This is a genomic window from Nostoc sp. UIC 10630 (assembly GCF_010747425.1).
GTDB lineage: Bacteria > Cyanobacteriota > Cyanobacteriia > Cyanobacteriales > Nostocaceae > Nostoc.
Window position 1 is genome coordinate 1 of record NZ_JAAGOG010000036.1, and the last position, 50704, is coordinate 50704.

Below are 50704 nucleotides of genomic sequence, written 5' to 3' on the forward strand. Positions count from 1 at the left end.
GGGCAGGGGGCAGAGGCCAGGGGGCAGGAGTTATTTCTTCTTCATTCTCCTCATCTCCTATAGTGTTGCGAGAACCGGGAGCAGGGCGACTGTTACAAGTTGTGTATCCGCTACCGGATGCAAATCAACCAGATGTGCCGGCGTTGGATGTGATGGATTACATCTTTACAGAAGGACGGAATTCTAGACTTTATCAGGCATTGGTGGAATCAGGTTTAGCTAGTGAAGTTACAGCATCCGTTACCAGTTTGCGAGAATCTGGCTGGTATGAGATTTTGGTGACTGCTGGATCTAAAAAAGATTTGAAAAAAATTGACTCAGTGTTGAGTCGCGCGATCGCAAATGTAGCAGAAAAAGGCGTGACAACTGAGGAAGTAGAACGAGCCAAAACCCAATTAACAGCAGATGTGATTTTGAGTAACCGTGATATCACCTCTCAAGCAATGCGATTGGGCAATGATGAGACGACTGGTGGTGATTATCGCTACACTGACCGCTATTTGGCTGCCGTTCGTCTGGTGAAGCCGACGGATGTTGTCGCTGTTATTAACAAATACCTTACTAAAGAAGCCAGGACAGTAGGCTTTTTTGAACCAACTCAAAAGCAGATAACAGGGGTTGGCGACAAACCAGACTCAGCCCAAACGACAGAAAATTTCTCTCCTGGCGTGCCTGTGCTTCCTTCTGAGGTGGTGAAATACTTACCGCCTGTGGATTTAGCTACAGATACGATTGCCCAAGTTCTACCACAGGAATTTAAACTTACTAACGGGCTGCGGATATTACTGTTACCCGATCATAGTACTCCCACCGTTACTCTAAGCGGCTATATTCAAGCCGGTACAGAATTTGATCCAGACGATCGAGCAGGATTAGCTGCTTTTGTGGCAGATAATTTGCTAAATGGTACTAAGAGCAAAGATGTCTTAACTATTGCCAAAATATTGGCAGAACGAGGGGCGAGTCTCAACTTTGAAGTACATCGTGAAGGTGTACATATCGAGGGTGATAGTTTAGCAGGGGATTTGCCAGTAATTCTAGAAATATTGGCAGATGTTGTTAAAAATAGTACCTTTCCCGCACAAGAATTGGAATTACATCGCCAACAAACTTTAACCGATCTGCAACTGGAATTAGATGAGCCAGCAGAAGTAGCCAGAAGAATATTTGTGCAGTCAATTTATCCGAAAAAACATCCTTTACACACTTTTCCCACAGAGGAGAGTTTACAGCAGATTCAACGCCAGGATGTGATCGATTTCAAAGCTAAACATTATCGTCCAGATACGACAGTGTTAGCGCTGGTGGGAGATTTTGATATAGACAAAATGCGATCGCTCATTAAAAATGAGTTTGGTAACTGGGAAGCTAGCGGCCAAGCACCCACATTAAAATATCCTCCGGTATCAATGCCGGAGAAAATAGTGAGTGTCAACCCAGTTTTACCAGGCAAAGCCCAAGCAGTGACATATATGGGTTACACAGGTATTAAGCGTTACGATCCTCGGTTTCACGCAGCCTTAGTATTGAACCAGATTTTGGGAGGCGATACTTTATCTAGTAGACTTGGTGCAGAAGTACGCGATCGCCAAGGTTTGAGCTATGGAATTTATAGCTACTTCCAAGCCGGGAAGAATGCAGGCACATTTTTGATAGAAATGCAAACTAGTCCAGCTGATACTAGTCAAGCGATCGCTAGTACTCGCCAAATACTACAGCAAATCCATCAACAAGGTGTGACTGCGCTAGAAGTAGAAACAGCTAAACGCACGCTCATCAGCAACTACAACGTTTCCCTGGCAAACCCAGAAGAATTAACAGATAGAATTCTGATGAATGAGGTGTATGGACTAGATAAAGTAGAATTGCATACCTTTACTGACAAACTTCAGAAAGTCACCTTTGAGCAAGTTAATCAAGCGGCTCGTGAATTACTCCACCCAGATCAAATCGTAGTTGTTACTGCTGGGCCATCTGTGTTAGCAGAGAAAAGCATTAGGTAGAGATGGGCGCTGGCCATGGATAATAAAGAATAGGTAAAGCGGTTTTTCCTGCTACCTATGAATTGTTCCTGCTCATCAGCATTGCCTTTTGAGAACTACCAATGAAAATTTACAACCATTTATACCAAATTTTAATTGCATCTCTGACTTTTCCAAATACTGATTGGCTGCAAATATTACGTCATAGCTACGTAATATTAACGTTGTTAATAAGCTTAAATTTCATCACTACGACTCCAGTAATGGCGGCAAATTTGTCTGGTGATTTGCTTAAGCAACCAGCCACAGAAATTACAATTAGCTTGGGTAATTCGGCTAACGAACTCAAATTTGAGCCAAATCATCTGGAATTTGAGGCTGGCAAACGCTATCAACTTCGGCTTACCAATCCTAGCCAACTGAAGCACTATTTTACTGCTAAAGACTTTGCCGATGGCATCTGGACACAAAAAGTCCAAGCAGGCAAAGTAGAAATTAAAGGAGCTATTCACGAACTGGAACTCAAGCCGGGTGCTGAGGCGGAATGGGTATTTGTGCCCTTAAAATCTGGAACTTATGGCTTACGTTGTTCAATACCAGGACATACGGAAGCAGGCATGACTGGAGAAATTGCCATCAACAACTAAAAATTGTTCGACTCAGTATTTAATAGCCGTCTAGTGTTTCAATTAAAGATAATTAAGCTAAATCGTATAAACCTCGTCTACCTTGAGAACCGTAGTTTTGTAGGTTGGGTGCAACAATAGCATAACCCAACATAAACTTTGGTGGTAATGTTGGGTTGCGTTTCACTCCACCCAACCTACATAAATATATCTTTTAAAAAACTCTAGGTTTCAACATAAATGAGGTTTAGTTGGGAGCGAAAAATAAGTTAGGGCGATTTTGTCTGAAGTCTAAAATATCAGGAGTAAGTGAATATGTTATTCTGTATACATTAGTGACTAAACTGCAATAATCCTTATCAGGGATTGAAATAACTTAAATTATAGATATTATTTCTCAAGTAATCTAGAGAAAGCATTCATACTTCATCGACAAAGCCAACAGTAATTATTAATTTCCCATGAACATTTTCAGTAACTTACTTTCTCAAGCAACTCAGCCTGCACCTGCGAAAAAACAACGCCGAGGAATTGAAATTAAATCGCCGCGTGAAATTGAAATCATGCGGCAATCATCGGCAATTGTGGCAACTGTCTTAAAAGAAATTTCCGAGCTAGTAAAGCCAGGAATGACAACGGCTGATTTGGATGCTCACGCAGAAAAGCGCATCCGCGAAATGGGGGCAACACCGAGTTTTAAAGGATATCACGGTTTTCCTGGTTCTATCTGCTCCAGCATTAATAATGAAGCAGTGCATGGCATTCCTAGCCCCAAAAAAGTGATTCGTGTGGGAGATGTATTAAAAGTAGATACTGGCGCTTATTACCAAGGCTTTCATGGTGATTCTTGCATTTCAATTGCTGTCGGTGAAGTGACAGAAGAAGCTGCTAAATTAATTCGCGTAGCAGAAGAAGCTTTATTTAAGGGCATTGAACAAGTAAAGGCTGGTGTATACCTACTTGACTTAGCTGGAGCAATTGAAGACCATGTGAAAGCGAACGGCTTTAGTATAGTCGAAGAATTCACTGGACACGGCGTTGGTCGTAACTTGCACGAAGAACCTTCAGTATTCAACTACCGTACCCGCGAGATGCCAAATGTTAAACTCCGTGCGGGGATGACGCTGGCAATTGAGCCAATTTTAAATGCGGGTTCTAGACACACCCGGACATTATCTGACCGTTGGACAGCAGTCACTGTGGATAATTCTTTGTCGGCTCAGTTTGAGCATACAGTGTTAGTTACAGACACGGGTTATGAGATTTTGACTGACCGTTCTAAGGTGTAATTGTTAGTTTTAATTATCTGTTGTTAAGAGAGGGAAAGTGTCACCAGATGACAATTTGCCTCTTTATTTTTTACGCTAGGTTCGTTCTCACATATAAGATTGATGCAAAGATGAGTCAATCTTATATGTGAAAACTTACGGTATCTAGTTTTTCACGAATCATTTAGTTAGGACTACTATATTTGACTAATAGCGGCATAATTATTTTTATAAACAGTAAGAATTTCTTTAGCTTGTACAGAGACAGATGTACTCTCTGGAATAGCTTGTAATAAATTGATTGCTTGCACCCATTTGTATTGTGCTTGTTGCCGAACTAGTAGCGAATGAGGTGAACTATTTACAAATAAATTAGCTTCTATTGCTAGCTTTTGGGCTGATTCTAAGTTTGCTAAGGCTTGCTTTTCTACTAAGATTCTTTGACTGATAGATTTATAGTTAATCTGATAGTAAGCTAATTTCTTGTTTGCCCTGTCATAAACTGATGTTTGATGAGGAATACTATCTAATAATATAATTGCCTGATGCCATTTAGTTTCTGCTTGTTGCCAGACTTTTAGAGGATGTGGTGGTTTTTGAACTAGAGCAGCAGCCTCCATACCGAATTTTTGAGCAGATTTAAACTTAGCATTTGCACTTTCTTCTTGAGTTAAACTTAGATTCATCTGCTGCCATTGGAGACTTTGTTCTTTCATTTTCCAGCTACCAAAACCCAAGACTAATAAACTTGAGACTACGATCAAAACCGAACCTACTATCTTGGGTGTCGAAAACTTCGGTGATATTTGTATATGCTGGCTAATAGTTGCTTTATTATGATTTTCTTGTTCTATCTTTTTTAGGGCTTGTTCTGCCTGTTCCCTTAAAGTGTCACCCTGAATAATTAAAACAGCTATTTGTTCTTGGAGATGATCGCAATCATTAAGAATATCGGTCAATTCTTGAAATTTACTACCACTCGATATAATTAATTCGTGGTCATCATCTAACCACTCTAAGGCAAAGCCAGATTTCCCACAAAAAGCAGACACTCCTAATAAAATATTTAATAAGCTACGACTATTTTTAATAGTATCAAAAACATAATTTAACTTCTGTCTTAATTGTAATAATTCATTTTGGCAATTATTAATTTTTTGAATTTGATCCTCTAAAATATGAGATTTTTCACAGACTAAGTTGATTTTTAAATTCTCAGAAGTTATCTGAAATTGTGCAAATAAACTGAGATGATTAATATCAGAATTTAGTTGATTGACTAAACTATCATCACTGAGAATATCAGCAGCTATTGCTTGCAAAAAATAACCCCATTCTATCCAGTCATCGATTTTGGATTGTAAATCAGTTAATGAAATTTTAGTTTTTGAATGTCCAAATTTGTCTGCGATCGCTGGATCTACTAATCCAACACTAGGTAGAGACAAACTAGCTACAGTATCTATTCGAGGAAGTGTAGCGATCGCAGAATTTTTGACGTTCTCCAATCTCAATTCCTGAGCAATTAATTTTTTAATATTTCGTAGTTGTTCTTGAGCATTATTGATCGAAATAATTTGTTCCATGATTTTATTAGAATCGCCAATAGTCAGTTTTAGATTCTGAATTAGTGTTGGCAATTCGCTAACAAGTATTTCTAGGTTAGCCATAAATACCTCTTAGGGATTTGTCGAAAGTTTATGCGAAACAATTAAAATAGCTGGAGTCAGAACATAACCACACATCTAAGCATCCTAGTTGAGTGACAAATCTTAGGATCTATAAAATGTATAATTCCCGTAAATCCTGGTAAAGTAACAATTTCAGTTTAAAAATCCCAGAAAAAGACAAAATTACCCATTCACTAACCTATGAATGAAGTTGATTTAGCATTTACCCCAGCACTAGAGTTGGCGCAATTAATTCGTCGCCGGGAAGTATCCCCCCTAGAGTTGGTAGAAATATATTTAGAACGGATTGAGCAATTAAATCCCCAATTAGGAAGTTATTTTACGGTGACGGCAGAATTAGCGATCACAGATGCCAAAGCCAAAACAGAATTATTGACAACTACCTCAGAACTACCGCCATTTTTTGGTGTGCCAATTTCCATTAAAGACCTCAACGCTGTAGCTGATATTACCTGTACTTATGGAAATCCAGTATTACTGAACAATATCCCTAACTATGATGATGGTGTTGTAACGCGGATTAAGCAAGCCGGGTTTACTATTCTTGGTAAAACAGCCACTTCTGAATTAGGTTCATTACCATACAGTGAGCCTACGGGTTTTCCTCCAGCGAGAAATCCGTGGAATTTAGAATATACCCCTGGCGGTTCCAGTGGTGGCGCGGCGGCGGCGGTAGCAGCAGGATTGTGTGCGATCGCTCAAGGTTCTGATGGCGGTGGTTCAATTCGTGGCCCTGCGGCTTGTTGTGGTTTGGTGGGACTTAAACCATCCAGGGGCAGAGTGAGTAAAGCACCCGTAGGCGAACGCCTCGCTGGAATTGCCGTCAACGGCCCCATTGCCCGGACTGTTGCTGATGCTGCTGCCCTTTTAGATACTATATCTGGCTATGTCACAGGCGATCCTTACTGGTTGCCAGATCCGGAACCATCATTTCTCGCTGCTACTCAGACAAAATTGGGTGCTTTGCGAATTGCCTTTGATACTAATATTTCTCCTTTGGGAGAAGCTGATGCTAACTGTCAGCAAGGTGTCCGTCAAACAGTCCAGTTATTAGAACAACTCGGCCACCACGTTGAACAGAAATCCCCAGATTTTAGCGGTTTAGTTGAACCATTTCAAATCGTTTGGCAAGCTGGGGTAGCTGCGTCAGGACTTCCTGTTGAAGCCTTGCAACCATTAAATCGTTGGCTATTTGCACGCACAGGTTCTGTTGCCCAGTACCTCCAAGCAGTTTCCCAAATGCAGATTGTGGCACGACAGATTGTAGCCTTTTTCGATACCGTGGATGTGCTGGTATTGCCAGTTTATCTCCATTCACCTATCCGCGTTGGAGAATGGGCTTCGCTGAGTCCAGAAGAGACATTCCAAAATATTATTGAGTGGATTGCCCCTTGTCCACCTGCGAATGCAACTGGACAACCTGCGATCGCAATTCCTGTCGGGTTTGATAGTAATGGTTTACCCATAAGTGTGCAACTAATTGGTAAACCTGCGGCTGAAGCTACCCTCATCAACCTAGCAGCACAATTAGAAGCGGCGAACCCTTGGATTCATCATCGTCCAGCCTTTGCAATATCAGGCTAATCATGCAGGCATCCCTGGAACAATTTTCGCAAATTATTGTGTTTGCAGGTTTAGAAACAGCAGACAAAGTAAATTTGCAACCTTACACTCAGGTGCAACGCCATCGCAAAGGAGAGATTATTCTCCATGAGGGTGATGTCTTACCAACAAAACTCTATGCTGTTGCCAGTGGAGAAATTCAAGTTACCAAAATAGCAATGACGGGGAAAGAAACGATTCTCCGCATCTTAGCGGCTGGGGAAATTTTTGCGGCTCCTGCTTTATTAGGCAATGGAATTTCCCCAGCAACCGTAACTGCTGAATCTGATTGTGAAATTCTCACTATAGAGAGAGATGCTTTATTAAAAGCTATTGGACAAAACCCTGAAATTGCATTACGAATGCTGATGGTGTTTAACAATCGGATTCAGCAATTGCATGAGACAGTCCACGGATTAGTTTCTGAAAGAGCTATTGTTCGCCTTGCCAGATTAATTCAATATTTTGCTGCCGAATCAGGAACTGAATTAAGTCCACAAGGCGAGTGTTTAAAAGTCAAATTGTCTTATTATCGCATGGCTCGCAGTAGCGGGATTACTTACGAAGAATGTGTGCGGTTAATTAAAAGTCTCAAGTCAGTAATTGGCTATCGTCGTGGTGGGACGATTATCATACTCGATCCGAAGAAATTAGATGCGATCGCTTCTGGAAATATAGATCAATAATATTTATTACAAGTTTCCAGAAATTCAGGACTTAGGTAAAAAATAGCCCAAACCTCAATACTTTTCGGTTAAACCCAATAATCTCTCTTTTGGTCTGGGAAAGGTTAAAGGGCAATGGGGAAAGGGAAATTCAAACCCTTTCCCTTTCCCCTTTTCCCCAAAACCCGAAAAGTATTGGTCCAAATCTTTATTCTCCGGTAGGGGCAATTCATGTAGACGCATTCGCGGAGCGTCTCGTAGAGAAGCGGCTACTCTTACGAGAACGCTTTCAGCGAACCCGCAGGGTATTGCCCCTGCCGCGTGTAGTTTTGCGTAAGTTCTCAGATCGAAAAAGGTAACATTTTGATGTATTGCCTTTTTCCATAAGGGATTTACAACAGAATTTAAGAGTCATAATTCAGAATGGGCTACGCTAACGGAAGTTAAACACGCTTTATTCCTGGCTTTGAAACTTAGCTTGTATACAATACCCAACTTGAAATCTGCTACACGTATCCCGCAACCCGAAAAATTTAACGTTTACAACGACTCTAAATAGCTCAAAAGATCGGCCATTTCTTGGGTGCTAGGCTGGAATTTTGGCATTGGCGGGGTTTCGCCACTGATTACCTGGTGAATCAATCCATATTGAGACTTATGCTTGGAAACAGCCTGCAAACTTGGCCCTACTCGCCCGTCTGCTTCCAAACCATGACAACCAGCACAGTTAATTTGAAAGATCGCGTGTCCTTGAACTGGGTTTCCTGTTAGAGATAAAACACTCTTGACATAAGGATCGGAGGCTTGAACCAACTGAACACCAAAAAAGCCCAAAGGGACTGATAGCAGTATGGCCAGCGTCAATAAAACGATGCGCTGAATCAAAATTTCAGGTTTGGTAATCTGGTTATCCAAAAGGTTTGCGGTGAAAGTCTAGGTGTGCTAAAAAGTTTTCTTTTCCTACACATAGCTTAAAAGTTCTTGATCTTGTCTGCAAGCACAGAAGACTATTTTTTTCTGAGCAGTTGCCCTTCAAAAAGTCTATAGGACGCAGGATTCATACTAAATTTGGTAAAATCAAAAACAGGCAACGAATATTTAATCATTACAAAGAGGAGATTTCCAGTGGTTGAACCCCTGCTATCAGGTATTGTCCTTGGTCTAGTTTTCGTCACCCTCGCCGGACTGTTTTACGCTGCCTATAAGCAATACAAGCGCCCCAATCAGTTGGGCGGTTGAGGGAGTTTTATTAGCTGTAGCGGGGCATTTAGCCTGTGCTGTTAGCGGATAGCTAGGGTTTAGCCCGTGCTGAGTAGGGGAGACAAGGGGACTATGAAGGACAAAGAAGCAATTTTTCTCCCCTCTCTCCCTTATCTTTTCCACTCCCTTATCGTCTCATTGCACAATTCTGTAGAAAGTAAGTGATGTGTTGCCGTAAACCTTCTCGCGGCAAATTTCCCAAGAGGGAATCTCTGGCGGTGTCCAACCTTGTGAGGCGTGTTCAACTGCGATTTCGCCACTAGGATCTAAAAGTTGATAGTGAGCGATCGCTTCTAATACTGGTTGGAACAATCCACTGGCATAAGGTGGATCAAAGTAAATTCTATCGAATTGCTTGCCTGATAAAGTCTTTAACTGCTGCGTAATATCTCCCCGCAATACCCGAAATTCTTGCTCGTCGGCATTAGCTACCTGCTGCCAATTTTGTTGGATAGTGGCACAGGCTCGGCTTGATTGTTCAATTCCCACTGCTAGGCTAGCTCCTCTACACAAAGCTTCTGCGCCCATTGAACCAGTACCGGCGCACAAATCTAGCCAGCGACAACCTGCAATTTCTCCCTGCCAAATATTAAAGACTGCCTCCCTTACCCGCGCACTGGTAGGTCTAGTTTCTTTCCCTGGTAAAGTTTTTAGCTGGCGATTACCGTAAATTCTCAGGCTCATTGGTTATTAGTCATTGGTCATTAGTCATTAGTCATTGGTCATTAATTTTAGACAAAGGACAAAGAACAAATGACAAAAATAGATTAGGCAGGAATTTTTTCACGGACTTGAGCAACAAAATTAGACAAGATTTGCAATCCAATATTAGATGATTTTTCGGGGTGAAATTGAACTGCCATCAGATTTTCGTGAGCGATCGCAGCTGTGACGGTTTGAGTACCGTGGGTGATGGTTGCTGCACGGATTAGCGGGTCTATTGGGTCAACATAGTAAGAATGGACAAAATATACCCAAGGATCGGACGGCAAATGCTCCCACAAAATACTTTTTGCCTGAGTCATTTCCAGCTGATTCCAACCCATGTGAGGAATAGTGATGTCAGGTTCTGGACGAAATCGGCGCACTTTTCCTTTGATAATTCCTAGTCCTGGTTGGGTACCTTCTGCACTTGATTCAAAGAGAATTTGCAATCCTAAACAAATTCCTAAAAAAGGTTTACCAGATGCGATCGCATCTTTAATAGGTTGTTCCAAACCACGCGCTCGCAGGTGTTGTACTGCTGGATCAAATGCTCCCACTCCCGGCAGAACTATTGCATCTGCCTGCTCTAATTCCTTTGGAGAATAAGTAACATTAGGAGTTGCCCCAGCTTTTTCCAACCCCTTACAGACTGAGTGCAAATTTCCCATCTCGTAGTCTACGACCGCAATTACTGGCATTTACCTGCTCCTTGTAAATTTATTAATGGAGGGTTTTTCTATTCTAAATAATATTTGTTATGAAGAAAAGAATTCTATTAACTTCTTTTGACATTTGCCTAAAAGATCAACAGTCAAAATTCTTCTGATGATTTATTACTTGAAGTTACCAAACTCGATCTGATACCAGATGACTTGAGTTTTTTACGCCAGTTACCCGTAGATGTCCAACTTGCCAATACTCAGGTAATGGAAAAAATCAATGCAATTCAACCTGAAGACATTATCTGTTGTGAGCAGGCTGCAATCCTTACACAATTAAGTGTGGAAGCATTTACTAGCTGTGGAGAAATTAGAAGTTGATATAGAAAAATTAGTGGCGAAAGAAGCATCAATTCAGATTAGCCACGACTGCGGTCAATTTGTTTTTACTATTTAGGCTTGGAATACTTAGACCAAAATCAACTTACAAGCCGTTGTCTTTTTACCCACATTCCGGTTCTAAATCAAGAAAATTTGATGGGAGTTCTTGCAGATTTCGTATTAATTATTAACAAACAGGCACTTTCATCAAGTTGTTAATGTCTGTATGGTGAAAGAAATATCTAAGTATATGTTGCCATTGTTACTAATTTTCCCAATTGCTCAATCAACTCCTGCGACACAACCACCTGAAGAAGTCGTACAAACACAAGAAGTACGTCCTTTACCAGGTCAATTGGATACAGTGCCAACTTTTAACAGTAATAGTCCAGAATTGGTGTTGAAAGAAGGAATTTTACTCTCCACTTTTCCACCAGATGGCAAAAAAGTGCCAACAGCGCATCTAAATTTTCCCTTTCGGGGACGATTTGATATTTTTGCCCATCACGTTGCTAGAGCTGAACCATCAGAGAATTTGCGTAGGCGTAGCCCGTCGGAGACATCACTCTATTTAGGGATAATTTTGCATAACCCTAGTTCGGAAGCAGTAAAGGTGAATATTTGGCAGGCAGCGAGTTATTTGAGTCAACCGGATGCACCATTTATTCAATTACCATCTTTTAGCGAAAATCCTTTAGGGACAATTTTTGCTGGCCCAGGCGATCGCGTCATGTCTGATGTGCTGCGGGGACGACGACAAGAGATTTTCCCCGCCCAAATTGAGATTCCAGCAAAGCAAAGTCGGATGTTACTAAATTTACCAATTCCTGTACAGGGATTGACACCACCTCTGAATGGTCGGTCAACATTGCTCCGATTGCAAAGTAATGGCACTGTCTATGCAGCTAGCCTAGCGATGTTTGCACGGGTGAATCCTGATGGCAGTGAGCGATCGCCTACTTTAGAAGAGTGGCAGAATTTACTAAATAATGGTGATTTAGCTGGGCCACGGGATAAAGCACCCACTCCCTTAGAGGAAACAGGTAAACCAAGAATTTATGGGCGTGTTGCTGGAGTGGCTGCTGGTTCACGATGGAGAGCCTTATTAGTAGATAAGCCTAAAGCTAGGTATTTAACTATTCCCCAGCCTGGTCAAGTGTTTTCTTACGCCCTGAGTACCCTACATGGCGGTATGTTAGGAACTGGTCAAATACAAAGTGCTACTATGCTGGTGCGCTATCCTGACACCGCATATCGCGCTCATGGCAACTATGGAATTCAATATAATCTCAAGTTGCCGCTATACAACAATACTCAAAGTCCTCAAACTGTGAGTGTATCCATACAAACCCCACTGAAGGAGAATCAGCTAGTCAAACCAGGGTTACGCTTTCTGAGTACACCAGCCCGTGAAGTATTTTTCCGAGGGACAGTGCGGGTACGTTACAAAGATGAGCAAAATCAGCCGCAAACTAAGTTTGTGCATTTAGTACAAAAGAGAGGTCAACCAGGGGAACCCTTAGTTTTATTAAATATGAAAGCTGGCGATCGCTCCTTAGTAGAAGTAGACTTTCTCTATCCACCAGATGCCACACCACCGCAAGTATTAACAGTGTCAACTCAGACACAAAGTCGGTAATAAATGATGGGTAATTGGTATAGCTTTTCTCTAATTACCAATTACCTTGGCAATTTCTGGCAACTGTGACTCAATAATTTAGCCGTCAAGCTTCTTTTAAACTAGATATAAGACATCACACAAGGTCATTACAGATGGTTGCAACTCCAAATTCTAGCTATATTTCTCCAGAAGACTATCTCAAAGGAGAAGAAACTAGTCCTATGAAGCATGAATATAGACAGGGACAGGTTTATGCAATGGCAGAAGCAAGTAATACCCATGTAATTATTAGCGGAAATGTGTTTGCTATGCTAAGAAATCATTTGCGCGGGAGTGGTTGTCAGGCTTATATCTCAGATACTAAAGCACATATTGAGTCGATTAATATCTATTACTACCCCGATGTGATGGTAAGTTGTGACCAACGAGATAGAGCTTTTAACAACTTTCTGCGTTACCCTCGCTTAATTGTAGAAGTGCTATCTCCGACAACAGAAGCCTTTGACCGAGGTGATAAATTTGCTGACTACCGACAGATGGAATCACTTCAGGAATATGTACTTATAAGTCAAACTCGATTAAATGTTGAGTGTTTTCGCCGTAACCCAGAGAGCCAATGGGTACTTTATCCTTATGAAAAAGAAGATATAATTCATCTGGCAAGTGTGGATTTTCGGTGTGCTGTTGCAGATTTCTATGAGGATGTTACTTTTGAATCGCTGTGATTGACTGACTCTAGCTTAAAAGCCAGAAACCAGAACTTTGAGGATTTAAAAATGTGTTTTTATAAAGCAAAATAAAAAGGCAAAAGAAAATTTCTTTTGCCTTTTTACTTTTTACATTTTAATAGAGACGCGAAATTTCAAGTCTCTATTCGTCGTCGAAATCATCCTCGTCGTCTTCCTCTTCTTCCTCGAAATCGTCGTCATCTACGACTTCATCGGCGATTAATTCATCTTCATCATCCAGAACTGACCTCTCTGCACGTCTGCTACCAAAACCAGATTCCCCAAGAGTAGGAGAATCTAAATTATAGGTACGAGCTGTGCGGTCATCTAAGACCATATCCAGAGGATCATCAACTTCATCCAAGACACTACTGCTAATCTCAGCAGCATAATCATCGATCGCACCGGGTTCTTCATAGGTATTGTATCCAGTACCAGCCGGAATCAATCGGCCGATAATCACGTTTTCCTTTAATCCGCGCAGCCAGTCAGATTTGCCTTCGATAGCTGCTTCGGTAAGTACCCGTGTTGTCTCTTGGAATGATGCGGCGGAGATAAAGCTATCAGTGTTCAACGATGCTTTGGTGATACCTAACAATACTGGGGTATACTGTGCCCTCGCACCGCCTGTAATTGCCATAGCTTCGTTCACCTGCTCAACTTGGCGCAGTTCTACCAATTCGCCGGGAAGCATGGTGGTGTCACCACCATCATCAATCCTGACCTTGTTGGTCATCTGGCGAACAATTACTTCAATGTGCTTATCGGAAATATCAATCCCTTGAGACTGATACACCATTTGCACTTCATTCACTAAGAATGTCTGTACCTTCTGCAAGGCAAGGCTAGCACAAGCATAGATTCCGTCTTCGGAACCAAGGCTAAAGAAGATTTCCAAAATTTCGTGGGGATTAGATGGCCCATCAGTTAACGGTTGTCCCGCTAATACTATTGAGCCATCTGGCACAATCAAGTTTTGTCCAGGGCCCAGAGGATAATCTGTCACCACGCCATTTGATTCTACGACCTTAATAGCGATCGCTTCATCACCACTTTCAGCGTAAACTACCTTAACTTCTCCGCCCCGCCGACACAAAATACAGGCTTCTTTCGGTTTACGAGCTTCAAGTAGTTCCTCAATCCGAGGCAAACCTTGAATGATATCTCCGGTTTTGGCGCGTTCAAACACCAGCAACACCAAGTTATCACCCCGTTGTACCAAATCGCCGTCTTCTATCTGCAACACAGCACCAGGGCTGACTCGATAAGGGCGACCGATACGGGTAGTAACAACGTAGTTTTTAGTACTCAGAGCTGATTCCCCACCAGATGCAGCAGCGGCACTTTTGATATCCACTACTTGCCCTGATTCTGGAGCAAAAACTCCAGGAGCAAGTTCTGTACCTTCTACTAGCAAGTCACCCACTTTCACCTTTGGTTGAGTACTAGTATTAATGGTGAGCCTGTCAGCGTCACGCAACACTAAGCAGCGACGCACGTTTTCGGTTCCTTTGCGGACACCTCGTACTTCCCCACCTTCTTTACACAAGATTTGGGTACGTGCGACTACAGAACCTGGGGCGATGGTTAACCCATCGTATACCTCAAGTGTGGTCTGGGTGCTACCTTGGGTGGCATCGGCGGTAATGTCTCGACGAATTACCAAGGATTCCAAAATTACCAGTTGTAAACGTTGAACTTCTGGGTCTTCAGTATCCTCTACTAATTCAATATCTGCTGCCAGGGGTGAAGCATTATGGTCTTGTTCCCCTTCTTGCTCAATTTCCAGCACTAGCTGGGTTCGCAGTAGTTCTACACCTTCAACAGATTTGACACGTTCTGAATCTTTGTAAGGTAGTCTCTGCACCGCTCTTAATTGAATAGATCGCCCGGTTTGTTGACTTACCGATGTAGTGGATGGCACATCTGGATTATCTGGTACAGCAAACTCGACTACTGGACGACTCAACAGGGCAGGGCCTTCTGGTGTCTCCACATACTGGATATAACGCAATTCCGTGGCAACATTACCTTGGAATTCCTCACCTGGTTGGATGAAGGTGTTATCTCGCCCGATGACTGATTCTGGATCGTCCACCATCAGCAGTTCGCCTGGCTTCACCACAACTTCCCGCAGGATGTCGTTTTTCTGGGTCACTTCTACCACACCACTGTTTTGGCAGAAGATATCCTTCACCACTTCGGTGCCAGCTTCCACAAACTGACCGTCTTCCACCAACAGTAAGGAGATATCTTTATTAACTTCGTGGCTTTCTTCAGGAATCCACAACAAGGTACCGCCCTGCACGACTTCATAACCCAGCTTGGCTTTACCTTTTTTCTGGACTTCGACACCAGCAAATTTCAGGAATCCACCAGTGGTTGTACGATAGCGGTCATCAATTAACTCAGCTACTACTTGACCATTTTGCACTTTTGTGCCTGGTGTAGCTCGGAGGTTAAATACCTGGTTGTTGCCAGTAGATACTAAGTAGTTATTACGACCTTGAGAACTTTGGACTGTCACTGTTGCCTGGTCTAAAACCACAGAAGCAGTGATAATCTCAATTTCTCTGGTACTCTTACCTGGTGTAGCTTCTGGCAAGCGCACCACACCGCCGTGTAAACTGGCTAATTTGGTTTCTGCTAAAACTCCATTAGCAGCGATCGCATCACCATTTTTCACCACCAATTCGGCCCCTGGTGGCAAGTTGTAAACTTCCCCAGACAAAATCCAAATCAAACCACCGCGTGCGGCTGTGGTTGTGGTATTGCCTTGACGGTCAGTTTTTTGTTCTGGAACAACTTCGGCAAATTGCACTTCCCCTGCTAAGTCAGAGGCTACATCTTTAACTGCTTTTTCTGTATTAGTCCGAGTTGTACGTCCACCAAGGGCAACCTCTGCCAACAACTGACCTTGTTTTACCTTATTTCCATCAAATACATATAGTGTTGAACCTTGGGTAAGATGAACCTCTTGGTTCTCTGGGGTAACATCACCTACTTTTGTTGGCTCCAAAAGCATGATGCCATTAGCCTCAACATAGAGGGCATCTTCCCCGTGGCGGGTACGATATGTTCTGGTTTTCAGTTTGCGGGGAAGTTTGACAGTCCCATCGATTTTAGAACGAACTTGTTGTGCCACTTCTCCAGTAAACACCCCACCAGTGTGGAATGTCCGCATGGTTAACTGAGTACCAGGTTCACCGATACTTTGGGCAGCAATAATCCCTACAGCTTCGCCCAAGTCCACCATCTTGGCGTGTGCCAAACTCCAGCCGTAGCAGTGTTGACAGACAGAGCGTGCGGCTTCACAAGTTAGGGGCGATCGCACCACAACTTCTCCCACCCCAGACTTTTCAATTTTCTTTGCCAAGTCTTCAGGAATTGGCGAATTGCGTGCTGCAATCAATTCTTTTGTGACCGGATGCACCACATCTTCGCCAATTACCCGTCCCATCAAGCGAGTTGCAAGAGGAATCAAGGTTTTAGCACCTTCTGTCATTGGTCGAATGCTAAGACCTCTGGTAGTCCCACAGTCAAATTCCCGAATAATTACATCCTGGGAAACGTCCACCAATCGGCGGGTGAGATAACCAGAGTCAGCCGTCCGTAAGGCAGTATCCACCAATCCTTTTCTGGCACCGTAAGACGAAATAATGTATTCCGTCACAGTTAGCCCTTCACGGAAGTTGGTTTTGATAGGTAAATCGATAATTTCCCCTTGAGGATCTGCCATCAGTCCCCGCATCCCCACCAACTGCCGGACTTGTGAGATGTTACCCCGTGCCCCGGAGAATGCCATCATATACACGGAGTTAAGGGGATTAGTCTTCTTGAAGTGAACGACTACTTCATCTTTCAAAGCTTCACTGGTACCATTCCAAGTATCGATTACCTTTTGGAAGCGTTCTACTTCAGTGATCTCTCCCCGTTGATAACGGGTTTCAGTAGCGCGAATTTCTTCCTCGGCTGCTTCTAAGAGTAATCGCTTAGTTGGTGGTATCATCAAGTCATCTACACTGATGGAAACCCCTGCTTTGGTAGCGTAGCGGAATCCCAAATCTTTCAATTTGTCCGCCATCACTGCGGTTCGCGCTGTACCATAATTCGTAAAAGCCCAAGAAATTAAATTTCTCAGTTGACCTTTGTCAACCACGCGATTGCGAAAAATCATTTTTTCGTTAGTCATTAATCATTAGTCCTGAGTCATCAATAATTAATAATTCGTAATACTCGCAAAACGCGAGAAGCAAGCTACGTAATTCGTAATTAAAGAATTAATTACGAATTACTAATTAGAAATTACGAATTAACTTGCTAGTGCTTCCTGAATGGCATTGTTGTAAATAACGCGACCAGGAGTTGTGTATATATACTGTGAAAGTACATTGCCCTTAGCGTCTTGTCTGACTCGACGGAACTTATAGAGTAATGTGCGGGTACCATCCTCGTTTTCCGTCACTTTCACGGGTTCTGTATCCGGCTGGTCTGATTCTATTTCGCCGTCAAACCTTACGTAAATATAGGCGTGCAAGTCAATTTGATCTTGCTGGAAAGCCATAATTACATCCTCTAGCGAAGAAAAGTAATTTCCTGCCCCTTTTGTCGCACCGGGATTTTCTGCTGTTAAATAATAGGCTCCCAACACCATATCTTGGCTAGGCGTGATGATGGGTTTACCCGTAGCTGGCGACAAAATATTGTTAGAAGCCAACATCAACAACCGCGCCTCAGCCTGACTTTCTAATGACAGAGGGACGTGTACCGCCATTTGGTCGCCGTCAAAGTCGGCGTTAAACGCCGGACACACCAGAGGATGCAGTTGAATTGCTCTACCTTCTACCAAAATCGGTTCAAAAGACTGAATACCCAAACGGTGCAATGTTGGTGCCCGGTTTAGCATCACAGGGTGTCCTTCAATCACCTCTTCCAGCACATCCCAAACACTCGGATCATTGCGCGATATCAGCTTTTTCGCAGCTTTGATGTTATTTACCATACCGCTACGAATCAGGCGGTTAATCACAAATGGTTGAAATAGCTCAATTGCCATTTCTCTAGGCAAACCGCACTGGTGAATTTTCAGCTTTGGCCCGACCACAATTACCGAACGTCCAGAGTAGTCAACCCGTTTACCTAACAAGTTTTGTCGGAAACGTCCTTGCTTACCCTCAATAATGTCGGACAAAGATTTCAGGGGTCGATTATTTGCCCCTACCACAGTGCGTCCCCGACGACCATTGTCAATCAAAGCATCCACTGCTTCTTGCAGCATCCGCTTTTCGTTCCGCACGATAATTTCTGGTGCCAAAATTTCCTGTAAGCGTGCCAAACGATTGTTGCGGTTAATTACCCGCCGATACAAATCATTCAAATCGCTCGTGGCAAACCGTCCGCCATCTAGCTGCACCATTGGGCGCAAGTCGGGCGGAATTACGGGAATGACTGCCATTACCATCCACTCTGGTTTGGAACCAGTGGCGATAAAGTTATCAATTACCCGCAGTCGCTTAATTAGCTTGGCTCTCTTTTGTCCCTTGGCGTTGCCAATTTCTTCGCGTAGGCTTTCCGCTTCTTGTTCCAAATTGATATCGGCAAGCAAACGCAACAGCGCTTCAGCCCCAATACCTACCTCTACGCCTTGCAGCACAGAATCTTCGCTATAAATTTGGTCTTCTATTTCCAACCACTGGTCTTCACTCAGTAGCTGTTTGTAAGTTAAAGTTTCGGCATTACCAGGACTCAAAACAACATAAGAGTTGAAATAGACAATCTGCTCGACATCCCGCAAGGGCATATCCAACAGGATGGAAATATAGCTAGGAATGCCTTTGAGATACCAAACGTGAGCTACTGGTGCGGCGAGCTTAATATAGCCCATGCGGTGGCGACGTACCCGTGACTCGGTGACTTCTACCCCACAGCGCTCACAGACAATACCTCTATGACGAACTCTTTTATACTTACCACAATGGCATTCCCAATCTTTTGCTGGGCCAAAGATGCGCTCACAAAATAAGCCATCCATCTCTGGCTTGAGAGTTCGGTAGTTAATTGTCTCTGGCTTGGTAACTTCACCGACTACTTGACCGTTGGGCAATGTTCTCTCGCCCCACTGCCGAATGCGTTCGGGGGAAGCCAAGCCGATTTTTACGTAGTCAAACTGATTAGTTTGGGCAGGTCTCATACTTAAGTGCTGAGTTTCGAGTTATGAGTTTTGAGTATATTTAGTTTTACAACATTGGGAACGGAGCATTGGGCATTGGGCATTTTTCCCATTCCCTATGCCCTATGCCCGATTCTCTAATTCTTATTCGTCGTCTTCCAACGATTCGCGGGAAAGAGATTCATAAGTTGGTCGAGGAGGTGTGCGACGGGCTGATTGGTCTGCCATCAAATCGACTTCAACATCTAGGGAACTGCCGTCTGCTTGGGTTTCTACCTTGTGTACAGCAATATCTAACCCCAATGATTGCAATTCGCGCATTAGCACCTTAAAGGATTCTGGAGTTCCAGGTCTAGGAATTGCCTTACCTTTAACGATCGCATTTAACGCTTCATTCCGTCCTTGCATATCGTCAGATTTAACTGTGAGCAATTCCTGTAAGGTGTAAGCCGCACCAAAGGCTTCCAATGCCCACACTTCCATTTCTCCAAACCTCTGACCACCTTGTTGTGCTTTACCACCCAAGGGTTGCTGAGTCACCAGTGAGTATGGGCCTGTAGACCGGGCGTGGATCTTATCATCGACCAAATGCACCAGTTTCAGCATGTAAGCCACACCGATGGTAATTGCTCGGTCAAAGGGTTCGCCTGTACGACCGTCATACACCATGATTTTGCCTGGATTATCTGGGTTATATACCCAGTCTTTCCCTGTTTCGTCCCGTGCTTCTTGCAATTTGCCATGCACGATTCGGCGCGATGACTCTTCCCCGTACATTTCGTCAAAGGGAGTAATTTTAAATCGCACTCCCAAGGTTTGACCAGCCCAACCTAAGAGGCACTCAAATACTTGTCCGACGTTCATCCGACTAGGTACGCCCAAGGGGTTGAGTACAATGTCCACTGGTGAACCATCGGGCAAATAAGGCATATCTTCCGCTGGTAATATCCGAGAAATAATCCCTTTGTTACCGTGCCGTCCTGCCATTTTGTCGCCAACTTGGATTTTGCGTTTTTGGGCAACATACACCCGAACTACCATGTTGGCTCCTGGTGGTAGTTCATCGCCTTGTTCACGAGTAAACAAGCGCACATCAACTACGCGACCTTTTTCACCGTTAGGGACTCGCAGAGAATTGTCGCGTACATCCCGCGCTTTTTCACCGAAAATCGCCCGCAATAGTTTTTCTTCTGGTGGTTGGTCAGATTCACCTTTGGGTGTTACCTTACCTACCAAAATATCTCCAGCTTCTACCCACGCCCCTATGCGAATGATTCCTTGTTCATCCAACTGACGCAAGGCATCTTCCCCGACGTTGGGAATTTCTCTGGTGATTTCTTCTGGCCCCAGTTTGGTTTGTCTAGCTTCAATTTCATATTTTTCAATGTGAATTGACGTGTAGACATCATCCTGCACCAGTCTTTCAGAGATTAAAATCGCGTCTTCGTAGTTGTAGCCTTCCCAAGGCATATAGGCAACGACGATATTTTGTCCTAGGGCCAATTCACCGCCTTCGGTGGAGGAGCCGTCAGCCAATACTTGACCAGCAACAACCCGTTCACCAATGCGGACGAGAGGTTTCTGATTTAAACAGGTGTCTTGGTTTGAGCGTTGGTACTTGGAAAGGGTGTATCTAATTTCGGGGGTGTTAGCTTTGGGACGGACGCGAATTTCTGTAGCATCTACATAAGTAACATCGCCATCGGTACGCGATACAATCACCATCCCGGAGTCTCTTGCCCCTTGGGCTTCCAAACCAGTACCCACTAGAGGACGCTCTGGCTTAAGCAAAGGTACTGCTTGCCGTTGCATGTTCGATCCCATCAGCGCTCGGTTAGCGTCATCATGCTCCAAGAAGGGAATCATGCTGGTTGCTACCGACACAATCTGTACGGGAGATACTGCTACGTAGTCCACCTGTTCTGGTGTTGTGGTGGAAAATTCTTGGCGATAACGTACTGGCACTAGTGGCCCAATAATGTGCCCAGTTTCATCTACAGGAATATCCCCAGGAGCAACCCGTAGATCGTCTTCTTCATCGGCTGTCATGTAGGCTGGAGGCAAGTCAAATCTGACTCGTCCATTTTCTACAGGTCTAAATGGCGTTTCGAGGAAGCCGTACAGGTTAACCCGCGCATGGGTTGCTAAGGAGCCAATCAACCCGGCGTTGGGGCCTTCTGGTGTCTCAATGGGGCAAATACGCCCATAGTGGCTAGGGTGAATATCCCGCACGGCAAAACCGGCGCGTTCGCGGGTTAAACCACCAGGGCCAAGGGCGCTCAGACGGCGTTTGTGGGTCAGTTCTGCGAGAGGATTGGTTTGATCCATGAACTGACTTAATTGGCTAGAACCAAAGAATTCTTTAATTGCTGCTACCAATGGTTTGGGGTTCACCAAAGAAGCGGGGGTTAGCACTTCCGCATCGGATACAGTCATCCGTTCCCGAATGATTCTCTCTAAGCGGTTTAAGCCTACTCTTACTTGGTTTTGCAGCAATTCACCGACGCTTCTCACCCGACGGTTGCCCAAGTGGTCAATGTCGTCGATGTTACCGATGTCATATTCTAGGTTAATTAGGTAATCTACGGCTGCCAAAATATCGCCAGCAGTCAACACCCGCATGGTGTCTGGGACTGAAAGGCGCAATTTTTTGTTGAGTTTGTACCGTCCAACGCGACCAAGGTCATAACGTTTCGGGTCAAAGAAACGAGAGTCTAGCAGTTGTTGTCCACCTAAAACCGTAGGTGGTTCACCAGGACGGAGTTTCCGATATAACTCCATCAGGGCTTCTTCTTCAGAAAATTGCCCTTCTTTTTCGATGGTTTTTTGGAAATATTCGGGGTGGCGTAAAGCGTCAAAGATTTCGTTGTCTGATAACCCTAAAGCTTTTAGCAGTACCTGCGCTGAGAGTTTGCGGGTTTTGTCGATGCGTACCCAGACCAAATCGTTACGGTCTGTTTCAAATTTCAGCCATGCTCCCCGGTTAGGAATTAAGCTAGCTGAATAAGTACGTCGCCCGTTTTTGTCGATTTCTGATTTGTAATAAACGCCTGGCGATCGCACGATTTGATTGACAATTACCCGTTCGGCTCCGTTAATAATAAACGTGCCGCGATCGGTCATCAAAGGCAAATCACCAATGAATACCTCTTGCTCTTTGATTTCCCCGGTTTCCTTATTAATCAACCGTGTGGGAACATACATTTGGACGGCATAAGTACTATCCCGCCGCTTGGCTTCTTCGACGCTATACTTTGGCTCCTTGAGTTTGTAGTTATGACCCAAAAAGTGCAATTCTAATTTGCCCGTATAATCTGTAATAGGACTAAAGGAGTTCAGTTCTTCTATCAGCCCTTCTTCCAAAAACCAGCGAAAGCTTGATCGCTGGATTTCAATCAAGTCGGGCAACAGAAAGGCGGGTTCCATGTATGTTTCTTTAGTCATGCCTCTTCCTTTGTCAACCTGGTAAAATTTTCCCTTGGACACTGCTGTTTGACGCTTCCCACTGCTAGTCAGTGTCCTTAGTTGTTTGGGAACTTTTGACACACTTGCTATTTACAGGTGTGGGCAAACGCAGCGATTAAAGCTGGAATGAGCAATTTGGACAAGGGGATAATTGCCCCTAATCGGGTACTCAGACACCAAAAACCCACTATAGTCTTGATTTAAGAAGAATATACAGTTGAGATATTCCTGAGTTTTATCTACGTTCTTCATTTCCCCTCCAAAAAGCGCGTTAATTTGCTGACGCAGCTCTAGACGGTGTGTTTTAAATCCACCCGGCTATTTATACTCTCAGTGATATCTTAGATATCCTAAGACTGAGGGAACGATCCGCACCTTGTCGGTTTTGAATCAAAATTACTTCGTTTTGCTGGATTGTACTCACAAGGCAATTTCGTTTAAGGATTTTGTATAGGTTAAATACACAGAAGCCGATGTTGTGCAAAATAAAGTCTAGCTCAACCTGGTTTGGCACGGTTAGTCATGTGTGGAGAGCATCCGCTTGTAGAGATTTGGAGGATGGCCAAGCCGATAACATCACTGAAAATTAGGCTCAGAAATTTTAGGTTCCTTCCTTTATCATTATGGCGCACGCAAAATGTTTTTGAGGGAATAATATTAGCATATTTTTGTCCCCCTAGAGTTTTATTTTTTTAGCACAACTGAATAAAAGTGATTAAAGCCCACTTTTATATTGACAGACCAAATAATTCACAGGCATTTTGGGTGGTTTGATGGGCGATCGCTTCTACCGTTTCTTGACGCAGTTTAGCTACATGCTCGGCTACATAAAGTACGTAGGCGGGCTCATTACGCCTCTGGCCCCGTTTAGGAACTGGGGCGAGAAATGGGCAGTCTGTTTCAATCAGTAGGCGATCGCTACTCACCATCGCAGCTGATGATTGGATCGCTTTGGCATTTTTGAACGTTACCGTCCCGCTAAAGCTGATGTAGAAGCCTAAATCGAGAAACCATTGGGTTTCTTCTGGCGTTCCTCCCCAGCAATGCATAACACCCCGCACTCTTTCTCCCTTAAGTTTTCGCCATTTTTGCAACACTTCTCTGGTTGCTACAGCAGCATCGCGGCAGTGGATAATTACTGGTAAATTGAGTTCAGATGCGATCGCTAGCTGTGACTCAAATACTAAAAGCTGATGCTCATAGTTATCAGCTTTGTAAAAATCCAGCCCCATTTCCCCAATTGCTACCACATTCGAGTCAGAACTAGCTAAAGTTTTGATTGTCTCGGCTGTTTCGCTATTCCATTTCTCAGCATCTAAAGGATGTAATCCCACGGCAAAGCTGATTTCAGGAAACTGGTGTGCTATGGATTGAATAGTGGAAAACTCACCTGGGTGAACACAGGAATGTACTAAACGCACTACTCCTGCTTCTTGCCACCGCGATCGCACTGTTGCTAAATCCGGCTGAAAATTATCAAAGTTGAGATGAACGTGCGTGTCTACCAGTTGCATTCTTTGTTCTTTGTCGTTAGTCATAAAATTGTTAGCCCCGATCGCGACTAAGGACAAATCATCCTTCGGGTAAATCTTTCTCCTGTGGTAGCCACTAAGCGATCACCAAATTTTCCAGAGGGAACGCCACTTGTTTTAATTGGCATAAACAAAACCAGTTACTCATGGTGCAACCCTGCTGTAGAAGGGTTAAAAGGCACAGAGCAAATTGGTGTGGAAACCCTCAAAATTACACTAACTTCGGATGGGCAACTGGCGTTTTACGCCAGTTAATTACTACAGCTTTCAGAAAATTCGTAACCTAGTGACTCACTCAGTTAAAAGATCGCACTGGCTCAACAATGACTATTCAGCTGCTGTTTGAGTGATTGGCTTGAGTTTATGAGCCAATCTTGACTTTTTCCTTGCCCCATTGTTGGGGTGAAGGACACCCCGTTTGACTGCTTTATCGATTTTGCCGTAAGCTTCGGATAACCGAGCCTGTGCTTCTTCTTTTAATTCTGGGGTAGGATTAGCTGCATAGACAGCTACAGCATTAGAGTATTTCTTCATCAGCGTCTTGACTGCTGATTTGTAAGCTTTGTTACGCAGTCGGTTACGTTCTGCGATTTGGGCACGCTTGAGAGCAGACTTTGTATTCGCCACAGTCAATTCCAAAAATACTATTAATATGTACACACACTACTAGACTTACTAATATAGCATCCAAATTGCCAATGTTATAATTTCCTAAAAAAATCTGCCATTGGACAATAGTTTTTCTTCCCCTGCTTTCTAAATCTCTTCAGTCCGCAATTGAGTGTGTCGTCAATTTAGGAAATGCGTTAAAATAAGCCATATCAAATAAAACTGTTGTTCCCCTAACTCACCACTACCTGAGAAAGCGATGTGGTTGCCAATGTGATATTTCCTGAATTTTAGGATCTATTATCAGAGGCAAAGAACTGTAAACAGCGAAATTTCAGGGTTATCAAAGTATAGAAACGATACTATATCGTGTCTGTACAGATGTAAACTACTGAGAAGTTAGGAAAATAAGTAAAAATTATACTCAGACCCTACCCCCTGTAAATTTAGGGGATTGGATGTGCAAACACACCACCTGCACGCCGCAAGGAGTGAGGGAAAGGGCATAAGGGTAATGGGAAATGGCACACCCACATCCTGCCGCTATCCTGTTAAGGGTTGTCGGACTGAGCAATTAAGTCGCCTTCTCAAGCAAACCATCTGCTGGCAAGCTTGAGAGTATCAAAAAAATCCAGGTTAAGCTAGAGAAGAGAATTAGAGTCAGCTTGCACACCCCAGTGGGTCAAGAGCAATACTAAATCTCAGGTGTGAATATTATAATTTTGGCATTGTCCTTACTCCATGCTGCGAATCATTACTCAGCAGGCAGACGTTAGAGCAGAACTGCAACGGATCTGCGATCGCACCCATGACGAACAGGTGCTTCACAAAGAAGCAACGGTGCGGGAAGTTTTGCAAGCAGTGAAGCGCCAAGGCGATAAAGCTGTATTGCATTACACAGCCGAATTTGACAAACAAACCCTGAAAGCAGAAGAACTCCGAGTTACAGGCTCGGAACTAGATGCAGCCTATCAGCAGGTGTCAAAGGAGTTGTTGGGCGCAGTTCGGCTAGCTTGCCGCCAAATTGAAGCGTTTCATCGTCAGCGAGTACCAAAAAGCTGGGTACACTTTGGCGACGATGAAGTAGTACTGGGCAAACGCTACACCCCTGTAGACCGAGCGGGGCTGTATGTGCCCGGTGGCCGCGCCGCCTATCCTAGTACAGTGCTGATGAATGCAATTCCCGCTCATGTCGCTGCTGTACCTCATATAGTGATGGTGACACCACCAGGCCCAGGGGGTGTAATTAACCCAGCAGTCTTAGTAGCTGCCCAAGAAGCAGGAGTGCAAGAAATTTATCGCATTGGGGGCGCACAAGCGATCGCTGCTTTAGCCTATGGCACAGAAACAATTCCGAAAGTGAATGTGATTACTGGCCCCGGTAACATTTATGTCACCCTTGCGAAAAAACTTGTATATGGCACCGTCGGTATTGATTCTTTGGCAGGCCCCAGCGAAGTGCTGGTGATTGCCGATGAAAGCGCAAATCCGGTGCATGTCGCTGCTGACTTGCTAGCCCAAGCCGAACACGATCCAATGGCGGCAGCAATCTTGCTGACGACAGATGCGGCTTTGGCAAAAAACGTGCAAGTAGCCTTGGAAAGACAGCTAGTGGATCATCCACGGCGAATAGACACAGAAAAAGCGATCGCTCATTATGGGTTGATTGTCCTTGTGGAATCGCTCCAAGCAGCGGCAGAACTCTCAAATGAATTTGCCCCTGAACACCTGGAATTAGAAGTAAAAGACCCTTGGGCACTCTTACCACAGATTCGCCACGCTGGGGCAATCTTTTTGGGTTACTCCACACCAGAAGCTGTAGGAGACTATTTGGCAGGGCCTAACCACACCTTGCCAACTTCTGGCGCTGCCCGCTATGCTTCGGCGTTAGGGGTAGAAACTTTCCTCAAACATTCCAGTATTATTCAATACTCCCAAACTGCGCTGCAAAATGTGGCTGGTGCTATAGATGTGCTAGCAACAGCAGAAGGTTTACCTTCTCATGCTGATTCAGTCCGCCGCCGAATTCAGCAAGAGGAGTGATTTGGAATGGTTAATTTTGTTTAATACTGTTGACAAAAGTCACTTTCTAGGTGGCAAATAAATTATTTGCTACCCTACTTTCAGGGTTTTGGCGGGCATCTACTAGACATTGCCCGCCTATTGTATTGTACTTCCTGATGATGTAGTAAGCCTTAGCGTCCCCAAATGACTGGCGAAAATATCTTCCTACAATGTACTAACGTCAAATTTGGGTGAAACCAATTCATCGCATAACCTCGAAAATATATACTAAGTAGGCAAATATAAAAATAATTTAGTGTAGCTGCTAACAAGTTTTACTACATACTTATGTAACGGGGTCTACTCTTATAGGAGACGAGAGCGGTGCTAAAGAATATTTTGATAGCTCTGGACGGTTCGGAAATGGGAGAACGAGTAATTCAGAGTTTAGATAATTTGGTGTTATCAAAAGATGCCAAGGTTATTCTCTGTCATGTATTTCCTACACCAGAGTCTGAAATGGAAATACCTGCCGATCGTCCTCAGCCAGAGTCCCCAACATTTTCTTATTTTCAACTGGAAAAACAGCTGCAATCTTATCAGGAAAAATTATCAGTCCCAAGTGAATTAGAACTGGTAACTGGCGATCCTGCCGAAGAGATTATTCGTCTTGCCAATATTTACAAAGCTAATTTAATTATAATTGGTAGTCGTGGATTGATTGGGATGAAGCGAATTGTCCAGCGTTCTGTAAGCAGTCAAGTTGTCGAAGAAGCTAATTGTTCGGTGTTAGTGGTAAAGCCGAATTAGAATCAGGTCAATTGAAGTATGAATCTATCCCACTAATAATATTTTGTTAATCCAAATGTGGACAGTAGCAAGGTCAATGAATGCGTCAAAGTAAACTTTTTGACGTTCCCATCTGACAACAAGACGGCGGTCAAGAGCGTTGATACCAAGCAAAACACCGCTCTTGCTGAAATCTAGGAACAGAAATTTTGATGGGTCAACCGAGTGTTTTTCTTGGTTTTCCAGACTCGTTTTGGGATTTGAGGACGAATACCTCGTTTGCGTAGATCAGCACGTTTTTGTTTTGAATCGTAACCTTTATCAGCAGCCAGTACTTTGATTCGCTTACGTGGTCTACCAGGTTTTAATGTTTTAAGTTTGACTTTATCGAGTAAAGGTATTACTTGTTCTCGCTCGTTACCGTTGGCGGGAGTGGTGGAGTTAGCTAGCGGCATTCCACCACCTTCAGTCAGCGTGTGAATGAGAATACCTTTACCTTTGCCACCATAGGCTACGTCTTCACCTCCTCCTTTCCCAGGGGGAAAAAGACCCGTCAACCGCGCCAAAGTTCCAGTTTATCAGTCCCTGATCATTAGCGATCGCTAATATACGCGCCTGTAAATGTTCAAATGTTCCATCCTCACGCCATCGTTTTAACCATCGGTGGGACGAGCTTTTAGATGCCCATGTCTCCCCACGCGGCAGATCACACCATCGACACCCAGTAATCAAAATGTATAACAGGCTATTTAATACATGGCGATATGGTGCATGAGGCATTCCTTTACCACGCTTGGATGCCTGCTTAGGAAATATATCCTCAAATAACTTCCATTCCAGGTCGCTCAAGCCCTCAAAACGTCCAGCCATCAACGGATACACCCAACTCAATTCAGAAATAGATTACCACAACCTAGCATTAGTGGGATAGGTTCATGTGATTTGACTAATCAGAGACTCAATATAAGTAAGTGGGCGTAAATAATTGTTGTTGAGATAAAGCAACAGGCAACAGGACTCTTTGAGTTGTACTGAATGTTTTCAGAAATAAAATCTGAGCCCTATATATAAGCAGTTATGACTGGTGAAGACTGGCGTTTTGGAGTTTATCATCGTGCGAATCGTTAGGTGACTCACAATACGTTTCGGTTAAGGCAAGAGACGCTATTTATCGCGTCTTTGTGAGCTAAGGCGTGTCATCAAAAAACCTTATCCAAACCGTATTGAGGTGACTCAAGATCCAGAAATGCTATCAAGTTCCAGAAGATTTATCTGTCATGGTAAAAATCATTGTAGGTATTATTTCTGCTTCTGGAACTGGGAGCTAGGGACATAGAGACTAAGGAAAGAAGTCGGGGAACAGGCTTGCCATGAGCGTAGCCGAACGGGAGCAGGGAGTAAGGGGGCGGGGGGCAGAATAAAAATTAGCTCTTTCCCCTCTGCCTCTTGTACCCCATACCCTAATTCCCAATCCCTTCACATTCAGCCGATTCAACGTCCTTGAGTTGCCAGAAATTGACGCAAGCTCAACAAACTCAAGGTTTGACCCAAATTTAAGGGCAAAAGTGAAACTCCTTCCAAGCGGGATTGCACCCAACCTTCTCCCCAATACCATTCATGAAACCCGTCAATACCTCCACTGAGTAGTAAACGGAGACAGTTGGATTTTACAACGTCTACTTGATGATGAATTGAGACTGGCCCAGTCCAGGTAGTAAACTGAAATCCCGGAAGTAGTTCTTCTGGCATTCCTGGCGCAAAGCGTTGCGCTAAGAGCCATTTTTCTAGTTGTACCGGATGCAGCAGACTATCACGAATTGCATCTGTTGGCGCTTCAATTTCGATTCGCAGTTGACTTTGTTGAAAATTACCTAGCATTTTTCTAAGATTGCCTAAAAGTGAGATATCGCTATTTCTAATATTGCAAATACAATCAGTGATTATTTGGGTGTCACTTTTCTAGCAGCAGAGAACTTAGAATAGAAAAAGTGAACTTGTTAAGAAATGTAAGGTTATTCATGGCGGATCAGTTAATTCGTGCAACAGCAGCCGAAGGTGGAATTCGTGCCGTAGGGGTGATCACCACACGTTTAACAGAAGAAGCACGGCAGCGACACAAGCTTTCATACGTGGCAACGGCAGCACTGGGTCGGACTATGGCGGCAGGCTTGTTAATGGCTTCTAGTATGAAGCGAAGTGGATCAAGGGTCAATGTGCGGGTGAAGGGCGATGGCCCTTTAGGCGGCATATTGGTAGATGCCGGCTTAGATGGTACGGTACGCGGATATGTGGGGAATCCATCTATAGAATTACCTCCTAATGCCAAAGGTAAGCTAGATGTTGGTGGTGCAGTGGGTGGTGGCTACCTCTACGTTGTGCGAGATGTCGGTTATGGTTATCCTTACTCTAGTACGGTAGAACTAGTTTCTGGTGAAATTGGTGATGATGTGGCTCATTATCTGGTGAATTCTGAACAAACACCTTCAGCTTTAGTTTTAGGTGTGTTTGTGGGAGCAGGGGGAGTAACTGCGGCTGGAGGATTACTAATACAAGTGTTACCCAAAGCTGCCAGAGATGAAGCCCTCGTAGAAACTTTAGAATCACGGGTCGCTGGTTTGGCAGGATTTACGCCATTATTGCAAGCCGGGAAGAATTTGACTGAAATTTTTAGCGACCTATTGGGCGATATGGGTCTGGAAATCTTTTCCGAACGGCAAATGCTGCGCTTCCACTGTGGTTGTTCTTTTGATCGCGTTTTGGGGGCACTGAAAATTTTGGGAGAAGCCGAACTGCAAGATATGATTGTTAAAGATAATGGTGCTGAAGCAACTTGCGACTTTTGCGGCAACGTTTACCAGGCAAGTAGCGATCAGTTAGCTCAACTAATTGCCGATTTGCAAGCTGAATCTACTGTTTCAGGATAAAGTATAAAAAGACACTAATTTTTGAGATTGAACATGGTATTCTGTGGAGAGGGATAATCAAAAAAAGTAGCTTTTTGATCGCGAGAAAGTTACTATGGCATCAATGGAATTATCGACCTAAAACAGAGCGCTATTCAATTATTTTGGTGTGAGAGATGACAGAGCGGGATATTCCAGACAGTTGGTCTTCAGCCAGTGATAGAGAGCCAGATCAAAACAAAAGATTATCCCGAACAGAACAATTCGGTGAAACTCAACCATTTGGTGTACCACCTACTGGTTCTACTTCCAAGTCAGTGAAGCGACGAAAAAAAAACGATACACAAGGATTACCTATAAATAGTCATTCAGGAGAGACTGCCAAACTCAGTAGTACTTCTGGGAAATGGCCACGCTGGATGAAAAGCTGGACATTGTGGCTAGTACTACTAATGTTGATTCCCGGCAGTGTAGGATTCTTGGCAATGGCAATGCTGCTAAAGTTGCCGACTGCTCCTAATTGCCCCTCGATTTTCTGGCCCCTAGCTAGTGCTTCTGTGCGGCTACATTGTGCTCAGTTGGCGGCTTCTAAGCAAACAGTGAACGACCTATTGCAAGCGATCGCTCTGGTGAAGCAACTACCACAAAATCACCCGTTGCATGGAGAAATTGATCGTTTCATCGAAGAATGGTCGCGGGATATTTTGAAGCTAGCCGATCAAAGTTTCCAAACGGGGAATTTAGAGGAAGCGATCGCTACTGCTCGTAAGATACCCGAAGATGTGGCAGCTTATAAATTAGTCGATGAACAAGTTGACAAATGGCAGTCAATTTGGACAAAAGCAGAAGAAACATACAACGGTGCGATCGCAGAAGTAAAAGAACGGCGCTGGCAATCGGCGTTCATGTTATCCGCCAAAATGCTGCGCGTAGACAATCAATACTGGGCGGGCACTAAATACGACCAATTGAATCGTCTAATCGCCGCAGCGCGGGAAGATGGCGATAAGTTAGGAAAAGCGGAAAGTTTAGCAAGCAGCAAAGTAGTCGATAATTTACTGGAAGCCATCAAGCTAGCCGAGTCTATTGGGCAGGAAAGTTACCTTTACCAAAAAGCTCAGGAAGCGATTCCCGCATTTGGACGCAAAATGCTGGAATTGGCACAGGCAAAACTAGACAAGCGGGATGCCGATGAAGCATTGAATATTGCTAGACAAATTCCAGAGAGTACGAAACTACAGGGTGAAACAGACGACTTTATCGCCATAGCTGACGCGAAAAGAAGTGCTTGGATCGGTAACGTTTCTGGTTTAGAGGCTGCGATCGCTCAAGCACAACAAATCGATCCTTCCAGACCAGTGTATAACGAAGCCCAGCAACTGATTGCTCGTTGGCAGTTGGAAATTGAAGATGTCGCCAATCTAGAAAAAGCGAGAATGTTGGCCAGCCAGGGAACAGTCCCTAATTTAACAGCAGCGATCGCCCAGGTGCAGCTCATCCCTGCAAGTAACCCCAGGGCCAGCGAAGCTAGACAAGAAATGGATCGCTGGCGTGCCCAAGTGGAGACAATTGAAGACCAACCTTACTTAGAACGTGCCGAACAGATAGCTGTATTCGATGATATCAACTCTTTGCAAGCTGCGATCGCTCAGGCCAGCGAAATTCGTAGAGGTCGGGCATTATATCCAGAAGCACGGAAAAGAATTCGGACTTGGATAGGAAAAATTCAGCGAATTCAAGACCAACCCTACTTGGATCAAGCACAAGAACTGGCTCAGAGCGGAAATCTCACCGCCGCCATTAGCGCCGCTCAACAAATTGCTTCATCGGGAAGGGCGCTTTCACAAGAAGCGCAAGCTGCGATAAATGATTGGGAAGGGCAAATCCGCACTAGAGAAAACTGGAAAAAAGCTCAAGAAGTTGGCGCGGCTGGTACGCCAGAAGCTTTGGTTGAAGCAATACGGTTGGCAGATCGGGTTTCAAACAATAGCATCTTACGTATGGATGCGAATCTGGCTATTGACCAATGGAGTCAGCAATTGTTAGAAATAGCCCGCTCTCAAGGTCAGTCTGATATTGCTAGAGGGATTGATATTGCAAAATCGATTCCACGCGGTAGTGCTGCTTACAGTGCGGCGCAAGACCAAATTAAGACTTGGCAGGATTTTTTGAATCCTAAACCTGAACCTCAGCCTCAACCCCAGACTGAATCTCTACCATTTCCTCAATCAACTACTAATGGGCAGTAATATCATTATTTAAAGATTAAAACCTTTTAATTCAGCATTTTCAACACGCATATCAGGGATGCCGGGGTGTAAAAAAACTTTTTAAGTAGGGTAGCACAGCTAGTTGTGCTACCCTACTTAAATTTATCGAGGAAGGCAGGAGGCAGAGGGCAGGAGGCAGGAGGAAAACTGCGCGACGCTCCAGCAGACTCGCTAACGCTGCGCTATCTGTTTCCTGCTGCGACCAGAGGGAGCAAGGGTTTAAGACAAGAACACTGAACTCTCGTTCAGTGGCTCTAAATCAGTAGGGGTCGAATCCCCTACTGATTTACTCCTTCTGCCTTCTGCCTCCTGCCTCCTGCCTCCTTCACTCTCCCCATTCTTTAATTACAGAAAATAGTGATGAGTAATCATCATCGGCAAATGACATTTTCACGGCTGTTTGCAATATTTGCCGCACACCTTTAATACTGCTGAGATCCAAACTTCGAGATTTAGCTTCAGAGATAAACAATTCTGTATCTTTGAGCAAATGTTTGGTGGGGAAATTCGGATCGGCATAATTGCCATCCAACATACGTTGTAGCTTTTTGTCAAAGGTAGGTGCGTAAAGTGGACTGTCGCGCAAGATTTGCATAAACATATCCACATCAACACCCTGACGCTGGACAAAAGCCAGGCTCAGAGCAAAGCTAGTTGTTAGGGAAGCTATTAGTTGATTTAGTGCCAATTTAAGTGCCGCCGCAGATCCTACTGGTCCTATAAGTAAAGGTTCTGTCCCAAAATTTTGGAGTAACTTCAAGTGCCGTTGATATTGTTCTGGCTCTGCCCCTACCATCACACTCAACTTACCAGCTTGTGCTTCCGGGATACTCCCTAATACTGGTGCTTCTAAATACTCACCACCACCACCAACGATCGCGTCTCTAATTTCCTGGCTTTCTGTGGGAGTAATTGTTCCCATTTGGATGATTGTGCGCCCTTCCAGAGTTTGCCAAGAAGTATCTGAAAGCAACACATTATAAATGGCCGGGGCATTAGTCAGCATGAGGATTACGCACTCAGCAGCACGAATGGCGTGGCGGGGATGTGTAGCAATTTCAGCCCCAGCTGCTTGTAGTGGTGCTAATTTTTCTGGGGTGCGATTGTAGGCAACTAGCTGTATATCTGCGGCTAATAACCTTTGAGCCATTGGTAGTCCCATCAGTCCAGTTCCCAGAAATGCCACCTTCATTTTTCACTTTCCTTTAATACAGCGTAGGCGTAGTCTGTTGTAGACATCGCGTTTCCATTGTTTGATTTTGATCAGCTGTTCTACATTGAAATTGCACAAGCTGGGCGGGCTTTTTGGCCTACCCCACAAGAGTTATGTTTATTCGATTATGCAAATTAAATGTTTTTTAGCTTATCAGTTATCAGTGAACAGTTATCTTTGAACACTGATAACTTCCTATTTGCTGATTAGCCACCAGCCGCAAAAGTCGCCATAATTATCACTGAAAGTAAAATACCAGGAGTAAGTAGTGTTACTAGCATTAGCAGGTCATGGGTGGACATAATTATTACTTTTGTATTGTGTTTAACTTTACAGTATTCACTGTTATGCTAGTCTAAATAAGATTAATACTGCATTCTTAAATAGAGTTTTAACTTTTCAAATTTACCTTTATTCTGGCAGGGTCAATCCTTTGAGTTTTTGAGAAGTTTCTGTATTGTCCAGACCTTTGCTCTGAATTAAGACTCCAAAGCCGCCAAGTCCTGTGGGATCTATAAGTTGATGTAGTGCATCCCGATGCTGTAGTAACTGCGAGAGAGGTTGCTTTCGCTCGGAAAGGGCTGCAATGCGATCGCCTAACCCCAACGCCATCAAAAATAATCCCTGCTGGATAAAACCAACATTCTTTAAATTGCACCGTTTGCCCCAGCGTTCCAAAGCTGTAAAGTCAACATGGGCAGTGATATCTTGTTGCCCAATATTTATATAAGGGTTGTCATGGAAACGATGATGATAATAGCACTGTAACGTTCCCTGCGATCGCCTGGGATTATAATAACGGCTGGCGGGGTAGCCATAATCAATTGTTAACACATAGCCGCGCTGCAAGCGGTCTGCTACTATACTCAACCAGTCACCAGCCGCTAAATTAATTTCACTACGGTAGCCATCGGGATATGCACTTTGGGTAAAGTTCATTTCCACTAAGTCTAAATATTCAGCCAGTTGGGGGGTTGAAGGTTCTCCTGTGACTTCTACAAATGATGGGCATGGGGCATTGGTTACTTTCTCATTACTATCTGTGGTTACATAAATTTCTCGGAGTTCTCCCGTTTCTAGGATGAATTGATGTACGGGGAACGCATCTACTAACTCGTTAGAGAAAAAGCAACCTGCGATCGCATTTTGTGGTATCTCCTCTAAATTACACCAACGCACAGGAAAATCTTGCAAGCGTTGCTGCTGTTCTTGTCTTAAAGTTGGGGACTTTTCAACAATGATGTACTCTAGCGCCGTAAAAAAATCTGGGTAGTGCAGTTGATGATATTTAAGGATATGCAATGCAAGCAATCCTTGACCTGCTCCCATTTCTACCAGAGAAAAGGGTACAGGTTTTCCTAAAATCTCCCACATTTGCAAAAATTGTTCTGCTAGTAACTCACCAAAGTCAGGACAGAGGTTAGGAGAGGTAAAAAAATCACTATCTTTAAAGCCTATTTTGACTGCATCGCTGGAATAGTAGCCGTATTCAGGGTGGTATAGTGCCAAATCCATGAATTGGGCAAAAGTAATTCGTTTTTGAGGACTGGTGGTAATGTGATTTGCGATCGCTGTACACAATGCTGGATTTGAATCCATAAAATTTGATATTTGAGATTAGGATGTTTACAAAATAAATTATGAGTAAAGTAAAACAAAATTCATAATTTATCTAATGGTCTACAAACCCCATTTACTTTAACTGAAAAATCAGGTTCTATCAGGTACAAACAGATTGTTAAAATGATCGCAATCGAAAGTCAGCTTACCATTTTTGGCAAATACGCTAAAACCATCTAAAAATTCTATGGCTGCTTCATTCTCTGCATGAGGTTGATTTTGCTCATCAAGCAGCACTTTATATGGACGTTGACAGGTGAAACAGAAATCTTGAAAAAAGAATGTCCAACCACACTCATAAACATATGTTCTTAATGTGTTCCATAAGTCTTCCTCTATGAAGCATCCTAGCTCAGAGGTGCAGAAGTCCAACAATCCACAAATACTACACTCCATATCTGGTGACACTGAACCTGTTGCCAAATAGAACCAAAATTGCTCTATTTCCCTTTGTTGATTGGGTTTACCAGATTTCCAGATTAAAGATGATTTTTCAGTACCGCGTAGGCTTCCAGGTATCAGATTATTAAGCGGTGACCAGAACGTTAATTGCTTATGCAAAATGTTCCATAGCTCAATGTCAAACTGTTGTCCAACAATTTCAATCAGTGGATAAACAATATGTCGGTGAAAAGAATCACGCAGAAATCCATGTTTGATTAATTGATTTTTAGTTTTCCTAATGATGTTGTTTAGCTTACGTTGATTGGATAAGTTTGCAGCCGGACGAATATAGCTTATAAAGCTGAGGTTAGCCACACTACGCGGACTTTCAAAATAGTATATGTCAGGTATTTCTGCGTTTGATATTTTCTTGTAAACTGTCTCGATTGCGGAAAAAGCTTTTGCTTTATCAACTGGCTGAGTTGAGATTGCTATTAAATACCACTTCATTCTATAGTCAGCAATCAGAGCTTTTTGCTGTTCTGTCAACTCAAAAATTTTTGACATCAATGCTCTTATTGTTCAAATCAATGGTGTGTTCGAGATTAAGTGCCCCAAAATGGTGTTCAAATCTAGCTCGTGCTGTCTCCTTTTCTGCTTCAGACAACAACAATTTAAAAACTTGCCCAAACTGTTGCTCTAGCAACGTTGCAGCTAGCCGTTCAGGAGGAACGCCAATTGCCTCAGCCTGTCGCTGAATCGCTGCGAAAATCTGATCGTTCAGTTCCAGTGTCAGAAGGTGAGTCATAGAAGTATGGAACATAGCTAGAGGCTATGGTAATTATAGCTTTGCTTGTTTGAAGCCCGAATTACTAAAACCCTTACGCAATGGTAATGACGAATTACGAATTACGAATTAAGCGTAGCGTCTCGCAGAGAAGCAGTACTAGCCACTCACCAACGACACTAGCACGCCATTGGGATCGCGGACACGAGCAATCATTTGTCCCCCAGGCTGGCTTTTAGGGGCATCTAGTGTTTTTGCACCTGCTCCGATCGCTCTCATGTAAGCACTGCCAACATCGGGGGTAATAAATGATATCTGAATTAATGTCGGTGGTTGTGTGGGATCGTTGGCATGAAAGCCACCAGGAAATAATTTCTGTGCTTCGCTACTTGAAGAGAAAGCTAATGTAGTGCTGCCAGTTTCGATTTCCGCCCAGATAGATTGTCCTTTATCCTGGAGAGTGCGACGAACCAGACCAAAGGCTTTTTCGTAAAACTCAACCGTTTTAACTACATCGTCTACCCAGATGACCGTATAACCAAATTTCATAATTCTTTCTCCTTATCTAGAAAAAATTGAGAGTTTGAAACCCACGGAGGTGGGTAAAGCCTTGTCTAGACGCGGTTTCTAACCGCCCTTTTAACTACGAATGACAAATGACAAATGACAAATTATTTTAGCTTTCCAAAATATTACGATCTGTTGCTAGAGTTTGCGCCCCTGTTTGCATCATTTCTATATCTGATGGCGACCAATCATGAGTCCCTTGACAGTGATGTGCTACTAGCAATCCCCATAATCCTCTTGGGATGACAATTGGTACAACCAAGTTAGCGCGAACTTGCAAATTGCGGAGAAAATCTCGGTGACAAGGCTGGATTGGCTCTAATTCAATATCAGCGATCGCTCTTACCCGTCCTGCTAAGTATAAAGCCGCATACTCGTTGTTAAAACAATCATCTGGGCCCGTGGAACCAAGTATTGAGAATTCTTGAGAACTCAAAGATTCAAAAGTTACTTGTCCTTCCCACTGACTGTAAAAATAATACAATACCACCCGATCAACCTGAAGCAATTCTCTGAGTTGATTTGTTGTTTGCCTGACTAACTCATCGCGCTGCATTGTTTTAACAAGGCGGTCGAGCAAATTTTGCAAACCCTGTTCACGGCGATCGCGGCTATGGTTAAATTCCGAGTGAGGATGAATTTGCACGGTTCTAAAATTACGACTAAGTAAATGCTGCCGGATTTATATAGTAATTTATTACACCTTATTTAAATACATTTTTGTATTTATAGCAGCAATTCAATTTTAACTAAACATAATCTTAGTCAACCTTTTTAGTAAATTTAAAATAAATTATTAAGAAACTACAATTTTTAATTCGCACCAAAGATAATTCAAAATTATAAATTTAATCTTAAGAATTATGGAAAATTACAAATAATATGTTTTATCTTTCTATAGCTTCAGGCAATAAATATACTTCAAACTCTAATGTAACAATTCAGTTTGTATTCCTCGTTACAGATATTAGAGGATGTTTAAAAAATCCTTTTCATGGTAGCAAAACGTTTTAGATTCCCCTAAATCCCCCTTAAAAAGGGGGACTTTGATTCCGGTTCCCCCCTTTTTTAAGGGGGGTTAGGGGGGATCAAAAGACTGTGGCGCAACTCTAGAAGACTTGTATATACACTGTAGCTTTATAAGGGGGGTTAGAGAAGATCAATAAGTGCAAAGATACAGCAAATTACTTTTCAAACAACCTCTTAGTCATAGTGATAGTATTCTTTGTTTCCATACTCTGTATGATAACGAGAGACTAACAAGAGACTAATTCTGAGTTTCCAAACATTGGCACAAAGCTACGGTAAGCTGACAATGCTGCTTCTTTAACAGTTGCATTCACAATTGGAAAGGTAGTGAGAATGTAGCTAAATTCATCTTCGGTTAAGCCATAAAGATGTGCTACCATTCCATCGAGTTCTGCGCGGAGTTTAGCGCGTTCTGCTTCGTCGGTAACGCCTTGTTGATGGGAACCTAAACCGACTTCTTGCGCGAGTTCGTCAAATTCTGGTGTGGTGCAGATGAGTTTGGCGGCGCGTTGTACAATATCGTTGAAGTTGCGATCGTTTTTTGTTAAACGTGGGACGGGTAGTTGGTAGACATAAAACATATTGCAATGCGCCGTTACTTTTTGGCGAATTATAAAATCGCAAGCAAAGCTATTCAATACAGAAACAACAAATAGTAATTCATCTTTCTTTGTGAATTGCTGTGACACAATTAGTGTGTTACCTGCAAAAATATTAGGCAGAGGCTCTAACTCTTCCACATCATTAGCAGAAGAAACCAACGCTAAGAAAAGACGCAGTTTAGCAATTTCTGTAGCTTCCTCCATGATGTCTATACCATAGAGGTTATCTGAAACAATCCGCTTTTTGATAAAATAAGGTATTGATGGATGGGAATTTTCTATCTCTTCAAGTTTATTTTTGAGAGTGTCATCACCCATCAATTTAATTGTACCGAACACCGCACTGTAAACTTGAATTAGCGTGTTCGTTGAAAATTGAGTGACATAATCTACCATGCTTGGAAAATAAAAACCAAGCATGGTAAATTTGCCATTCAGAAAATAAATCTGTGGCTTTAAAAATTAAGTCTGCGCTGGCGGACTTCAAGAAACCCTGTTTATAGGAGTTAAATTTTTACCATGCTTTTTATACTTTATAAATCCTTTACATTTAATTAGGCTGAGAAATTATACGTAAAAATTATCAATTTCTCTAAACGTCGGCTTTATTTGTCCAACCGTGATTTTTTATTGTCAAGTATATTTGCTGATTACTTTATCAAAACGCCTAATTGCTTTATAAAAAGGTCTGTTTACTTTCTCAAAACACTGAAATGCTTTCTTAAAATAAGCTTTTACTTATTCAAACCCCAGTTTGCTTTCTCATTTCAGTGTTTTCCGCAAGCAAAAGAAGCTTTTACTTATTCAAACCCCAGTTTGCTTTCTCATTTTGGTGTTTTCCGCAAGCAAAACGAGCTTTTACTTATTCAAACCCCAGTTTGCTTTCTCGTTTGGGTGTTTTCCGCAAGCAAAAGAAGCTTTTACTTTCTCAAACCCCAGTTTGCTTTCTCATTTCGGTATTTTACGTAATATAAGAAAGAAAGACGTGATAAATCGCCGTCTCTACAAAGGGTTAATTATTGTAGAGACGGCGATTCATCGCGTCTCTTGCCATTGGATCTAAGCGCAGGTTGAGGAGTAAAAGTAATTCGCAGCTACAAAAGCAAAGTCCATAGAGTTTGACTTTGGATTATCTTGTTGTTCACAAATGATTTAGGATTTTTAAATGGTATAACAATAAACTAATGGCAGAAGAACTGAAAAGAGCAGATAATGATAGCCCGTGGAAGGAAATTTTAGAAGCTTATTTTCCCCAAGCAATCCAATTTTTCTTTCCCCAAACAGCAGAAATAATTAATTGGGAACGTCCCCACGAATTTCTTGATAAGGAATTTCAACAAATAGCCCGTGAAGCCGAACTTGGTAGAAGATATGCAGATAAATTAGTTAAAGTCTGGCAAATTCAAGGACAAGAAATTTGGCTATTAATCCATGTAGAAATCCAGGCAAAATCAGAAGACATCTTTGCAGAAAGAATGTTTTCCTACAACCTGCGAATTTTTGACAGATTTGCAAAACCTGCCATCAGTTTGGCAATTTTGTGCGATACAGACCCAACATGGCGACCCAATCAATATAGTTATAATTATCCCAATACCAGGCTTAACTTTGAATTTGGAACTGTCAAGCTGCTGGATTATCAAAATCGTTGGACAGAATTAGAAGCCAGCGAAAACCCATTTGCAACTGTAGTAATGGCGCATTTGAAGACGCAGCAAACAAGTAAAAATCTAGGAGAACGTAAAGCTTGGAAATTTAGTTTAATTCGCCGATTGTATGAATTAGGATTGCAAGAAAAAGATATTCGTAACCTTTATCGATTTATTGATTGGGTTATGATTTTACCAAAAGCCTTGGAAGCAGAATTTTGGCAAGAGTTTAAGCAATTTGAGCAGGAGCAAACTATGAGCTACATTACCACAGGCGAGCGCATTGGTTACGAGCGAGGAAAACAAGAACAAGGACAAACCCTCGTGTTACGCCTACTACAAAAACGGGTAGGAGAGTTACCACAAGAGGTTCGGGGGCGCATTCAAACTCTTTCTTTAGAGCAATTAGAAGCACTTGGTGAGGCTTTATTGGATTTTACAGCCATTGAGGATTTACTTAACTGGTTGGAAGCAAATCAAGCAGCATAGAATATTTATCAAAAGACGCGATAAATCGTTTAAAAGATGCGATAAATCGCCGTCTCTACAAAGGACTGATTATTGTAGAGACGGCGATTCATCGCGTCTTCTGTCTTAATTACGAATTACGAATTACGAATTAGAAAATAGTCCTAATGAACAAATAATCTGAGGTTCTCGTTTCTCCAGTTCTTCTGTCACAATACACAAACGGTCATCCATGCGTAACGACACAACTAAATCAGCCAACACCTGACTATTAATACCACTTCTCAGTTGACGATTCAGAGTATCAATGGCTGACTGTCGCAAAGGATAACGGTAAATCTCATCAATTGCTTTTAAAAGTTCTTCGCTAACAAATAGTGTTCCTTTCATTTCTTGAACATAACTCTTAAGTCGTTCATAAGTGCGGAACCTTGCACCTGATGGTCGCCCTAATTGACCACCTGCATTTTTTTCATCTTCAGCAATCAATTCAGCACCCTTTTGCACTAACTTGTGATGCTGTTTATCTCTGGGTATCGCTGGAGTAGATTCTTCACACGCCGCCACCCGAAGCACCGCTAATTGTGATTGAGTAACGCTATTTCCATCGCGGTCAACATAAATCAAAGAATCATTTCCCTCGGTGGTTTTCATATGATCGCTTCATGGGATAAGTGGTAAGCTATCTTCAGGTAGATGTAGTAAGGTGAGACTAGCTCATCTCTCGCCCAACTCTGATCGATAATTTCTGCTAATTCTTGAGAAATATCTACACAACCGTAATCTTGCCAGCGATCGCTAAACCACTTTTGTAGTTTATTACAAGCATCGTGGTCTAAAATATCAACATTCAACTCCCCTTGTTTTGCCAGTCCGGGAAGGGTTAAATTACTACTACCCAAGAATCCCACAGTTGGGGTATTAGGGTCATTGCGATGCACAAGATATAACTTGGCATGGAGAGAATGGCGCAAAAACAGTTTAATAATTACCTTCCGAGTTTTTAGCTGATGACTTAACCGCCGCAACCCCGCTTCATCCTGATTAGTCGGCGCACCAATAGTCAACTGCTGGCGAAATTCCGCCGCCATACGTTTTTTAAACCGCACAATGCTACTGTTATCAATCCGTCCATCACCACTAACAAGGCTAAATGCTGCATGAACTTCATCACTGGGTAAGCTTTGCATCCCAATTAGCAAACGACAACAAGCATTTTCACTACCAACATACTGTTCGATTAAATCATCAATTCTTCGCCAACCTCTGAGGTTAAAGTAGCCAACGCAAAAATCTGCGCGATAAGAGATTTTGAGGGTTTCTCGTAAAATTGGTAGCAGTTGCAAATCTATGTTGTCAAAAATACGGGGCATTATTTAAAACTCATCAATATTTCGTACCTATGTTATATGAGTAAAAAATTTTTCCAGCCAGATTACTGAAGAGTGCATTCTTCTTGGCGTTCTTGGCGACTTGGCGGTTCGATTAGTCAATTATTTTTACGAACCGCCAAGAACGCCAAGGAGAGAAGAAAGAAATACTTAACTGAACTGTAAAAAAATAGAGCAGTTGTATTATGCAACTGCTCTAAAAAATACTTAGATAAATATTTTCTACCTATCCACAGACCCCATGATTACGTCAACACTACCAAGAATCACCACAATATCTGCAACCTTCATGCCGCGCAGTAAATGTGGGACAATCTGGAGGTTGTTGAAATCTGCGGCGCGAATCTTCCACCGTGCAGGGAAGACATTATCATCGCCAACCAAATAAATTCCCAATTCACCTTTGCCACTTTCTACACGGGCGTAGATTTCACCCTTGGGAATCTTGAAAGTGGGGGAAACTTTTTTGCCAATGAATTGGTAATCAAATGCGTCCCACTCGGATTTTTTACCTGCGGCTAAACGCTTGGCTTCCAGATTTTCGTAAGGGCCGCCAGGAAGTCCTTTAATTGCTTGGCGAATAATCTTCACAGATTCGCGCATTTCCCGCATCCGCACCACGTAACGGGCAAAGCAATCACCGGCAGTTTCCCACTGCACATCCCAGTCGAAATCGTCGTAGCATTCGTAATGGTCAACTTTTCGCAAATCCCATTGCACACCAGAAGCGCGTAACATTGGGCCAGAAAGTCCCCAGTTAATTGCTTCTTCACGGGTGATAGTCCCAATACCCTCAACACGTCGCCGGAAGATGGGGTTATCGGTTACTAAGCGTTCATATTCATCAACTTTAGGTAATAGGTAGTCGCAGAATTCTATACACTTATCTACCCAACCGTAAGGTAAATCAGCTGCTACTCCACCAACGCGGAAGTAATTGTTATTCACCATCCGATAACCTGTGGCAGCTTCCCACAAATCATAAATCATCTCCCGTTCCCGGAACTGGTAGAAGAAGGGAGTTTGAGCACCTACGTCAGCTAAGAAGGGGCCAAACCATAGCAAGTGGTTAGCAATGCGGTTCAACTCCAGCATGATGACGCGAATGTAGCTAGCGCGTTTGGGGACAGCGACACCTGCAAGCTTTTCTGGGGCGTTAACAGTGACAGCTTCGTTGAACATTCCCGCAGCGTAGTCCCAGCGACTAACGTAAGGGACGTACATTACATTAGTGCGGTTCTCAGCAATTTTTTCCATTCCTCGGTGCAGATAGCCGATGACCGGTTCACAGTCAACGACATCCTCGCCATCCAGAGTCATGATTAGCCGCAGAACCCCGTGCATTGAGGGGTGGTGTGGCCCCATGTTTAGCACCATTGGTTCAGTGCGGGTTTCTAGTCTGGTCATAGATTTCGTGTTCTCCTGTTGTGTTCGTGTAGCGTGCCAAAGGCAAAATTTTGAATTGAACCGCGTAGATGCCAACCAGACCCGATTTATCTAGTCTGCCAAGCCAAAGTTAAGCTTGCAGGAGCAATACTTTTAAGAAAACTGCCCTTAAGGCGTTTATAATGTATTGCCCATACAGGGGTATGTTGGAGAGGGAGTGACAGAGGAGGGACTTTACTTGATGTTTAATTTTGTTGCACTTCTTCAACTATTATATGGAAGCTTGATCTGCACTTAATTAAGACATCGGATTTTTTTATAAGTAAGGCAGCCTGAAAACCCTTGAGGAACAGGCGCGAAGCGCCGTATTCCGTACTTCAGGCATGTTGGTGCGATGTCTACGACAGGCTACGCCTACGTAAACAAGCATTGCAGTTGCTCGTCCGAGAAGGCAACAGTTGTAGGCAAATCAGGATTATCCAAGTAAGTAAGCACGATTAAACCGAAGTATGTAAAATTTTATAGGATTAAAGGGTAAAAGAAAAACTTTTACCCTTTCCCTTTACCCTTGTGAATATAACGTGAGTTTAATTACTGCGATCGCATAGATCGCTAACCAAAATAACTGATTTGCCTTTGTCTGGGGTGCGATCGCAATTGAATTAATCTTGTACCAAGTAAAAATGCGATCGCACTCAATTAACGATCCCATCAAGGTTTATAATTATTGATTTTGATTATTTGAGACCACAGTACTAGTTTTGTCATTTTCTAGTTCTCTCATTAGAGAATCAAAACCACTAGCGTTGTTTCCACCTTTAGACAATAAAGACTGAATTTTATTTATTATTGCACTCATATTGTCAGAGAAAAATCTACCAAGATTATTCACAAAGTTTTTCAGTTTCTCAAATATACTCATTTCTACAGTTGAGTACTTATTAACGATTGGATATACAACTTTTCCTTTTTCTGTTTCATAGTACTCTTGTTCAGGCATCAACATAGATGTAAGTGGTTGCATCTGTTTTGCCATATCTGCTTCAGTTCGTTTATGGCTGAGAAATAAAACATCGTAAACCTTTCCGTTCCAGCTAGCCCAATAATGGTTTTGGAAAAACCACCGCTTACCATCATCACAATTAGGCTTTTTGCCTTGGTATGGCGTAACTCCAGCTTCACTCAAAAAAGGTTTGGCAATGCTTTCAACTGTTATTTTTTCAATACCAAAATATTCTTCTGCAACTTTTTTAAATGCACGAGCTAATGTCTGACAATCTCCTTCTGGAGAGCCTTTCAAGAGAGTTTCTTGGCTCTTACTCACCATTGTGTATTGAAATTGGATATTGCCAAAGTTTTTGAATAGTTGTTCTAGGATTTTATCTTCTGGTAATGTGTCATCTATGCCATTTACTAATGTTTTCGCTAGTGAGTAATCTTGTAAAAATTTTTGTTTTTTATCTGCTGAGTTATTTGCTGCTAATATTTCTTCAGAGCTTGCTTGGATGTTTCTGCTACCTGCTAAGGTCGTCTGCTGTCCTTCTTGGTTTTGCAAAGTAGCTGCATTAATTTGGCTGACAACAGAAGTAGCTACTCTATCCGCTTCTTGCTCATACTGATCTCCTTGTTGACCAACAGTGAGTTTTGGCTGTATTTTTGGTTCTTGAAGGGGTTGCATTTGTGCCAGCGATACAGCATCAGCACGTTTGATCGCCATTTTGTCAATGTTATGACCAAACTGAAAAGAGTGTTCCTTCCCTTGCTGCAACGACTCATTCATCTTTGCCTGTAATACTGTGAGTCGTTCCTGTCCGTCTGGCGTGATCGTGCCATGCTTGGCTTGGATTTGGAGTTTTGTTGCCTCAAACTGATACTCTTGAAATTTATGATTCTCTACTTTCGCCTGTAATATAGGCTTGTTGGAGCCAAGTTGAGAGTGAGTAATTAAAAGGTGCTGACCTTGCTCTGACTTAGAAGCGGATGAGTCAGCTTTTTTGTGGATTTGTAGCCGTTCTTTCATCGCTGGTTTCAAAAGTCAATAGTGGTTAATCTATATATTATGTCACCTCAGATTGCTTGATTACTTATACTTAAGTCGAATACTGTTAAAACGTATCATCCATTTTTTCTACAAGACTGACGCAAACCATAGCTGAAACCTTCATTTTCAGCTAAGAGCAATTCATGTAGACGCAAAGTCGCTTCCCGCAGGGTATTGTCTAGTTTTGCGTTGGTTAAGAACGCCGTACATTCAAGCAACACCATTCTTTTCTTTTCCACAGGGTAGCAACGACCCAACCATTTTGTTCTAAAGCGTCAGCAACAGCTTTAGATTGTTCTAGTAAAATACCACTGAAGATCGCCCAAGTTTCAGGTTTAGCGATCGCACTCATTTCTGGAATCAACTCAATAATTACATGAGCCAGAATATTGCAAACTATACCATCCACTGGTTTCTCAAGCAGTTTTGTCAAAACGTCTACACTTCCTAGTGCTGGTAGTAAACGTTCTGAGCTAATGTCATTTAGGAGACCATTACTGATAGTTGATTGCACCGCTAAAGGGTCATTATCTACTGCATAGACTTTTTCGGCTCCCAATAGCAGCGCCCCAATGGAAAGGATACCAGAACCACAACCAATATCTGCAATTACCAGATGTTTTTGTTTGCCACTATCACCCACAAATGACTGAGGAACTCCACTCAGCCGCATTTCTAGGGATTCCAAACATAACTGAGTGGTGGCATGGTTGCCCGTACCAAATGCTACACCAGGGTCAAGACGAATTACTAACCGTTCTGTTGTTTCTGGTAATGGTAGCCACGCGGGGTTAATTAGGAAGCGATCGCCGATTTCTTGCGGATGCCAATATTGTTTCCAGCTAGTTGCCCAATCTTCCTCATCAATTAACTGCCATTGCAGAGAGGGAGATGAAACTCCTACACAAAGGGCATCTTGACGCAGCCACAGTGACAGCGCTGCCAAATCTAGTAGCTGTGTTTGAATTGTCGATAAATAGGCCCTAACTAAAGATGAATTTCCTTTGTTTTCACTAGCTGTTCCACGACAGCCAAAATCTTCCAGTCGCCAAAAGATCGAATCTTCTAGGTCTGGCTCACATAAAATCTGTAGTTCCCACCAGGTGTTTGCCATATAATTTTAGATTTTAGATTTTAGATTTTAGATTGGGGACTTGGTAATGGTTAATGACCAATGCGAAAAACAATGAGCAATTAGCCATTACCAATCCAAAATCCAAAATCGTCCGACTGAGCGTAGCCGAAGTCCGCAATCCAAAATTAAAGTGTTACTGTATACGCGTCCCGAATACCAGGGACTTTTATAATCTCATCCAAGATGCCTTCAGGTAAAGGGTCATCTATACTCAGAGCCATTACCGCATCACCACGGACGATTTTACGGCCTACTTGCATACTGGCAATATTCACATTAAAACTGCCCAGTAAGGAACCAAGTTTGCCGATAATCCCCGGCATATCGCGGTGCAGGGTAAACAGCATATATTTGCTGGGTGGGACGTTAATGGGGAAACCGTCAACATCAGTTAGATGGATTTCCCGCTCACCCAACAAAGCGCCGGTGACAGAATGAGTACCTAAAGTACCCGTAGCTTCTAGATGAAGTGTTCCGGCATAGTCTCGAATGGAAGCATCGCGGGTTTCAATTACCCGAATTCCCCGTTCTTTGGCTTCTATGCTGGCATTGACGTAATTTACTCGTTCCCGTAAAGCTTGATAAAGTAAACCTTTGAGGGCAGCGACTATCAAAGGCTGACTTTTGTTGGTTGCGAGTTCCCCTTGTAGCCGAATATTGAGTACTTCCACCCGTCCGCCAGCTAGCTGTCCTACTAGATTACCTAGAGTTTCTGCTAGCTGCATATAGGGTTTGAGTTCTTCCAACACATCGGGGCCAAGTCCGGGAATGTTGACGGCTGAACGGGCTGGTAGTCCTAAAAGTACATCCCGAATTTGTTCGGCAACATCAATCGCCACATTTACTTGAGCTTCTGCGGTAGAGGCTCCCAAGTGGGGGGTGAGGATAACTTCTTTGCCTAGCGATCGCAATTCCGATTCACCCAGTGGTTCTGACTCGAACACATCCAAGGCGGCACCACCAATTTTACCTGCTTTCAGAGCTGCTGCTAAAGCAACTTCATCAATGATCCCACCACGAGCGCAGTTGACAATCCTGGCTGTAGGTTTCATCTTTGCCAAAGTTGTGGCATTGATTAAGTGGGTAGTTTCTGGGGTTTTCGGGATGTGTAGGGTGATATAGTCTGCTTGCTGGAAGAGTAAATCTAGCTCCACCAACTGGCAGCCAAGCTGTTCGGCTCGTTCTGTAGAAATAAAAGGGTCATAAGCTAGGAGTTTCATCCCCATTGTCTTAGCTACAGCCGCAACATGGGAGCCAATTTTACCCAAACCGACAACACCGAGAGTTTTTTTGTAGACTTCCGCGCCAACAAAGCTATTGCGATCCCACGCACCGCGTTTCACCGAGGCATTAGCATCAGGAATGTGGCGAGACAAAGCCAAAATCATTGCTAGCGCGTGTTCGGCGGCGGCAATTGTGTTTCCCTCTGGAGAATTGACTACTACAATTCCCCGACGTGTGGCTGCGGGAACATCCACATTATCCACACCTACGCCAGCACGACCGATGATTTTTAGCTGAGTGCCGGCTTCAATGATTTCTTGAGTGACGCGCGTACTAGAACGAATCATCAGTGCGTCATATTCACCAATAATTTCGAGCAGTTGGGCTGGTTTTAGACCTATTTTGACATCAACAGTAGCAACTTGCGAAAGAATGTCAATTCCAGCTTGGTCAATAGAATCTGAGACAAGAACCTTAGACATGATTACTTCATTTAAAGCTACAGGTTTTGCTGCACAAGACTTTTTAGTTTAGTCCTTATCTGTCGCAATTCAGCAAAAATTATTCGTTTTAATATCAACTTCACCTTTACTTACGCTACGTGCTGATGGTATCGAAGCGTGAGTTGCTCCCGGTAGGTACTGCCTCCTAAGTATTTAAAGATGAGTGGCTGTTTGCACCACCCTGTCGCTAAATATAAAGCATTAATAGCACTAAGCACCTATATATTTATTAATAGTTAAGAGTTACCAAAATTTTATTGCCTTAAGCAATTTCCTTTGTGCGGTAGAAACGCTTAGATTCTTGACTGTGCTGCAACTTTAGCTGAGGCAATGCTCTGCACAACTAACAAATGAGTTAGTAACTATTTTATCTGTAGAATCTTAGTTATTTATCAATACCACATGTGGTATCACTTAGTCAAAATAAAATATTTACATTATCAAGATTAGCGGATCGCAATAGGTAGGTAGACGTAAATCCTAATCATTAATCTACGTGCGTTACCAAACAGCCTTTTTGTAGATATTGCTAGTGAAGAAATCGCTATAATTCTGATGAGCCAAATGTCCTTTGATTTTTGGGGAAACCAGCGATGTTAAACTACAACTTGCCAAGGCACTTGCCCTCAGCCGAGGAACTACCAGACTCTGATGAAACGCCTGTGGATAATGAACTGCAAGAATTGATACCAGGTTTGCTGAAGGCGATCCTGCTGATACTTTGGGCAGAACGTATGGACTGGCTATTTGCCATAGATATGGGTATTTATTATCACCCCGATAAACCGCCCATTGTGCCAGATGGATTTTTGAGCTTAGGCGTAGAGCGGTTTTATGATGAAGAGTTGCGTCCCAGTTATGTGCTGTGGGATGAAAATGTTGTACCGATTTTCGTGCTAGAAGTAGTTTCCCAAAATTATCGCAAGGAATACACGACTAAATTGGATGAATATGAGGCTTTGGGTGTACTTTACTATGTGATTTATTCCTCCCGTCGCCGCCGCAAACCTCATCTAGAAGTACATAAGTTGGTTAATGGTAAGTATGAATTGCAAGAGGGAAACCCCGTTTGGCTACCAGAAATTGGTTTAGGAATTGGTTGCGAAAGAGGAAATTATTGTGGCGTAACGCGGGAATGGATGTATTGGTATGATGAGCAAGGACAACGATATCTCACGCCCGCAGAACAAGTAAAACAAGAAGTACAACGCGCTCAACAAGAAGCACAACGCGCTCAACAAGCAGAACAACGGGTGCAACAATTGACAGAACAATTAAGAGCGCTAGGAATCGATCCAGATAATCTGGGTTAACTGAAATATTTTGCAATATTTTCGACAAGACTAATAAATCTGGTTTTTCAGAATTTATGTATTTACTATAAATTTTGGTTTGCGACTAGAAGCTGTCAGTAAAAGAAACTATTGCTTTTTAGGAATAACATTCCTGATTCCACTTTTAGCGCCAATACTATCACCTTTGTAACGAGGGATGATATGAATACTGGCGTGCATAATATTTTGACCTGCGGCTCGATTGATATTCATTCCTATATTAAAGCCATCAGGTTCAAATTCTGCTTTGAGAATTTCTTGTACTTTATTCACCATAAACCAGCAAGCAGACTGTTCTTTAAATGGTAGCTCAAAATAACTGTTTACATGACGTTTGGGAATAACCAAAACATGTCCTTTGCTTATATAGGACTAATATTTGATTTCTGAAAAAGCTCCGTACATTTGAAGGGTGGGGAAATCAAAGGTCGTGTGTCGGATA

General features: G+C 42.9%; 43 protein-coding genes and 1 pseudogene. 17 read left to right on the plus strand and 27 right to left on the minus strand.

What is annotated here, in order from left to right; all coding sequences use genetic code 11:
- From G1O98_RS11575 to map, 3 genes are all read left to right on the plus strand, one after another.
- A partial coding sequence (locus G1O98_RS11575) for an insulinase family protein (RefSeq protein WP_163928956.1) occupies positions 1 to 2003 on the plus strand: 2003 nt, incomplete at its 5' end.
- A gap of 101 nt (positions 2004 to 2104) precedes the next feature.
- A complete protein-coding gene (locus G1O98_RS11580; RefSeq protein WP_243458411.1) occupies positions 2105 to 2629 on the plus strand; it encodes a cupredoxin domain-containing protein in 525 nt (174 codons plus the stop codon).
- A gap of 440 nt (positions 2630 to 3069) precedes the next feature.
- The gene (gene map, locus G1O98_RS11585; RefSeq protein WP_163928957.1) at positions 3070 to 3897 is read left to right on the plus strand and encodes a type I methionyl aminopeptidase; all 828 of its coding nucleotides are present in this window, start codon (positions 3070 to 3072) and stop codon (positions 3895 to 3897) included.
- 176 nt (positions 3898 to 4073) lie between these two features.
- Here map and G1O98_RS11590 read toward each other — a convergent pair whose 3' ends face one another.
- Positions 4074 to 5546, minus strand: coding sequence for a hypothetical protein (locus G1O98_RS11590; RefSeq protein ID WP_163928958.1), 1473 nt, complete (start codon positions 5544 to 5546; stop codon positions 4074 to 4076).
- 201 nt (positions 5547 to 5747) lie between these two features.
- Between G1O98_RS11590 and G1O98_RS11595 the strand changes: the two genes are divergently transcribed.
- Both G1O98_RS11595 and G1O98_RS11600 read left to right on the plus strand, forming a co-directional pair.
- Positions 5748 to 7151, plus strand: a complete 1404-nt coding sequence (locus G1O98_RS11595; protein ID WP_163928959.1) for an amidase — start codon at positions 5748 to 5750, stop codon at positions 7149 to 7151.
- A 2-nt stretch (positions 7152 to 7153) separates the two neighbouring features.
- On the plus strand, positions 7154 to 7855 hold the full coding sequence (locus tag G1O98_RS11600) for a Crp/Fnr family transcriptional regulator (RefSeq protein ID WP_163928960.1): 702 nt from the start codon (positions 7154 to 7156) through the stop codon (positions 7853 to 7855).
- A gap of 519 nt (positions 7856 to 8374) precedes the next feature.
- Here the strand turns inward: G1O98_RS11600 and G1O98_RS11605 are convergent.
- Complete coding sequence (locus G1O98_RS11605) at positions 8375 to 8749, minus strand: cytochrome c (RefSeq protein WP_163928961.1); 375 nt, start codon at positions 8747 to 8749, stop codon at positions 8375 to 8377.
- A gap of 210 nt (positions 8750 to 8959) precedes the next feature.
- On the opposite strand from G1O98_RS11605, the gene petG reads away from it, so the two are divergent.
- On the plus strand, positions 8960 to 9073 hold the full coding sequence (gene petG, locus G1O98_RS39900) for a cytochrome b6-f complex subunit V (protein ID WP_063721252.1): 114 nt from the start codon (positions 8960 to 8962) through the stop codon (positions 9071 to 9073).
- A 156-nt stretch (positions 9074 to 9229) separates the two neighbouring features.
- Here the strand turns inward: petG and rsmD are convergent, their stop codons facing one another.
- Both rsmD and hisH read right to left on the minus strand, forming a co-directional pair.
- Entirely contained in the window at positions 9230 to 9778 is a 549-nt protein-coding gene (rsmD, locus tag G1O98_RS11615) for a 16S rRNA (guanine(966)-N(2))-methyltransferase RsmD (protein ID WP_012411290.1), read from the minus strand.
- 83 nt (positions 9779 to 9861) lie between these two features.
- Positions 9862 to 10497 (minus strand): imidazole glycerol phosphate synthase subunit HisH, encoded by a 636-nt coding sequence (hisH, locus tag G1O98_RS11620; RefSeq protein WP_012411289.1) that lies wholly within the window; start codon positions 10495 to 10497, stop codon positions 9862 to 9864.
- A 174-nt stretch (positions 10498 to 10671) separates the two neighbouring features.
- On the opposite strand from hisH, the gene G1O98_RS41110 reads away from it, so the two are divergent.
- From G1O98_RS41110 to G1O98_RS11635, 3 genes are all read left to right on the plus strand, one after another.
- Positions 10672 to 10839, plus strand: a complete 168-nt coding sequence (locus G1O98_RS41110) for a hypothetical protein (RefSeq protein WP_322745173.1) — start codon at positions 10672 to 10674, stop codon at positions 10837 to 10839.
- Positions 10840 to 11089: 250 nt separating this feature from the next.
- Positions 11090 to 12478, plus strand: a complete 1389-nt coding sequence (locus G1O98_RS11630) for a DUF3370 domain-containing protein (protein ID WP_163928987.1) — start codon at positions 11090 to 11092, stop codon at positions 12476 to 12478.
- Between the two features lie 134 nt (positions 12479 to 12612).
- Positions 12613 to 13185 carry a Uma2 family endonuclease gene (locus G1O98_RS11635; protein ID WP_163928962.1) on the plus strand — a complete coding sequence of 191 codons (573 nt, stop codon included), beginning with the start codon at positions 12613 to 12615 and terminating at the stop codon, positions 13183 to 13185.
- A 145-nt stretch (positions 13186 to 13330) separates the two neighbouring features.
- Here G1O98_RS11635 and G1O98_RS11640 read toward each other — a convergent pair whose 3' ends face one another.
- The 4 genes from G1O98_RS11640 to G1O98_RS11655 all read right to left on the minus strand — a co-directional run bounded on the left by G1O98_RS11640 (position 13331) and on the right by G1O98_RS11655 (position 24336).
- On the minus strand, positions 13331 to 17380 hold the full coding sequence (locus G1O98_RS11640) for a DNA-directed RNA polymerase subunit beta'' (protein ID WP_163928963.1): 4050 nt from the start codon (positions 17378 to 17380) through the stop codon (positions 13331 to 13333).
- 120 nt (positions 17381 to 17500) lie between these two features.
- Complete coding sequence (locus G1O98_RS11645) at positions 17501 to 19378, minus strand: DNA-directed RNA polymerase subunit gamma (protein WP_012411285.1); 1878 nt, start codon at positions 19376 to 19378, stop codon at positions 17501 to 17503.
- A 123-nt stretch (positions 19379 to 19501) separates the two neighbouring features.
- Positions 19502 to 22801, minus strand: a complete 3300-nt coding sequence (gene rpoB, locus G1O98_RS11650) for a DNA-directed RNA polymerase subunit beta (protein WP_163928964.1) — start codon at positions 22799 to 22801, stop codon at positions 19502 to 19504.
- Positions 22802 to 23550: 749 nt separating this feature from the next.
- A complete protein-coding gene (locus tag G1O98_RS11655) occupies positions 23551 to 24336 on the minus strand; it encodes a TatD family hydrolase (protein WP_163928988.1) in 786 nt (261 codons plus the stop codon).
- An 84-nt stretch (positions 24337 to 24420) separates the two neighbouring features.
- On the opposite strand from G1O98_RS11655, the gene G1O98_RS11660 reads away from it, so the two are divergent.
- Positions 24421 to 24609, plus strand: coding sequence for a hypothetical protein (locus G1O98_RS11660; RefSeq protein WP_163928965.1), 189 nt, complete (start codon positions 24421 to 24423; stop codon positions 24607 to 24609).
- 72 nt (positions 24610 to 24681) lie between these two features.
- Here the strand turns inward: G1O98_RS11660 and rpsT are convergent, their stop codons facing one another.
- Positions 24682 to 24981 (minus strand): 30S ribosomal protein S20, encoded by a 300-nt coding sequence (rpsT, locus tag G1O98_RS11665; RefSeq protein ID WP_163928966.1) that lies wholly within the window; start codon positions 24979 to 24981, stop codon positions 24682 to 24684.
- Between the two features lie 442 nt (positions 24982 to 25423).
- On the opposite strand from rpsT, the gene G1O98_RS11670 reads away from it, so the two are divergent.
- The 3 genes from G1O98_RS11670 to G1O98_RS11680 all read left to right on the plus strand — a co-directional run bounded on the left by G1O98_RS11670 (position 25424) and on the right by G1O98_RS11680 (position 27777).
- Complete coding sequence (locus G1O98_RS11670; protein WP_163928967.1) at positions 25424 to 25579, plus strand: hypothetical protein; 156 nt, start codon at positions 25424 to 25426, stop codon at positions 25577 to 25579.
- 125 nt (positions 25580 to 25704) lie between these two features.
- Positions 25705 to 27006, plus strand: a complete 1302-nt coding sequence (gene hisD / locus G1O98_RS11675) for a histidinol dehydrogenase (protein ID WP_163928968.1) — start codon at positions 25705 to 25707, stop codon at positions 27004 to 27006.
- Between the two features lie 345 nt (positions 27007 to 27351).
- Complete coding sequence (locus tag G1O98_RS11680) at positions 27352 to 27777, plus strand: universal stress protein (RefSeq protein WP_012411280.1); 426 nt, start codon at positions 27352 to 27354, stop codon at positions 27775 to 27777.
- A 173-nt stretch (positions 27778 to 27950) separates the two neighbouring features.
- Here G1O98_RS11680 and G1O98_RS11685 read toward each other — a convergent pair whose 3' ends face one another.
- The 3 genes from G1O98_RS11685 to G1O98_RS11695 all read right to left on the minus strand — a co-directional run bounded on the left by G1O98_RS11685 (position 27951) and on the right by G1O98_RS11695 (position 29634).
- Complete coding sequence (locus G1O98_RS11685) at positions 27951 to 28313, minus strand: transposase (protein WP_163928969.1); 363 nt, start codon at positions 28311 to 28313, stop codon at positions 27951 to 27953.
- A complete protein-coding gene (locus tag G1O98_RS11690; protein ID WP_163928970.1) occupies positions 28276 to 28626 on the minus strand; it encodes a transposase in 351 nt (116 codons plus the stop codon). Before G1O98_RS11690 ends, G1O98_RS11685 begins: the two co-directional genes overlap by 38 nt.
- A 621-nt stretch (positions 28627 to 29247) precedes the next feature.
- The gene (locus G1O98_RS11695) at positions 29248 to 29634 is read right to left on the minus strand and encodes a hypothetical protein (RefSeq protein ID WP_163928971.1); all 387 of its coding nucleotides are present in this window, start codon (positions 29632 to 29634) and stop codon (positions 29248 to 29250) included.
- Between the two features lie 140 nt (positions 29635 to 29774).
- On the opposite strand from G1O98_RS11695, the gene hslO reads away from it, so the two are divergent.
- Positions 29775 to 30680 (plus strand): Hsp33 family molecular chaperone HslO, encoded by a 906-nt coding sequence (gene hslO, locus G1O98_RS11700; RefSeq protein WP_163928972.1) that lies wholly within the window; start codon positions 29775 to 29777, stop codon positions 30678 to 30680.
- 155 nt (positions 30681 to 30835) lie between these two features.
- Positions 30836 to 32908, plus strand: coding sequence for a chromosome segregation ATPase (locus G1O98_RS11705; protein WP_163928973.1), 2073 nt, complete (start codon positions 30836 to 30838; stop codon positions 32906 to 32908).
- Positions 32909 to 33254: 346 nt separating this feature from the next.
- Here the strand turns inward: G1O98_RS11705 and G1O98_RS11710 are convergent, their stop codons facing one another.
- The 7 genes from G1O98_RS11710 to G1O98_RS11740 all read right to left on the minus strand — a co-directional run bounded on the left by G1O98_RS11710 (position 33255) and on the right by G1O98_RS11740 (position 39551).
- The gene (locus G1O98_RS11710) at positions 33255 to 34121 is read right to left on the minus strand and encodes an NAD(P)-dependent oxidoreductase (protein WP_163928974.1); all 867 of its coding nucleotides are present in this window, start codon (positions 34119 to 34121) and stop codon (positions 33255 to 33257) included.
- Between the two features lie 432 nt (positions 34122 to 34553).
- Complete coding sequence (locus tag G1O98_RS11715; RefSeq protein ID WP_163928975.1) at positions 34554 to 35741, minus strand: class I SAM-dependent methyltransferase; 1188 nt, start codon at positions 35739 to 35741, stop codon at positions 34554 to 34556.
- A 111-nt stretch (positions 35742 to 35852) separates the two neighbouring features.
- Positions 35853 to 36713 (minus strand): hypothetical protein, encoded by an 861-nt coding sequence (locus tag G1O98_RS11720; protein ID WP_163928976.1) that lies wholly within the window; start codon positions 36711 to 36713, stop codon positions 35853 to 35855.
- Positions 36697 to 36954: a hypothetical protein gene (locus G1O98_RS11725; RefSeq protein ID WP_163928977.1), complete on the minus strand. Its 258-nt coding sequence runs from the start codon at positions 36952 to 36954 to the stop codon at positions 36697 to 36699. Before G1O98_RS11725 ends, G1O98_RS11720 begins: the two co-directional genes overlap by 17 nt.
- A gap of 138 nt (positions 36955 to 37092) precedes the next feature.
- The gene (locus G1O98_RS11730; RefSeq protein WP_114085291.1) at positions 37093 to 37482 is read right to left on the minus strand and encodes a VOC family protein; all 390 of its coding nucleotides are present in this window, start codon (positions 37480 to 37482) and stop codon (positions 37093 to 37095) included.
- A 127-nt stretch (positions 37483 to 37609) separates the two neighbouring features.
- Positions 37610 to 38146: a GAF domain-containing protein gene (locus G1O98_RS11735; protein ID WP_163928978.1), complete on the minus strand. Its 537-nt coding sequence runs from the start codon at positions 38144 to 38146 to the stop codon at positions 37610 to 37612.
- Positions 38147 to 38756: 610 nt separating this feature from the next.
- Complete coding sequence (locus G1O98_RS11740; protein WP_163928979.1) at positions 38757 to 39551, minus strand: hypothetical protein; 795 nt, start codon at positions 39549 to 39551, stop codon at positions 38757 to 38759.
- A 764-nt stretch (positions 39552 to 40315) separates the two neighbouring features.
- Here G1O98_RS11740 and G1O98_RS11745 point away from each other — a divergent pair.
- Entirely contained in the window at positions 40316 to 41269 is a 954-nt protein-coding gene (locus tag G1O98_RS11745) for a DUF4351 domain-containing protein (protein ID WP_163928980.1), read from the plus strand.
- A 123-nt stretch (positions 41270 to 41392) separates the two neighbouring features.
- On the opposite strand, the gene G1O98_RS39905 is transcribed toward G1O98_RS11745, so the two are convergent.
- From G1O98_RS39905 to serA, 7 genes are all read right to left on the minus strand, one after another.
- Positions 41393 to 41902: a hypothetical protein gene (locus G1O98_RS39905; protein ID WP_243458412.1), complete on the minus strand. Its 510-nt coding sequence runs from the start codon at positions 41900 to 41902 to the stop codon at positions 41393 to 41395.
- On the minus strand, positions 41899 to 42621 hold the full coding sequence (locus tag G1O98_RS39910; protein ID WP_243458413.1) for a phospholipase D-like domain-containing protein: 723 nt from the start codon (positions 42619 to 42621) through the stop codon (positions 41899 to 41901). The genes G1O98_RS39905 and G1O98_RS39910 overlap by 4 nt, the downstream gene beginning before the upstream one ends.
- Positions 42622 to 42861: 240 nt before the next feature.
- On the minus strand, positions 42862 to 44046 hold the full coding sequence (locus G1O98_RS11755; RefSeq protein WP_163928981.1) for an NAD(P)H-quinone oxidoreductase subunit H: 1185 nt from the start codon (positions 44044 to 44046) through the stop codon (positions 42862 to 42864).
- A gap of 541 nt (positions 44047 to 44587) precedes the next feature.
- Positions 44588 to 44737, minus strand: coding sequence for a hypothetical protein (locus G1O98_RS11760; protein WP_163928982.1), 150 nt, complete (start codon positions 44735 to 44737; stop codon positions 44588 to 44590).
- Positions 44738 to 44749: 12 nt separating this feature from the next.
- Complete coding sequence (locus G1O98_RS11765) at positions 44750 to 46045, minus strand: hypothetical protein (protein ID WP_163928955.1); 1296 nt, start codon at positions 46043 to 46045, stop codon at positions 44750 to 44752.
- 214 nt (positions 46046 to 46259) lie between these two features.
- Entirely contained in the window at positions 46260 to 47180 is a 921-nt protein-coding gene (prmA, locus tag G1O98_RS11770) for a 50S ribosomal protein L11 methyltransferase (RefSeq protein WP_163928983.1), read from the minus strand.
- Between the two features lie 146 nt (positions 47181 to 47326).
- Positions 47327 to 48907, minus strand: a complete 1581-nt coding sequence (serA, locus tag G1O98_RS11775) for a phosphoglycerate dehydrogenase (protein ID WP_163928984.1) — start codon at positions 48905 to 48907, stop codon at positions 47327 to 47329.
- A 614-nt stretch (positions 48908 to 49521) separates the two neighbouring features.
- Here serA and G1O98_RS11780 point away from each other — a divergent pair.
- Positions 49522 to 50241 (plus strand): Uma2 family endonuclease, encoded by a 720-nt coding sequence (locus G1O98_RS11780; protein ID WP_163928985.1) that lies wholly within the window; start codon positions 49522 to 49524, stop codon positions 50239 to 50241.
- A gap of 108 nt (positions 50242 to 50349) precedes the next feature.
- Here G1O98_RS11780 and G1O98_RS11785 read toward each other — a convergent pair.
- Positions 50350 to 50628, minus strand: a pseudogene (locus tag G1O98_RS11785) (HIT family protein); the annotation flags it as partial.
- Positions 50629 to 50704 lie beyond the last annotated feature (76 nt).

Excerpts from the sequence above, each read along its gene's own strand:
- G1O98_RS11580 (WP_243458411.1), top strand. The coding sequence starts at position 2,105 with ATGAAAATTTACAACCATTTATACCAAATTTTAATTGCATCTCTGACT.
- map (WP_163928957.1), top strand. The coding sequence starts at position 3,070 with ATGAACATTTTCAGTAACTTACTTTCTCAAGCAACTCAGCCTGCACCT.
- G1O98_RS11590 (WP_163928958.1), bottom strand. The coding sequence starts at position 5,546 with ATGGCTAACCTAGAAATACTTGTTAGCGAATTGCCAACACTAATTCAG.
- G1O98_RS11595 (WP_163928959.1), top strand. The coding sequence starts at position 5,748 with ATGAATGAAGTTGATTTAGCATTTACCCCAGCACTAGAGTTGGCGCAA.
- G1O98_RS11600 (WP_163928960.1), top strand. The coding sequence starts at position 7,154 with ATGCAGGCATCCCTGGAACAATTTTCGCAAATTATTGTGTTTGCAGGT.
- rsmD (WP_012411290.1), bottom strand. The coding sequence starts at position 9,778 with ATGAGCCTGAGAATTTACGGTAATCGCCAGCTAAAAACTTTACCAGGG.
- hisH (WP_012411289.1), bottom strand. The coding sequence starts at position 10,497 with ATGCCAGTAATTGCGGTCGTAGACTACGAGATGGGAAATTTGCACTCA.
- G1O98_RS11630 (WP_163928987.1), top strand. The coding sequence starts at position 11,090 with ATGTTGCCATTGTTACTAATTTTCCCAATTGCTCAATCAACTCCTGCG.
- G1O98_RS11635 (WP_163928962.1), top strand. The coding sequence starts at position 12,613 with ATGGTTGCAACTCCAAATTCTAGCTATATTTCTCCAGAAGACTATCTC.
- G1O98_RS11640 (WP_163928963.1), bottom strand. The coding sequence starts at position 17,380 with ATGACTAACGAAAAAATGATTTTTCGCAATCGCGTGGTTGACAAAGGT.
- G1O98_RS11645 (WP_012411285.1), bottom strand. The coding sequence starts at position 19,378 with ATGAGACCTGCCCAAACTAATCAGTTTGACTACGTAAAAATCGGCTTG.
- rpoB (WP_163928964.1), bottom strand. The coding sequence starts at position 22,801 with ATGACTAAAGAAACATACATGGAACCCGCCTTTCTGTTGCCCGACTTG.
- G1O98_RS11655 (WP_163928988.1), bottom strand. The coding sequence starts at position 24,336 with ATGCAACTGGTAGACACGCACGTTCATCTCAACTTTGATAATTTTCAG.
- hisD (WP_163928968.1), top strand. The coding sequence starts at position 25,705 with ATGCTGCGAATCATTACTCAGCAGGCAGACGTTAGAGCAGAACTGCAA.
- G1O98_RS11690 (WP_163928970.1), bottom strand. The coding sequence starts at position 28,626 with ATGGCTGGACGTTTTGAGGGCTTGAGCGACCTGGAATGGAAGTTATTT.
- G1O98_RS11695 (WP_163928971.1), bottom strand. The coding sequence starts at position 29,634 with ATGCTAGGTAATTTTCAACAAAGTCAACTGCGAATCGAAATTGAAGCG.
- hslO (WP_163928972.1), top strand. The coding sequence starts at position 29,775 with ATGGCGGATCAGTTAATTCGTGCAACAGCAGCCGAAGGTGGAATTCGT.
- G1O98_RS11705 (WP_163928973.1), top strand. The coding sequence starts at position 30,836 with ATGACAGAGCGGGATATTCCAGACAGTTGGTCTTCAGCCAGTGATAGA.
- G1O98_RS11710 (WP_163928974.1), bottom strand. The coding sequence starts at position 34,121 with ATGAAGGTGGCATTTCTGGGAACTGGACTGATGGGACTACCAATGGCT.
- G1O98_RS11715 (WP_163928975.1), bottom strand. The coding sequence starts at position 35,741 with ATGGATTCAAATCCAGCATTGTGTACAGCGATCGCAAATCACATTACC.
- G1O98_RS11720 (WP_163928976.1), bottom strand. The coding sequence starts at position 36,713 with ATGTCAAAAATTTTTGAGTTGACAGAACAGCAAAAAGCTCTGATTGCT.
- G1O98_RS11725 (WP_163928977.1), bottom strand. The coding sequence starts at position 36,954 with ATGACTCACCTTCTGACACTGGAACTGAACGATCAGATTTTCGCAGCG.
- G1O98_RS11730 (WP_114085291.1), bottom strand. The coding sequence starts at position 37,482 with ATGAAATTTGGTTATACGGTCATCTGGGTAGACGATGTAGTTAAAACG.
- G1O98_RS11740 (WP_163928979.1), bottom strand. The coding sequence starts at position 39,551 with ATGCTTGGTTTTTATTTTCCAAGCATGGTAGATTATGTCACTCAATTT.
- G1O98_RS11745 (WP_163928980.1), top strand. The coding sequence starts at position 40,316 with ATGGCAGAAGAACTGAAAAGAGCAGATAATGATAGCCCGTGGAAGGAA.
- G1O98_RS39905 (WP_243458412.1), bottom strand. The coding sequence starts at position 41,902 with ATGAAAACCACCGAGGGAAATGATTCTTTGATTTATGTTGACCGCGAT.
- G1O98_RS39910 (WP_243458413.1), bottom strand. The coding sequence starts at position 42,621 with ATGCCCCGTATTTTTGACAACATAGATTTGCAACTGCTACCAATTTTA.
- G1O98_RS11755 (WP_163928981.1), bottom strand. The coding sequence starts at position 44,046 with ATGACCAGACTAGAAACCCGCACTGAACCAATGGTGCTAAACATGGGG.
- G1O98_RS11760 (WP_163928982.1), bottom strand. The coding sequence starts at position 44,737 with ATGGGATCGTTAATTGAGTGCGATCGCATTTTTACTTGGTACAAGATT.
- G1O98_RS11765 (WP_163928955.1), bottom strand. The coding sequence starts at position 46,045 with ATGAAAGAACGGCTACAAATCCACAAAAAAGCTGACTCATCCGCTTCT.
- prmA (WP_163928983.1), bottom strand. The coding sequence starts at position 47,180 with ATGGCAAACACCTGGTGGGAACTACAGATTTTATGTGAGCCAGACCTA.
- serA (WP_163928984.1), bottom strand. The coding sequence starts at position 48,907 with ATGTCTAAGGTTCTTGTCTCAGATTCTATTGACCAAGCTGGAATTGAC.
- G1O98_RS11780 (WP_163928985.1), top strand. The coding sequence starts at position 49,522 with ATGTTAAACTACAACTTGCCAAGGCACTTGCCCTCAGCCGAGGAACTA.